The sequence below is a fragment of the Shouchella rhizosphaerae genome (assembly GCF_900142675.1).
In the GTDB taxonomy this organism is placed as follows: domain Bacteria; phylum Bacillota; class Bacilli; order Bacillales; family Bacillaceae_D; genus Shouchella; species Shouchella rhizosphaerae.
On record NZ_FRBS01000002.1, the window covers coordinates 576716 to 634386 of the forward strand.

43 protein-coding genes, 1 pseudogene and 1 CRISPR repeat array (1 of these 45 cut by a window edge) are annotated in these 57671 nt (G+C 43.1%); of the genes and pseudogenes, 30 read left to right on the plus strand and 14 right to left on the minus strand.

Annotated features, from left to right (window positions below):
• Nucleotides 1-55: pseudogene (locus tag BUC05_RS08850) on the plus strand (GNAT family N-acetyltransferase); it begins 420 nt to the left of the window's first position.
• 118 nt (nt 56-173) lie between these two features.
• Here the strand turns inward: BUC05_RS08850 and ppsA are convergent.
• Nucleotides 174-2774, minus strand: a complete 2601-nt coding sequence (gene ppsA, locus BUC05_RS08855) for a phosphoenolpyruvate synthase (protein ID WP_035203481.1) — start codon at nt 2772-2774, stop codon at nt 174-176.
• 504 nt (nt 2775-3278) lie between these two features.
• A CRISPR array of direct repeats spans nt 3279-3776; the repeat unit is 32 nt; unit sequence GTCGCACTCCTTGTGAGTGCGTGGATTGAAAT.
• 32 nt (nt 3777-3808) lie between these two features.
• On the opposite strand from ppsA, the gene BUC05_RS21720 reads away from it, so the two are divergent.
• Nucleotides 3809-4078 carry a hypothetical protein gene (locus BUC05_RS21720; protein ID WP_095317616.1) on the plus strand — a complete coding sequence of 90 codons (270 nt, stop codon included), beginning with the start codon at nt 3809-3811 and terminating at the stop codon, nt 4076-4078.
• A 10-nt stretch (nt 4079-4088) separates the two neighbouring features.
• Here the strand turns inward: BUC05_RS21720 and BUC05_RS08865 are convergent, their stop codons facing one another.
• Entirely contained in the window at nt 4089-4988 is a 900-nt protein-coding gene (locus tag BUC05_RS08865; protein ID WP_035203479.1) for a LysR family transcriptional regulator, read from the minus strand.
• 109 nt (nt 4989-5097) lie between these two features.
• Here BUC05_RS08865 and BUC05_RS08870 point away from each other — a divergent pair, with 109 nt between their 5' ends.
• The 3 genes from BUC05_RS08870 to BUC05_RS08880 all read left to right on the plus strand — a co-directional run bounded on the left by BUC05_RS08870 (nt 5098) and on the right by BUC05_RS08880 (nt 8521).
• Nucleotides 5098-5913, plus strand: a complete 816-nt coding sequence (locus tag BUC05_RS08870; protein ID WP_306203711.1) for a sulfite exporter TauE/SafE family protein — start codon at nt 5098-5100, stop codon at nt 5911-5913.
• A gap of 182 nt (nt 5914-6095) precedes the next feature.
• On the plus strand, nt 6096-7799 hold the full coding sequence (locus BUC05_RS08875) for a sensor histidine kinase (protein WP_051881182.1): 1704 nt from the start codon (nt 6096-6098) through the stop codon (nt 7797-7799).
• On the plus strand, nt 7787-8521 hold the full coding sequence (locus tag BUC05_RS08880) for a response regulator transcription factor (RefSeq protein WP_035203478.1): 735 nt from the start codon (nt 7787-7789) through the stop codon (nt 8519-8521). The genes BUC05_RS08875 and BUC05_RS08880 overlap by 13 nt, the downstream gene beginning before the upstream one ends.
• A 215-nt stretch (nt 8522-8736) precedes the next feature.
• Here BUC05_RS08880 and BUC05_RS08885 read toward each other — a convergent pair whose 3' ends face one another.
• Nucleotides 8737-8970, minus strand: a complete 234-nt coding sequence (locus BUC05_RS08885) for a hypothetical protein (RefSeq protein ID WP_035203477.1) — start codon at nt 8968-8970, stop codon at nt 8737-8739.
• A 198-nt stretch (nt 8971-9168) separates the two neighbouring features.
• On the opposite strand from BUC05_RS08885, the gene BUC05_RS08890 reads away from it, so the two are divergent.
• Genes BUC05_RS08890 through BUC05_RS08905 form a run of 4 tightly spaced genes read left to right on the plus strand, consistent with a single transcriptional unit; the run spans nt 9169 to nt 14941 of the window.
• A complete protein-coding gene (locus tag BUC05_RS08890; RefSeq protein ID WP_035203474.1) occupies nt 9169-10449 on the plus strand; it encodes an ABC transporter substrate-binding protein in 1281 nt (426 codons plus the stop codon).
• Between the two features lie 55 nt (nt 10450-10504).
• Nucleotides 10505-11389: a carbohydrate ABC transporter permease gene (locus BUC05_RS08895; RefSeq protein WP_035203471.1), complete on the plus strand. Its 885-nt coding sequence runs from the start codon at nt 10505-10507 to the stop codon at nt 11387-11389.
• Between the two features lie 15 nt (nt 11390-11404).
• Complete coding sequence (locus BUC05_RS08900) at nt 11405-12283, plus strand: carbohydrate ABC transporter permease (RefSeq protein ID WP_082369160.1); 879 nt, start codon at nt 11405-11407, stop codon at nt 12281-12283.
• A gap of 15 nt (nt 12284-12298) precedes the next feature.
• Nucleotides 12299-14941: an alpha-L-rhamnosidase gene (locus tag BUC05_RS08905; RefSeq protein ID WP_035203468.1), complete on the plus strand. Its 2643-nt coding sequence runs from the start codon at nt 12299-12301 to the stop codon at nt 14939-14941.
• Nucleotides 14942-15137: 196 nt separating this feature from the next.
• Here BUC05_RS08905 and BUC05_RS08910 read toward each other — a convergent pair whose 3' ends face one another.
• The 3 genes from BUC05_RS08910 to BUC05_RS08920 form a co-directional block, all read right to left on the minus strand.
• On the minus strand, nt 15138-16055 hold the full coding sequence (locus tag BUC05_RS08910) for an undecaprenyl diphosphate synthase family protein (protein WP_167369565.1): 918 nt from the start codon (nt 16053-16055) through the stop codon (nt 15138-15140).
• Nucleotides 16056-16955: 900 nt separating this feature from the next.
• A complete protein-coding gene (locus BUC05_RS08915) occupies nt 16956-17663 on the minus strand; it encodes a GntR family transcriptional regulator (protein WP_035203463.1) in 708 nt (235 codons plus the stop codon).
• Between the two features lie 80 nt (nt 17664-17743).
• Nucleotides 17744-18943: an enolase C-terminal domain-like protein gene (locus tag BUC05_RS08920; protein ID WP_035203460.1), complete on the minus strand. Its 1200-nt coding sequence runs from the start codon at nt 18941-18943 to the stop codon at nt 17744-17746.
• A 296-nt stretch (nt 18944-19239) separates the two neighbouring features.
• On the opposite strand from BUC05_RS08920, the gene BUC05_RS08925 reads away from it, so the two are divergent.
• Both BUC05_RS08925 and BUC05_RS08935 read left to right on the plus strand, forming a co-directional pair.
• Complete coding sequence (locus BUC05_RS08925; protein ID WP_035203710.1) at nt 19240-20595, plus strand: PTS transporter subunit EIIC; 1356 nt, start codon at nt 19240-19242, stop codon at nt 20593-20595.
• A gap of 467 nt (nt 20596-21062) precedes the next feature.
• Nucleotides 21063-21560, plus strand: a complete 498-nt coding sequence (locus BUC05_RS08935) for a hypothetical protein (RefSeq protein WP_035203455.1) — start codon at nt 21063-21065, stop codon at nt 21558-21560.
• Between the two features lie 167 nt (nt 21561-21727).
• Here the strand turns inward: BUC05_RS08935 and BUC05_RS08940 are convergent, their stop codons facing one another.
• Nucleotides 21728-24691 (minus strand): ATP-binding response regulator, encoded by a 2964-nt coding sequence (locus BUC05_RS08940; protein WP_035203452.1) that lies wholly within the window; start codon nt 24689-24691, stop codon nt 21728-21730.
• A 73-nt stretch (nt 24692-24764) separates the two neighbouring features.
• Nucleotides 24765-25883, minus strand: coding sequence for a response regulator (locus BUC05_RS08945; protein ID WP_051881181.1), 1119 nt, complete (start codon nt 25881-25883; stop codon nt 24765-24767).
• Between the two features lie 203 nt (nt 25884-26086).
• Here BUC05_RS08945 and BUC05_RS08950 point away from each other — a divergent pair, with 203 nt between their 5' ends.
• Together BUC05_RS08950 and BUC05_RS08955 are read left to right on the plus strand one after the other, a co-directional pair.
• Nucleotides 26087-33388: a SpaA isopeptide-forming pilin-related protein gene (locus BUC05_RS08950; RefSeq protein WP_073304600.1), complete on the plus strand. Its 7302-nt coding sequence runs from the start codon at nt 26087-26089 to the stop codon at nt 33386-33388.
• A 16-nt stretch (nt 33389-33404) separates the two neighbouring features.
• The gene (locus BUC05_RS08955; RefSeq protein WP_011248403.1) at nt 33405-33995 is read left to right on the plus strand and encodes a class D sortase; all 591 of its coding nucleotides are present in this window, start codon (nt 33405-33407) and stop codon (nt 33993-33995) included.
• Between the two features lie 49 nt (nt 33996-34044).
• Here BUC05_RS08955 and BUC05_RS21910 read toward each other — a convergent pair whose 3' ends face one another.
• Both BUC05_RS21910 and BUC05_RS08960 read right to left on the minus strand, forming a co-directional pair.
• A complete protein-coding gene (locus BUC05_RS21910; protein WP_257006945.1) occupies nt 34045-34176 on the minus strand; it encodes a hypothetical protein in 132 nt (43 codons plus the stop codon).
• Nucleotides 34177-34302: 126 nt separating this feature from the next.
• A complete protein-coding gene (locus BUC05_RS08960; protein WP_011248401.1) occupies nt 34303-34641 on the minus strand; it encodes a helix-turn-helix domain-containing protein in 339 nt (112 codons plus the stop codon).
• A gap of 277 nt (nt 34642-34918) precedes the next feature.
• Between BUC05_RS08960 and BUC05_RS08965 the strand changes: the two genes are divergently transcribed.
• Entirely contained in the window at nt 34919-35173 is a 255-nt protein-coding gene (locus BUC05_RS08965) for a hypothetical protein (protein WP_035203450.1), read from the plus strand.
• An 884-nt stretch (nt 35174-36057) separates the two neighbouring features.
• On the opposite strand, the gene BUC05_RS08975 is transcribed toward BUC05_RS08965, so the two are convergent.
• Genes BUC05_RS08975 through BUC05_RS08985 form a run of 3 tightly spaced genes read right to left on the minus strand, consistent with a single transcriptional unit; the run spans nt 36058 to nt 39001 of the window.
• On the minus strand, nt 36058-36282 hold the full coding sequence (locus BUC05_RS08975) for a hypothetical protein (RefSeq protein ID WP_035203448.1): 225 nt from the start codon (nt 36280-36282) through the stop codon (nt 36058-36060).
• Nucleotides 36283-36321: 39 nt separating this feature from the next.
• Nucleotides 36322-38106, minus strand: a complete 1785-nt coding sequence (locus tag BUC05_RS08980) for an ABC transporter ATP-binding protein (protein ID WP_035203446.1) — start codon at nt 38104-38106, stop codon at nt 36322-36324.
• The gene (locus tag BUC05_RS08985; RefSeq protein WP_167369566.1) at nt 38090-39001 is read right to left on the minus strand and encodes a helix-turn-helix domain-containing protein; all 912 of its coding nucleotides are present in this window, start codon (nt 38999-39001) and stop codon (nt 38090-38092) included. The genes BUC05_RS08980 and BUC05_RS08985 overlap by 17 nt, the downstream gene beginning before the upstream one ends.
• A 347-nt stretch (nt 39002-39348) precedes the next feature.
• Here BUC05_RS08985 and BUC05_RS08990 point away from each other — a divergent pair, with 347 nt between their 5' ends.
• From BUC05_RS08990 to BUC05_RS09030, 9 genes are all read left to right on the plus strand, one after another.
• Nucleotides 39349-39483: a gallidermin/nisin family lantibiotic gene (locus tag BUC05_RS08990; protein ID WP_073304601.1), complete on the plus strand. Its 135-nt coding sequence runs from the start codon at nt 39349-39351 to the stop codon at nt 39481-39483.
• A gap of 129 nt (nt 39484-39612) precedes the next feature.
• The gene (locus BUC05_RS08995) at nt 39613-42762 is read left to right on the plus strand and encodes a lantibiotic dehydratase (RefSeq protein ID WP_035203442.1); all 3150 of its coding nucleotides are present in this window, start codon (nt 39613-39615) and stop codon (nt 42760-42762) included.
• 11 nt (nt 42763-42773) lie between these two features.
• Nucleotides 42774-44120, plus strand: a complete 1347-nt coding sequence (locus tag BUC05_RS09000) for a lanthionine synthetase C family protein (protein ID WP_051881179.1) — start codon at nt 42774-42776, stop codon at nt 44118-44120.
• A gap of 10 nt (nt 44121-44130) precedes the next feature.
• Nucleotides 44131-44703, plus strand: a complete 573-nt coding sequence (locus tag BUC05_RS09005; RefSeq protein WP_035203438.1) for a flavoprotein — start codon at nt 44131-44133, stop codon at nt 44701-44703.
• 110 nt (nt 44704-44813) lie between these two features.
• On the plus strand, nt 44814-45536 hold the full coding sequence (locus BUC05_RS09010; protein ID WP_035203435.1) for an ABC transporter ATP-binding protein: 723 nt from the start codon (nt 44814-44816) through the stop codon (nt 45534-45536).
• Nucleotides 45536-46360 carry an ABC transporter permease gene (locus tag BUC05_RS09015; protein ID WP_073304603.1) on the plus strand — a complete coding sequence of 275 codons (825 nt, stop codon included), beginning with the start codon at nt 45536-45538 and terminating at the stop codon, nt 46358-46360. Before BUC05_RS09010 ends, BUC05_RS09015 begins: the two co-directional genes overlap by 1 nt.
• A 12-nt stretch (nt 46361-46372) precedes the next feature.
• Nucleotides 46373-47140, plus strand: coding sequence for an ABC transporter permease (locus BUC05_RS09020; RefSeq protein ID WP_035203428.1), 768 nt, complete (start codon nt 46373-46375; stop codon nt 47138-47140).
• Nucleotides 47141-47160: 20 nt separating this feature from the next.
• Complete coding sequence (locus tag BUC05_RS09025) at nt 47161-47835, plus strand: response regulator transcription factor (protein ID WP_011248391.1); 675 nt, start codon at nt 47161-47163, stop codon at nt 47833-47835.
• Nucleotides 47828-49252, plus strand: a complete 1425-nt coding sequence (locus tag BUC05_RS09030; protein ID WP_073304606.1) for a HAMP domain-containing sensor histidine kinase — start codon at nt 47828-47830, stop codon at nt 49250-49252. The genes BUC05_RS09025 and BUC05_RS09030 overlap by 8 nt, the downstream gene beginning before the upstream one ends.
• 35 nt (nt 49253-49287) lie before the next feature.
• Here the strand turns inward: BUC05_RS09030 and BUC05_RS09035 are convergent, their stop codons facing one another.
• Nucleotides 49288-50130: a ComEA family DNA-binding protein gene (locus BUC05_RS09035; protein ID WP_073304608.1), complete on the minus strand. Its 843-nt coding sequence runs from the start codon at nt 50128-50130 to the stop codon at nt 49288-49290.
• Nucleotides 50131-50738: 608 nt separating this feature from the next.
• Here BUC05_RS09035 and BUC05_RS21915 point away from each other — a divergent pair.
• The 7 genes from BUC05_RS21915 to BUC05_RS09065 all read left to right on the plus strand — a co-directional run bounded on the left by BUC05_RS21915 (nt 50739) and on the right by BUC05_RS09065 (nt 57655).
• A complete protein-coding gene (locus BUC05_RS21915) occupies nt 50739-50873 on the plus strand; it encodes a hypothetical protein (protein ID WP_255222650.1) in 135 nt (44 codons plus the stop codon).
• A 550-nt stretch (nt 50874-51423) separates the two neighbouring features.
• Nucleotides 51424-52377 (plus strand): nucleoside hydrolase, encoded by a 954-nt coding sequence (locus BUC05_RS09040; RefSeq protein ID WP_073304610.1) that lies wholly within the window; start codon nt 51424-51426, stop codon nt 52375-52377.
• 527 nt (nt 52378-52904) lie between these two features.
• Nucleotides 52905-53888 carry a LacI family DNA-binding transcriptional regulator gene (locus BUC05_RS09045; protein ID WP_073304612.1) on the plus strand — a complete coding sequence of 328 codons (984 nt, stop codon included), beginning with the start codon at nt 52905-52907 and terminating at the stop codon, nt 53886-53888.
• Nucleotides 53888-54769 carry a ribokinase gene (gene rbsK / locus BUC05_RS09050; protein WP_011248386.1) on the plus strand — a complete coding sequence of 294 codons (882 nt, stop codon included), beginning with the start codon at nt 53888-53890 and terminating at the stop codon, nt 54767-54769. Before BUC05_RS09045 ends, rbsK begins: the two co-directional genes overlap by 1 nt.
• A 50-nt stretch (nt 54770-54819) precedes the next feature.
• Complete coding sequence (gene rbsD, locus BUC05_RS09055; RefSeq protein WP_073304614.1) at nt 54820-55209, plus strand: D-ribose pyranase; 390 nt, start codon at nt 54820-54822, stop codon at nt 55207-55209.
• Nucleotides 55210-55224: 15 nt separating this feature from the next.
• Nucleotides 55225-56724 carry a sugar ABC transporter ATP-binding protein gene (locus BUC05_RS09060; protein WP_011248384.1) on the plus strand — a complete coding sequence of 500 codons (1500 nt, stop codon included), beginning with the start codon at nt 55225-55227 and terminating at the stop codon, nt 56722-56724.
• Nucleotides 56690-57655 carry an ABC transporter permease subunit gene (locus BUC05_RS09065; protein ID WP_372513872.1) on the plus strand — a complete coding sequence of 322 codons (966 nt, stop codon included), beginning with the start codon at nt 56690-56692 and terminating at the stop codon, nt 57653-57655. The genes BUC05_RS09060 and BUC05_RS09065 overlap by 35 nt, the downstream gene beginning before the upstream one ends.
• Nucleotides 57656-57671: the final 16 nt, after the last annotated feature.

Here is a 57671-nt window from a genome sequence, read left to right on the forward strand (position 1 = left end):
CGACTATGATGGACCGCACGAAGACAGAGTTTTATTTGAGAAACGTTTAATCTAAGTCACGATTTGCTTTTCTAGGCATGGAAGGATAATAGCGTCCGCTTAAAAAAGAGAGCCAAGAGTTCAACTCCTGGCTCTAATTAGGCTTATAAGATTCGAATGCCCTTTTTTATGATTCATGAATTTAGTATCTCTACATACCCATCTGTTCCGTTTACCCTGATCCTTTGTCCATCCTTAATCAGCTTGGTGGCATTTTCTACCCCGACAACTGCTGGCAAGCCATATTCACGTGCGATCACTGCTCCGTGGGTCATCAGTCCGCCAACTTCGGTGACTAGGCCTTTTATGGATACAAATAATGGCGTCCAGCCTGGGTCGGTAAAGGAAGTGACTAATATATCGCCATCTTCCAGGTCGGCATTCTCGATGTTTAAAATGACACTAGCTCTTCCTTCTATCACTCCGGTAGAAACAGCAAGACCTGCAATCGCATTAGCCGGTAAATTTGCTTGCTTGTACGCACCTGTAATGATTTCGCCATCAGACGTGATTACCCGTGGGGGAGTTAGTTTTTCATATCGTTTGTACTCGTCTTTCCGTTTGTTGATGATCTGGTCATCTGTTTTTTTGGTGCGGGCAACTTCGTGAAGTTCTTCAAAAGTGAGATAGTATATATCTTCCTTTTCCTGAATAACGCCTGCTTGTACGAGTTGTTCGGCTTCTTTCAATAAAGCCTGCTTATATACGAAATAGCGACTTACTATGCCGTATTTTGGATATTCTCGGTAGCCGATGAAATTCCGGATGAGGTCGATCCTTTGTTTTGTTTCTTTGGCTTTTTGTTCACCATCCGGTAATTGCTTCAATCGATTTATTAACTCTTGTTCTTTTTCTAAAGCAACGCGCCGGCCTTGCTCAAACTTTCGATTGCCTTCATTAGGCTCAAAGTTGTTGATATGACTAAGAATCATCGGAACAAGTGTAATTGGTTTTTCACTCCAACGAGTTCTTGTAATATCGATTTCTCCGGGACAGCGCATTCCGTATTTGTCAAGATAAGCATCAATAGCGTTCCTAGCTTCCTGTCCGCCATCAAACTTAACCAGTTCATCGAGAAAATTGTCTTCTATTGCATGCTGCAAATAATCAATCACTTCTGGGTAAGGGCGAATCACATCCGCGACATCCATTAGCGCCAGACCCATTTCCGAAGTAATATTATGCGGTACAGATAGAGAAAGCGTATCTGCTGCGTTTTTTTCGCCTAGCCACTCGTTCATGTTTTCGTTGATCCATGTTGTAGCATTAATAGCAGCCATAAACACAGCCGTACTTTGCGGGTCAAATAAGATCTTCTTTAATTGCTCGATATCTTCCAGAATAAAATCAAACAAATCCAATCCCGATTTCGCTTGGATGTTTTGTTTTAACTGTTCGATTGATGTTTGACTGCGCTTAATTAATTTAGAAACAATTGTCGGATCAGTCTCGAATTGTTCCGACATACCTTTATGACTATTGCCTGGATTTGATGCGGATTGATCCGTTGGCAACAATTTTATATAATCTTGCTCGATTACGGTCATGAGTGCGCTTTTTGTGAGCGGATCCGATCCCACGGTATTTAATAAGGCTTCCCGGCCGGCACGTGTAGTTAACCTAGGTGCAACATCAACAAACAACCGCCCGCCGGCTTTACGCATAGGTGCAGGAGTAATTAACAGGTAAAAAGACAACCCCAACGGTTTTATCGGATCTGTCATCATTTGCTGATGACCAACTGATAAATAAACGTGATTTTCTTGATCATTTGTTTCAGGGATTGGGTAAAGAGTAGTGATCGGCCGGCTTTGGACAATATAAAATGTATCATTAGCCAAACACCATTCGATATCTTGCGGCTGGCCGAAATGCGCTTCGATCTGTCTTCCGATGCGTGCTAGTTGTAAAATCTGTTGATCAGTAAGTGTTTGTGTCTTTTGCTGATCAGGATCGATCTGTTGAGTCTCCGTTCCGCCTTCTTCTCGTCCATAGATAGCCAATTTTTTGGTTGCTATCCTCTTATCGACAATTTGATCTTCCCGTACTTTATAACAATCTGCAGAGACCAAGCCGGAGACCAGAGCTTCTCCAAGTCCAAAACCGGCATCAATGGATAGCACCTTTCGGTTAGAAGTCATTGGATCAGCGGTAAATAAAATCCCTGAAGCCTGCGGGAAAACCATCTTTTGAACGATTACGGATAAATAAACTTGACTGTGATCGAAGCCGTTCTGCATACGGTAGATGACTGCGCGATCCGTAAATAGCGAAGCCCAGCATTTGCTGATATGCTGCAAGATCGCATCCTTGCCGATAATATTTAAAAAGGTATCTTGTTGCCCAGCAAAAGAAGCATGTGGCAAATCTTCAGCAGTCGCGCTAGAACGCACTGCATAAGCATGTTTTTCGCCAAACTGGGAGAGATAGTGAGCAACGGCTTTCACAACGTCTGAAGGAATTTCTACTTCTAGAATGAGTTCTCGAATCTTCCTGCTAATTTCACCAATTTGATCCCGGTCCTCAACTTTTAGTGTGGCCAGTTGAGCCAGCAACGCTTGGAACGTGTCGTTTTGTTTGATGGCTTTTTGAAATCCTGTTGTTGTGACACAAAAGCCTTCTGGTACTTGGATTCCTTGAATTTTTGATAATTCCCCTAAATTTAACCCTTTTCCGCCAACAAGCAAAAGCTGCTTTTCATCCATTTCCTGAAAACCAAGAACCAAAGAACTCATTCAATATCTCTCCTTTCAAATCTTAACATTCTAATGAATTTTAGCAGCAGTCAATGAGAATGAATAGTCTATAATAACTTGTGTCTATATGCTATAATTAATCTAGGGAAAGTGTAACTTTTTTAACATAGCTAACCGTACTGTAAACGGGTGACCCGTTTCAACCTCTAGAAAGCAATTCATACCTCCTTTCGTCCACAACGAATATCGTTAAAACCCGATTTTAAGAACAGCCTTGATGAACAAGCGCATGTAAAAGAGCAGAAGAGAATGACATTGATTGCCCTTCTTAGTATTTAAAAGAATAGAAGTGGTGTTTTTTTGGTGCGAACCCTAAGCGCACATAAAACCCCTAGATCACCCGCACCAAAAAAGAGCCTAATTATGAAAAAGCATGTGTAAAAATGGTGAAATGTTGTCTGTGTGCCATGATAGAATAAAGGAAAAGAGCGGCTTTTTCCTATTATTGATTGTTTTACTTCCAATAATTACGGGGATTTCGCTGTCGCACTCTTAGTGAGTGCGTGGATTGAAATGATGACAGGGTTTAATGATACAAATATCCTCCCTGTCGCACTCTTAGTGAGTGCGTGGATTGAAATACCGAACTCGGTAAAGAATGAAACAATCGCTTTTCGTCGCACTCCTTGTGAGTGCGTGGATTGAAATAACGATTTCCTCTTGATTGATTTTAATAATCATTGTCGCACTCCTTGTGAGTGCGTGGATTGAAATTTCGCTCACGTCAGGCTTCAATGATTTTGACTGGGTCGCACTCCTTGTGAGTGCGTGGATTGAAATATTAAACAATATATCGTCGGAAATAATGCGGGTTGTCGCACTCCTTGTGAGTGCGTGGATTGAAATTCAGCGCAAGTCTTTCCGTAGCCCCTACGCTGGCTAAGTCGCACTCCTTGTGAGTGCGTGGATTGAAATAGGATTACCAGTCTACAAAAGATTGGACGCTTGAGTCGCACTTTTAGTGAGTGCATGGATTGAAACACGCTGCTGCCGTAGCAAATGAATTTAGCTCAATGGAAGAAAGAGGACGAATTATCAATTTTTTCACTTCTGTCGTCGGTCAAATGTTTCCAACGTATAGTGGGTACGCTGATTGGCTTGAATGCTGGCGCCTTATTGTTTGTTGTTGTCGCGTTTACGTTTCTGGCGGTTTCGTCATTCCTGTTTGGCTGCAACCAGCGATAGTCATTTCCGACAAGGGCACATCTTCTGGTTATGGCGTTTTTATTTTAAAATCGACACCGAGGCACTGGTTTTTACCGCTTGGCGCTAACCAATGCTGACGCCTTTCATTCAATAAAAATCATCTTTAGTAAAGCCATTAATCAAATCGATCAATCTAGATAAATGGATTGTATGCGCGTCTTCTTTACGGGTACAAAGGTAAACAGGCCGTTTAATCTCGATATCTTTTACAAGAACTTTGCCTAGTTCATTTCGGTGAATATGGTCTTTGACGGCAAGTGAGGGGGCAAGCATCGCGCCATAACCTGCAAGAACAGATCGGATTGATTCGTTAAGCCCGTGAAATTGGATGCCAATGTTTGGGACAGGGACATTATGAAGGTTGCATAAGGAAAAAAGGACTTCTCTTGTAGAACTCCCCTCTTCTCTCACTAGAAATGGCTCGTCCATTAAATCGTGCAATGAGACCTCTTGTCCATCATATTTATGCCCTGTGGGGACAATAAACCAAAACTCAATATCCATAAGATGATGAAGTTGGATGGTGGGATGGTGCCATTCTTCTTTTACCACAAACGCAATGTCCGATTTATAGTGTAGAAGCTGGTCAACCACTTGATAGGAATTGCCGCTAGAAAGGTTGATTTTTACAGACGGATAAGCCAATTTAAACTTTGCCAACCAGGTTGGGAGTAAATAATTGGCTGGTAGAGACGTAGAAGAAATATGAAGTTCTTGCAATTCTCCATCCTTTAATTGGATGAGCTTATTTTCAATGTCTTGTTCCATATTGAATAAGCTTTCCGCCCGCTTGACTAGAAATTCTCCTTCTTTCGTAAGGTTGATTCCTCTTCCTTCTGTTTTTATTAGTTTTAGTCCCGTCTCTTTTTCCAAATTTCTTATTTGAATCGTGACTGCCGGTTGACTGATAGAAAGAGCGTCAGCAGCCTTAGTTACACTTTTCAGAGCAGCCACTTTCGTAAAAATACGCAAGGCGTGAAGGTTCATGATCGGCTCCCTTTCATAAAATATTTTTATAAATGTACAAAAAAGATATATTAGATTTATCTGTTTTCATTATATACCCTGTAAGTAATGAACTGAAAAGGAGTATTTAATGAAACACATACGATATGGATTACTAGTTTTCATGATAATAAGTTTTAGTTTTGGCCGTTCTATAGTCGATAATCATCTTGCCCTTTTGGTTGTGATCGGAATGTTGTCTTCTTTTATAGGGACTTTAGCAGGAGGAGGAGGTTTGATCACCGTTCCAGCGATGATGTTAACTGGCATTCCGATTCAAACAAGCATTGCGACGAATAAGTTTTCTTCTGGAATTGCCGCCATGTCTAGTGTCTTTTATTTAGTCAATCGTCGCCAGCTTACGATACAGGCAATCGTTAAAACTGTAGCCACTGCCTTTGTCGGAGGGATTGCTGGTGCGTTGCTTACCGCATATATTTCAGAAAAAACGATGAATGTCGTGGCATTTGTGCTGCTTTTCTTTGCCTTGATCGTCACTGTGGGAAGCAAGAATTGGGCCAAGGGGAGAAAGGGCGAAGAAGTTACGCTTTCTCCTCAAAGCTGGCGGCCATGGACTCCTTTGTTTATCGCAGCCTATGATGGAGGGTTTGGTCCCGGTTCTTCTACATTTGGAATTTTGTATTACATGAAAAAACATCATACCTATTTAAAAGCAGTCCAGCTAACACGAGTATTAATTTTAGGAAGCTGCGTCGGTGGTTTTCTCGTATTCTATCAAACCGGGTTCTTTCAATGGCCGTATGCAGTCGCACTGGCGATCGGTTCCACGGTCGGTTCCCAAGTTGGCTTGCTTGTCCTACCGAAAGTTCCAATGAAACTGGCGAAGGGATTATTACTAACAGTCACGTGCCTATTGATTTTATCAATTGTTTATAAATTGGTGTGAAGGGCGCCGATTTGAAAGTGAAAACAAAACCTAAAAAAGCGTGTACAGTCTCATTGCTGTACGCCTTTTTTAGGTCTTTATAAACTGAGCATACTCTAAAACGAATCCTTATTGTTAACGGTCATGTTGACCCGAAGATACTTCTAAAGCGTATAATAAGAAATCAAAAAGGAGGGGTGGGCTTGTTTCAGCAATTGTATCAGCTTCTTGGTCTTAGTCGGTTTCGGCGCAAAATTTTAATCATCTTTCTTTTGTTTTCGATTATGCCTATTTTGTTTATCGGGTTTGTATCTAAACAGTTGGCAGACCGAAGCCTCATTGAAACGTATAGAGAACGTAATCAAGCGCAACTAGTCAATGCAAGCAAATTGATCGACCGTTCGTTGGAAGATATTGTGAACATTCAGCGTTTAATATTGGCGGACCGCTCGATTCGCCACGAGCTGGTCAGAAGCAATGAGCAAGTATACGAAGGAGACGAGACGATTGGTGTTGATACGTACCGGAACTTGCAGCGGTTATTGTCCAATTATTTGGTTGACCAGCGTTATGTCGATTCGGTTTGTCTATTTGATGCGTTTTTTCGCTCTGTCTGCCATGGCGGCAGCGCTGAAAGAGAGGCACAGACCTTTCAGACAAAAAAGTGGTATTTGGATGCGTTAAATGAAAATGGCGGTGAGTTGCTGTTTGCAGAGAATGTATTGGCTGAAGAGAAAGATACATTTTCTTACGTGAAATCGTTGCGTAATCCAGAAGAATTTAAATTGGATCGGATTGGGTTACTTGTAGTAACGATTGATAAGTCGCTGTTAGAAGATGTTAATACAAGCCAAGAAAGTGATTTGATCGTTCAGTCAGAAGATTATACAGTTTTGGATACAAGGACGGATGGCGGCAAAAGCGATGGCGTTGATGAAGCCTCATTAGAATCGGAAAACTACATTTTCGATGCGTATACAAATTCGGCTTCTGGTTGGAAACTATATTCCGTTATAAGCGAGGACAAATTGCTGGGACAGCTAAACAATATTGGCGCTGTCACATTAGCACTAGGCGGGGGAATGTCTGTGTTGTTAATGATTGTGATGATCCCTGTATCGCGACGATTAAGTGGCCCTTTATCGCAAGTTTATGAAAGCGCTATCCAATTATTTGGTTGGCCTCCTAATGAACAAAAAAGAGGGTTGGATGAGTTAAAAGTGATTGATGGAACATTTAAGCGTGTTGCTTTCCAACATAAACAACTAAATGAACGGTTAATGGAGGCAAAACTACGGGAAAAGGAGGCGGAGCTAAAATTATTGCAGGCGCAAATCAATCCTCATTTTTTATATAATACGTTGTCGTCTATTTACTGGCTGGCAAAAATGAAAAAACAGTCCGAGATTGCGCAAATGGCGATCTCACTATCTGAAAGTTTCAAAATTAGCTTGAACAACGGAAAAGAACACATCCCTCTCCAAAAAGAGTTGGAACATATTCGACACTACATTACGATTCAAAACATCCGGTTTCGAGGGAAATTCCAATACAAAGAAGAAATTGATGACCGTTTATTAAATGTCGAGATTATTAAACTATTGCTGCAGCCGCTGATCGAGAATGCGATTATCCATGGCTTAGAAAAGAAGGAAAGCACTGGCCGCGTTTTGCTGCGGGCTTTTGTAGAGGGGGATACACTCGTGTTTCAAATTAAAGACGATGGAGTTGGAATGGAACATACATCCCAAGCAATGCACGGATTTGGGTTAAAAAATGTTCATGAACGAATTCAGCTTTATTACGGAGGAAAAAGTGGGTTGACGATTGCAAGTGCCGTCAATCAAGGTACGGTGGTGACGGTGCGTTTACAACTTAGAAAGGGAGAGATCTTATGCTTCGGGTAATCATTGTCGATGATGAACCATTAATGGTAGAAGGCATGGTGCAAATGGTTGACTGGGAAGCAAATGGGGCGAAAGTAGTTGGCACGGCACACAGTGGTGGTGAAGCCCTTGTACTAGTAGAGAAGGAAAAACCTGATTTGATTTTTACAGACATTGAGATGCCCGGGATGGACGGGCTTGATTTTTTAGAAGCAATCAAACCGATTTCGCCCGATTCGCTATTGTTTCTTTTTAGCGCCCATACTGATTTTCATTATGCCAAGCGGGCATTAAAGCTAGGCGTGCTTGATTATTTAGTCAAGCCAGTCACAGTTCCGATGATCGAAGATGCCCTTGACCGGGCGCTCGTCCAAGAACGCAAGCTCGAACAAAAAGGGGGTGGTCGCCCTGAAAAAGCGAACCACCAGGCGATCCGAAAAGCGTTGGCTTTTATTGCTGAACGGTATAATCACGATATAACGATAGAGCATGTAGCGGAACATATTGGCATGAACGCTTCCTATTTCAGCACATTGTTTAAAAAGGAAATGGGCGTATCATATATCAAATACGTGACGAAATACCGGATGGAAATAGCGAAACAGTTGTTGCTGATGGGTGAAAAAGTAATGGATGTAAGTGAAAAAGTTGGCTATCAATCGTACCGCCATTTTTCCGAAACATTTAAAAAGCAGTACCAGATAACGCCAAGCGAGTTAAAAACGAAAGGGAGGACTGAATAACGGACGGAATATGCTGATGAGTTTGTCTAGGACATTACGGCGACTATTTGAACCAAAGAAATATACGTGAGGCAAGACTAGTGACGGTCTCACGCAGCCTTGAATAATTTAGCCTGTCGCCAAAGGTTCTCAGTTTAACCGAGGTAATCGACAGGCTGTTATGGACCGATGCCCGACCGAAAAAACATCCTGTCGACAAACGCTCGCACTCGATTCTATTCCTTAGTAAACCGATCTTGTTCTTCAAATTCAAACACAATTGATTTTACATTGTGTAAATTCTCTTCCGCAAATGTATCTTGGTCATTCTCATCCCCAATATACACCATTGCATTGGTCTCTATTTGATAGATCAAATTGTATAAGTATGCCAGCACATGGACGGGCGTTCCATCTCTAGGACTTTCCTGAACATAGACGCCATTTTCAAAGATAAATGTTGCCTTCAATGCAATCACTCCTTTTCTATAATTTATACGAGAGGAATAAGTTTCTCAATATTTATGAAAATCTTACATGAGTTGACTAATTCAAGCGTTAAACACGGTTATGCTTTTTTACCTAAAAAAAGCGGACATAAACCAATTTTTGAAGCGCTTACAAAAATCGTTTTTCCGTCTTAGACTAATAAAAAAGGAGGGGAACGAATGAAACAGTTGACTTTTCCACTTATGATGCTTGCTTCAATTGTTTTCGTCGGAGGGTGTTCATCAAGTTCTGGTGGAGAAATGGAAAGCAGTGGCGGCGAAAGGGAAATTCATTATTTATCAAATCGCACGGCCAATCAAGGCCAACCACGTATTGTGATGCCGATCATGGAACAATTCCAGCAGAACAATCCTGATGTATCTCTTGATCTAGAAACGATTGAGCAATCGGATCTTGTTCAGCGTATCCAACTGTTAACGGCAAGCAATGCGTTGCCAGACATGTTTGTGTATGAATCTGCTCAGCTGGATGATCTTATTTCAGGTGATTATATTGTCAATATTGAAGAAGCGTTAGGAGAAGCCGGTTTGCTAGATAATGTTCGCCCAGCAGCGCTCGATTTAATGCGGCAGTTAAGCGACACTGGAGAAATGTATGCGGTTCCAATGGAATTGAATATTGAAGGGTTCTGGTACAACAAAGAGATTTTTCAATCTCTCGGGTTAGAAGAACCACAGACGTGGGACGAGCTGATGGCCATCAGCGATGTACTTTTAGAAAATGAGATTCAACCATTTGCGTTAGCAGGACAAGACCGTTGGCCGATCACACGATTTATTAATGCGTATGCAGTCCGGTATTACGGGGTTGATGCGATGCAACGTGTAGCAGATGGAGATTTATCGATTACCGATGAAGGCTTCATTAAAGCCGCAAAAACGGTGCAAGAAATGAGTGAACGTGGCTACTTCGGACAAGGGGTCAACGCGATGGATTATGATGCGGCAACGGCTTCGTTTTTAACTGGCCAGTCGGCGATGTATTACATGGGCAGCTGGGCATTAGGGGAAATGAATGACGAAAATCAAAACCATATAGGCGGGCCAGAGAACATTGGCTTTTTTAATGTGCCTGTTGTGGAGGGCGGTGTCGGAACACTTGAGGACTATATGATGAATGCAGGGATCGTCACCGTCTTTTCTAAAGCAGGCTTTGATGAGCCGACACGGGAATGGTTTACCTATTTGTACACTCATTATGCAGACCGGGCGATGAGTGAGCATGGGATGGTTTCTGGTTTGGCGACAAGTATAGAGCCAAATGACGATGATCCATTAACCAAGCTTGTCCTTGACGAACTAGAGCAAGCGGAAAGCAGCGCTTTATGGTTTGAAGCAACATTTAATGCACGCAAACAGGAGCTTGCAGAAACAAATGCACAGCAGTTGATCGAGGGATCGCTGACTCCAGAACAGTTCATGAGTGCCCTTGATGAGTGACAAAACATGAAAGGGTTGGCCGCACGTGCTTGCCCTTTGAAAGGAGGAGCGCTTGATGGATAAAGTGTTAGGAAATAAAAAAACAATCCTATTTTTTGTGGGGCCAGCGTTGCTTTTGTATCTTCTATTATTAATTGTGCCAACGATTTGGTCGATCGGCTATTCCTTTTTTTCCGGATCGCCGCTTCGTGGGTTTGACTTTGTTGGGTTTGATAACTATACGGTTGCTTTAAGAGACAAGCATTTTTTAGATAGCCTCTTTGCAAGCATACGCTATGCGGCATTTGTCACGACCGGCCAAGTTGCCCTTGGGCTGTGCTTGGCGTTGTTATTTGTCTTTTTCTTAAAAAAACACTCATCACTTATACGAACATTGGTCTTTTTTCCTGTTATTTTGCCAGCAGTGGCAGTTGCCCAGCTGTTTTCAAAGCTTTTTGAATTCTCGCCGCAGCTAGGGTTGATCAATGACTTGCTTGCCGCGCTCCATTTAGATTCGTACGTCCAAGCATGGCTGGCGCAAGGAGATACGGCATTTGCCGTATTGGTCATAATGGACATTTGGCGCTCTATCGGGTTTTACGCAGTCATTCTTTACGCCGGTTTAATCGATGTGCCCGATGATGTGATTGAAGCAGCACGGCTCGACGGGGCTAGCGGGTTGCGCCTTGTGACAAGCATTGTCCTTCCAATGATTAGGCCGATTTTGTTGTCAGCCGTCATCTTTAGTTTAAATGGGACACTAAAAGTGTTTGAATCAGCTGTTGCCTTAACAGGGGGAGGGCCTGGGAACAGTACCACAATGCTTACGATGTATATGTACAATACCGCCTTTTCTTACGGAGAGTATGGGTATGGGAGCGCAATTGCCGTGTATTTGCTCATCATATGTTTGCTCGTAACATTATTGATTTACCGGTTCGCCAGAAAGAACATTGCCTAGAAGGGAGGAATCGCGATGAAAGCAACGCTTGCTGAACGTGCAGCAACGATAGGGGCAGGCAAAAAAAGAGGCGTTTGGCTATCTGTGCTCGGAAAAGGGTTGGTCGGTGTCTTTTTGCTTATAACCGTTTATCCAGTGATTTGGTTGTTGTTGTCTTCGTTAAAAGAACCGTCTGAATTTATGACAAACTCAATGAATGCGTTGCCTGAGGGGTTTTACCTAGGAAACTACGTAGAAGCGTGGAAAACAGGAAATATGGGCATTTATTTTCGCAATAGCATCTTCGTGACTTTTCCTGCGCTCATAGGCATTGTCCTCTTTGGTTCAATGGCGGCATTTGCGATTGAAAAGTTGCGCTGGAAGTTAAAAAACGTAGTCATGCTGTTGTTTTTAGCAGGGATTATGATTCCAGTGCAAATTGTTTTGCTGCCGTTATTCCAAATCTATTTCAATATCAATTTGCTGAATAGCTTGTTTGGACTCGGCCTTGTCTATTTGGTGTTTGGCTTGCCGCTGACCATCTTTTTATTTGCAAGCTATTTTAAATCGATGCCTAATGAGTTAATGGAAGCCGCTGTTGTGGATGGAGCGTCCATTTACCAAATCTTTTTCACGCTTGCGTTGCCGTTGCTTAAAAACGCGATTGTCACTGTCGCTCTTGTGCAATTCTTTTTTGTCTGGAATGACTTAATCTTTGCAATGAGCTTTATTCGCGATTCAGATCTTCGGACGATCCAGACAGGGTTAATGGGCTTTGCCGGTGAATATGGACAAAGAGAATGGGGGCCGACTTTTGCCTCTATTGCCCTAGCGGTTGTGCCCATCTTACTGTTGTACACGTTTTTGAATAAGCTTGTCATGAAAGGCATGACAAGTGGAGCAGTGAAAGGATAAAGGAGGAGCGGGCTAATGATTGCTGTGAAAGAAATGCGGTGTGAGGATAGGCTAAATCCGATCGGCCTAGATCGCCAATCGCCACAGTTTAGTTGGATTACGAAAAGCGATCGACCTGATTATGAGCAGACACGTTATGAAATTCAAGTAAGCATGGATGCAGAAGGAAAGGAAGCAATATGGTCCAAGCGTGTTTTTTCCAGTCAGTCGCTTGCTGTCCGCTATGAGGGGCCGCCGCTGGAATCATACAAACGTTACTACTGGCGTGTCCGTGTATGGGCAGGAGAGGAAAAATCTGATTGGAGTGGCGCCTCTTTTTTTGAAATGGGCATTTTGGAAGCCACTGAGTGGAAAGGGGACTGGATTACAAGCGCAGCTAATAGCGATGCCAATACATTTGCTTGTGCCCGCCAGTTTCAGGCAAAGAAACCAATCACAAAGGCGATTTTGTATGCTACAAGCTTAGGACTTTACGAATTAATGTTAAATGGGCAGCGTGTCGGCCATTATGCATTAACGCCAGGATGGACCAACTACCATGATCGGATCCAATACCAGGCGTATGATGTCAGCTTCCATCTAAAGGAAACGAATGAGCTTCGTGCTCTTGTCGGAGAGGGCTGGTATAGCGGTTACTTAGGGTGGAAAGGGCAAAAGAATACGTACGGCAATACCAATGCATTGTTGCTGCAACTGAGACTCGTATACGAAGATGGTTCAGTCGATTGGATTTATACAGATGAAAGCTGGCGGGAACTGGCCACACCGATTCAAATGTCCGATTTATATAACGGAGAAACTTACGATGGGCGAATTCAGTTTGAACAAATCGGCGACATGCGTATTTTTTCTTACCCAAAAGCCCATCTCGTTGCTCAAGAAAACGAACCAGTTGCAGTGATTGAACAGATAAGACCAAAGCGGTTATTTAGAACACCAAAGCAAGAGCTCGTTCTAGATATGGGGCAGAACATGGTTGGCGTCATTGAATTTAAGGTGAGAGGAAAAGAAGGGCAAAAGCTCCAACTCATTCATGGGGAAGTCCTTGACCACGAAGGCAACTTTTACCGTGCTAATTTGCGGGCCGCCGAGCAAACGGTTTCTTATATTTGCAGTGGAGAGGGCGAGGCGGTATACAGACCCCATTTTACATTCCAAGGCTTCCAGTTTGTTAAACTTGTCGGTTTCTCAGAAGACGTCAGCATCGACGATTTTACTGGTTTGGTTATGCATTCAGACATGGAGCAAACAGGCGATTTCCACACATCTGATTCGTCAATCAACCAGCTTCAACATAATATCCTCTGGGGGCAAAAAGGCAATTTTGTTGATGTGCCAACCGATTGTCCGCAACGGAATGAGCGGCTTGGCTGGACAGGGGATGCACAAATATTCATTCGTACAGCCAACTTTAATATGGGAACCAAACGTTTCTTTCAAAAATGGCTTCGCGATTTGGCCTATAACCAAAGTGGAGACGGTTCTGTGCCATTTGTCGTCCCTGATATTTTAAATGGAGAGTTCTCAGGGAACAAAGGCCGCACATGCGCTGCCTGGGGAGATGCAGCCGTTATTTGCCCGTGGACGCTGTACTGGAGCTTTGGAGACGAACAAGTCCTTTACGAACAATACGAAAGCATGAAAGCATGGGTGGACTATATTCGCAGCACAAGTGAGGACGGCCTCCTCTGGCAAAATGAATTTCAATTAGGCGACTGGCTTGCTTTAGATGCCGAGGAAAATAGCTACTACGGAGCAACAGACAATGATTTAGTCGCTTCGGCTTATTACGCTTATTCCACAAAGCTTCTTGCAAAAACGGCCCGTGTCATTGGCAAAGTCGACGATTACCATCAATACAAGGCATTGTTTAAGCAAATCAAACAAGCATACCAAAAGGCGTACATGACTGCGCCTAACAGGCTGTACTCTGACACACAAACCGCGTATGTGCTCACGCTCCACTTCGGTTTAGCAGAAGAAACACAACGGCAAGGGCTTGCGGCACGGCTTGTAGAATTAATCCGCCAAAATGGCACCCATTTAACGACAGGTTTTGTCGGCACACCATACTTGTGCCATGCGTTGTCAGACAATGGCTACACCGATGTCGCCTATGAATTGTTGTTTCAACGGACGTATCCGTCTTGGCTTTACCAAGTTGATCGAGGCGCTACAACGATGTGGGAGCATTGGGACAGCATCAAGGAAGATGGTTCCTTCTGGAGCACAGACATGAACTCATTTAACCATTACGCTTATGGCTCAATTGGTGATTGGATGTACCAACATATCATTGGGCTTGATGCCGTTCAAGCAGGCTACAAAACAGCGATCATTGCGCCAAAACCTACGGAAAAGCTAACGTATGCAACGGGCACCCTTAAAACACCATACGGAAAGCTGGCGTCGGAATGGCATTTGCAGGGGGAAACGCTCACAATAAAAGGAACCGTACCGGAAAACACAAGCGCTTATATTTGCCTCCCAGCCGTAGCAAACCAAGAAGAAATGAACGCGCTTAATATAAATCCAGCAAGTATTGCATCAGAAGAAGCAGAAACGGTTTTCAGGCACATGCGCGAAGACAGCGTCTTAATCAAGCAAGGATCAGGCCCGTTTTCATACACATATCAAGCAAGAATGGCAAAACAATAGACGATACAACCTTTAGGGGAGAAGGGTGTTAGAAGGGAACCGACTCCCCTCAAACATTTTGGTACGAGTGAAGAAGATTAATAAGAAAAAGAAGATGTTTTGCGAGAAAGGTTTAATAGCAAAAAGACCAGAAGTCACATCGAGGTCTTTTAGTGTTGTTAAGAAACAAGGATTTTAAAATTGGGGCTGTGTTTTTTCAAGAGCCTTTTCTTCGCTCCCTGGATACATACTCCTGCAAAGATTTTTCCAACCAGTTGCTATCAAAGTCTGGCCAATAAACTTCAGGAAAATAAAGTTGGGAGTCTCCTGTTAGAAAGGATAAAAAATCGGCTGAATTATGCGGATCATTCCACGAACCCGTTCGAATAATGAAATCAACACTTGGTAAATAGCCAGTCCAAGAATGTTTTTTTAGTAAAGAATTAAATGTGAGAGGATCCTTATTGATATTTTTTTCTAGCACATGGTCATCTAATAATGAAATGACAGCTTGCCCGCGTTCTATTTTACCATCATAAGCAACTAATAATGTTAATATGCCCTTGTCGTTATTAGCGGTCTTCACCAACAGTTTTTCAATAATATCAATGGTGTCTTTTTCTAAAAACGTTCTCCAACTTCCACAAACCTGGACTTTTATTTTATTTTCCATGATTTTTGGATCGTTCAGTAGCTCAGTAAATTTTTTAGCATATAATTTATGCATGGCTTTCACTAAACTTTTTTCTCTATTTTTAAGATTATCTACAGAACTGACCCAAAAAGTAACATAGTTAACACCTTTACTAAACAATGCTTCCGTTATATATTGAAAATTTGCGGCACCTTTATCATATAGTGAGCCTTCAGAAAGTAACCCTTTCTTTTTAGCCCAACGTCTGTTTCCGTCTGGAATAATTGCTATATGATTGATAAAATTAATAATAATCCTCTCCCTAGGAACATTAACTATACGCTCATCATAAAGTTTTATTTTTCCACTTGTCAAACGATAAACGGAATCGTTCAGGAAACCTATTTGCTTCGCAATCGTAGCAACTAAGAAGATAGAAAAGCGCTTTACATAAGCTCGGCAAGAATGGCACCGGAAGAAGCGGAAACGGTTTTCAGGCACTCGCCTAGACAGCGTTTTAATCAGGCGAGAATCAGGCCCAAATTCACACATATATCAAACAATAATGGCGAAACAGATACACAACCTCATGTGGGGAAGAAGAAATGGTTAGAGGAGCTCCATCAATCGTTTCCTTGTGAGCATTCAGTATGATTAAAGAAGATCAAAAAACACTTGGTGCGAACCCCAAGCGCACATAAAATCCCTAGATCACCCGCACCAAAAAAGAGCTTAAATATGAAATAATATGTGTAATGATGGTAAAATGCTGTCTGTATGCCATGATAGAATAAAAGAAAGGAGCGGCATTTTCCTATACTTGTTGTTTTCCTGTCAATAAATAGGGGAATTTCGCTGTCGCACTCTTTGTGAGTGCGTGGATTGAAATAGCAGGGAGAACCTTTTCAATCGATATTCCCATAGTCGCACTCTTTGTGAGTGCGTGGATTGAAATATAATATATTCCCACCAATCTGTATCATTGACTATGTCGCACTCTTTGTGAGTGCGTGGATTGAAATCAACAACAGGTCAAGTTGGGCATGGTACTGTCTTTGTCGCACTCTTCGTAAGTGCGTGCTCGTTCGTATGCAACCTAATAACCAGTAGGTTATGGACGTAAGGCATTTGGGGGAGGTGGATGTGCCATAAAACGAAAACCAGTAGTTTTAGGTGTAGGCGGGCTTCTAGTAATTGGTATGGCTGTAAGTGCAGTCATCTTATTGAATGCGGACAAGGATTCTGTGCCAGGGAGAACCCAATTAAAAGAGAATGAAAGAGACTCGAGTGATTATTGGACCGCAGACAACATGAAAAAAGCTGTTCCGGGGGCAGGAATGGAGGACTAACGCCTGCTCCTCGAACAGCTTTTGCTAGCTAGTTGGTGTTTGGTTTCGTTCGTTATTTTTTTCTGAACTGGTGTTTAAAACGGTTAAACGGGGTGAAGTATGAAACGGCGTAGTCTAAGTTAATAAGCTCGCTGTATTCAAAGACGCGCCCGTCGTTAAGAATGCCGCGATTGACAATTTTCATGGCTGCGATGCCTTTTTTGCAATTTAACAAATTGGCTTGTTCTTTTGTTACGTTGACGGCACTGTAAGTGGTAATAAAGTGGGAGATGTCGTAGCCGCATTGCTGGACATATTCATGGACGGAGCCGGCAGCAATTTGTTCTGTCAGATCAGGGAAATAGGAGCAGGGAAGCTGTGTTGTTTCAATTTGGACTTTTTGGTAATCGACGATCCGGACGCGTGTAAACTCCCACACAAAGTCGTTTTTCATATCGAATATGTTTTCAATTTCAGGCGTCATCTTCTTCTTTTGCATGGCAATGACCGTTGATTGAATGTCTTTGAATTTCTTTTCGGTTAACGAATTATAAATAAGGGGGCTTTCCCTAATTGTTTTTGTGACAAACATGCCAGAGCCTTGCACAACTTGTACACTGCCGATGTTTATTAATTTTTTGATTGCTTTTCGGATTGTGTAACGAGAGACTTGGTAGTGTGTGGCGAGGGCTCTCTCCGTTGGCAATTTTTCGCCAGGGGCATATTTGTTTTGATAAATTTTGCTTAGCAAGTCATCGGCGACAAATTGTCTTTTCTTCATGTTTCTCCCCTCATCTAAGGCTGAATCGTTTCATTTAGTATAAAAGCCCTGTTTGCACACTGCAAGCAAGGCTTTTATCGTTATGGCGTATGAATCGCTCCGTTTGGCAGGCGAGCCTGTGTCCACTCATGTTTTCGGTACACGACTGGGTAGTTTTGCGCCAACGTTTCGTCAAATGACACACCAATGCCAACTTCATCAATCGGGTAAATGTAGCCTTGCTTGACTTGGACGGAACCGGGAAACATTTCCTCAATGATGGCTTCTGGTTCTTGGATTTCTTGAATGGCAGCCTGATGGAGGTGAATGTTCAAGTGTGTGTTGACCGCTACACCGATCGGCGTCATATCCGACGGGCCATGCCAGGCAATTTTCACACCAAACTGGCTGCATAACGCGCCGAGCTTTAATGCAGGTGTAATTCCGCCTATTTGTGAAACGTGGCATCGAATGTAATCGATTTGCCGATTGGCAATTAAGTGCTTCCACTCCATTGGGTTATTAAACAGTTCGCCTGTGGCAATAGGAGTTGTACACTGGGCGCGTAGTTGGGCGAGCCATTCATTTTGGTCAGGGGGCAAAACGTCCTCTAAAAAGTACGGCTTATACGGTTCCAACTCTTTGGCAAGCTGGATCGCTTGGATCGGTGAAAGCCGTTCGTGGACATCGTGAAGAAAATGGAGGCTATAGCCATATTTTTCACGCAGCGCTTTAAACATGCGCACGACATCTCTCATGTAAATGTCAGGATCGTAATATTCCCCTTCCAGTTGTCTTACTGGTAAGTGCATGTCATGGTTTTTGCCGCCATATTTGCCAAGTTGGCAACGAATATGTTTAAACCCTCGCTTGATTAGCGCATCTACGTTTTTGAACAATTCTTCCAAAGTAAGCCCGTCCGCATGAGCATATGCAGCAATCGCGCTTTTTGATTTTCCGCCAAATAATTGGTAGAGCGGCATGTTTGCAAGCTTTGCTTTCATATCCCACAACGCCATATCGATGCCAGCAATGGCGTTGTTCATAATTGGGCCATTGCGCCAGTATGCGTTCACCATCATCATTTGCCATAAATCTTCAATATCGTGGGCGTCACGCCCGAGCAAAAGCGGTGTTAAGTACTGGTCAACGACCATTTTGACAGGAAGCGGTCGCTGTTGGAACGTGGCGCAGCCATAGCCAGTAAGGCCAAGGTTGGTCTTGACTTTCACCACCACAAAATTATGGCGATGGGGATTGGTCACAAATGCTTCAATAGATGTAATGATGTTTGGTTCCACGGGATGCACTCCTTCTCATTGATTCCTTTTTATAGAACGGCATGAGGACATAGTTTCTACCTGTTTTCCTGTTGATTAAAGCATATGGAAAACAAGGGGTCAATTTGGTTAGAAATGCATCGGCTAAAACGAGTATTTACCATACCAATTTCGAATGAATATTTGTGTAAGTACTGATAAATAAGGATTTTACGTTTTTATTGGTATTTTTTGAAACGTTTTCAGTCGGGGGCTCTTATGCTACGATATGCCTGTCGATGATCATCAAATTCGAAAGTGAAGGAAGGCTGCTTCTTATGAAAGACAACGAACTTATTCCACTTATCATTCAATATGTAGGCGGACAAGACAACATTAAAAAAGTATGGCACTGTATGACCAGACTTCGGTTTGATTTGCATGATTTCTCAAAAATAGAACGTGATCAAATAAAAGAGTTACAGGGCGTAGTAGGAGAACAACTGACCAACGACCAATACCAAATCGTTATTGGCACGCATGTGCAGAAAGTCTATGCAGCTCTGACAGAAGAGCTAGGGCTTGATGAAGACAAAACGAGCGCAGAGCCAGCAAAGAAAAAAGGCTTTTTCGGGGCGATTTTAGACATTGTTTCTGGCGTGTTTGGCCCGATCGTGCCTGCGATTGCAGGGGCGGGGATGATCAAAGGAATTTTGGCGGGGCTAATTGCATTGGATGTGCTATCGAATGAGAGTGATGCCGTCATTATTCTTGATCTCGTGGCGAGCTCTGTGTTTTATTTCTTGCCTTTCTTCTTAGCAGCTTCGGCAGCCAAAATATTTAAAACGAATCCGTATTTAGCGTTGGCGGTCGCAGGTGGATTTATGTATCCATCGCTTTTGGATGCCGCGAAACTAGGGGAAGTGACCCAATTCAGTTTTATGGGACTGCCTGTTCCGGTCATTAACTATAGTGCAACGGTTATTCCGATCATCCTGTCTGTTTGGGCGTTAAGCTATATTAACAAATACGTTGATCAATATATGCCAAATGTGCTGCGCACGGTATTTACACCGACGTTAACGCTGTTCATTGCGATTCCATTTGCGCTCATTGCCACAGGTCCCTTAGGTGCGTATGTCGGCAGCTTGCTTGCTTCGTTTATTGAACTGTTGTTTAATCTTTCGCCTATTTTAGCAGGTGTAGTAGTTGGCGGCATTCGTCCGATTGCGATTGTGTTTGGCATGCACCATGCGATGACGCCCATTGCTTTGCAAAATTTCGCTGACAACGGCTTTGATATGATGATGCCGATGTTCTTAATGACAAATATGGCGATTGCAGGGGCCACGTTTGCGGTCTTTTTCAAATCAAAAAGCAAAAAGGAAAAATCGGTTGTCTTGTCGGCTGGTGTATCTGCTTTGCTTGGTATCACGGAACCTGCACTATTTGGGGTGTTAATTAAATACAAAAAAGCGTTTATTGCTTGTACAATTGCCAGCATGGCTGGTGCGACGTTCTTTGCGCTTCTTGGCGTCCGCATTTATGGATATATTCTTTCGAGTATTGTCAGCCTTGTCGCTTATGTCGGGCCGTACTTCTGGTTCGCAATTCTTGGCATTGTCTTATCGATTGGAATAGGGTTCGCAGTGACGTACTTCACACTTAAAAGCAAAGAAGTGAACAGCCATTAATGTGAAAAAATGAACAACATGGTGGGGGAGAGGAGGGAGCCATCGCCGTTATCCAACAAGAAGGGAATATGTTTAAGCAACTTAGGGTACGGCTTCGCTCAGATTTTCTAAAAGCGCCTTGCCCACATATAAACGATTTGCCAACTGCGGGGTTTGCCTGGAAACAATGGCGCACCGCCAGAATGGCAGCTCGACTTTTTTGGAACGGCGGACAAAGCAACGCCGTTTCTTCATCGTTTGCGGCTTTTCCATCTTAACAGGTTAGGCCGTACGTTTTTCGATCAAAGTTCTTACTCGCTCCCCTATATTTCCCATTGCTGCAAGAAACGCCTCTTCCTTTAGGTCATCAAAGCAAAAGAAGGAAGTTGGCTACTAGAAAAAGAATAATAGCAAAATGAATGGAGCATAGCATGTGTAGCAAATGAACGTGAGACGCTAAAACAACCATTCAAGGGAGCGATAGAGGGATGGCAAAAAAGCTGGGAGTGGCTTTTCTCTTTGTATGGCTGAGCGCTGCTGTAGCTGGGTGTGGCATGTTTGCAGCGGGAGGACAAGAAATAGAAGAAAAATCGAAATTTGAAGCCGGTGTAAAAGAGCCTCCTATTCCCACGATCACAATCGGCAACGAACCATTTCAACCAGCGCTTGGCGCTTATTCCTGGGGAGTTGAAAATAGCAGTGGCACCGTGACAAGTACTGAAGTTGACATTGCTCCTCCTCCTGAGCAGGCGAAGCATATGGAGTCAATTGCTGTTGCTGGGGAAGATGATCTTGAAATTGATTTTGGTTCAGTCCATCCGCCAAAGCCAATGGATTTACACATTTGGGAGGACGGAAAACGACGTTTTGTCGACGGTGACATGCGGTTAGCTGATTATAAGGGGACGGGTTCAGTTATTGTTGAGTTGTATGGCGAGTGGCACGAAGGGCATGCAAGCTACGTATTTGTATTAGAAGTACGGTGATGTCGTATGCTGCATCATATATTGTAAGTTGTGGAAATGAAGCGAATCGGCTAGGAAATCAAAACATAGGCTTGTCCGCTTTCGCCACGTTGCCGCACAGGCGAAGTTACTGGAAAACAAAAGCGGCCATAGCGTAAGACAAATTCTTATGCTATGGCCGCTTTTTGTTACTGAAGGGGCGCTGTAAAGGAAACGGTCGTGCCTTTGCCGATTTCGCTAGAGACGGAAAGGCCGTTTCCTAGTTGTTTTTGGAGCCGTAAATTCGTATTGGCGAGGCCAATGCTTTTTTTCGTTGATTTGGTTTGGGTGAAGAGTGTATTCAGTGTGTCTTGGTCCATGCCGACTCCGTCGTCTTTAATCGCGATGTGCGCTTTTCCGTCTTTTTTGTACACATGCACTTCTAATGTTCCGCCTGCTTCTTGCTTTAAAATGCCATGAAGGATGGCGTTTTCGGCAAGGGGCTGGATGGAAAGAGGCGGCACCAGGCAATCAACATGCTCGTCAATCGCCCATTTGACTTGCAGACGCTCGCCGAATCGTTCTTGTTCGATGTACAGATAGGAGCGGAGCAAGTCGAGTTCTTCACTTAGCGGGATGACAGGCGACAGTTTTTTTTCGTTGAAGCTGGCGCGCAAATAGCGGCCAAATTCAGCGATTAAATCGAGCATCCTGTCTGTGTCAACGGTGCTAAGGGAGGCGATGGTGTTTAGCGTATTAAATAAAAAGTGTGGTTCAATTTGCGCTTGCAGCCAGGCGGCTTCGAGGCGCAATCGGTCTTCGATTGATTGCTTTAAGGCGAGCATGGCCTCAATCCGTGTTTGTAGTTCGAGCAAATCGACTGGTTTGCCGATATAATCGTTTGCCCCGGCGCGGAAGCCTGCGTAAATGTCTTCTGGCTGTATCCGGGCTGTAACGAGCAAAATCGGCAACTCGGAAACCGAATAGGTTTGGCGGATGTGCTTGACGAGCTCAAGGCCTGACATTTCCGGCATCATGACGTCAGCAATCACTAAATCCCAGCGTTCTTCTGCTACTTTCCGCAGCGTGGCTTTAGGTGACGTCTCTGTCACCAACTGGTATGGCTTTGTCGATAGGGCGTGGCGCAACACTTTTAAGTTGACGGGGTCGTCGTCAACAGCGAGTATCCGAAATGGCGCTTCCCTCTCAGGCTGTTGTGGCGCTTCGGCAGCGGCAACTTCGTTTGGTTGTTCAGTCGTTAGGGCGGTGGCGATGGCTTGATGGTTGGCGCTTTTTGCTAATGGCAACGTGAAGGAAAAGCTTGAACCTTGGCCAGGCGAAGAGACGACGTTGATTTGACCGCCATGCATTTCTACGAGCTCTTTGCAAATCGCTAGTCCAAGCCCTAATCCTTCGTTGTCAGCATTTGCCCCTTGTTCGTATGGTTCAAAAATGCGTGCCTTTGTGCTTTGGTCCATTCCTAATCCTGTGTCGATGACGCGGATCGTTGCCAGCTTCCCTGAATGGGAAGCGGCAATCGTGATTGTGCCTTCGTTCGTGAACTTGCCGGCATTGTGAAGCAAGTTAAACAAAATTTGGCTTACGCGATTGGCGTCGGCAAACACAAGCGGAAAATCGTTCGGGATAGCGACAACGAAACGGGTTTTTTCATTGTCGATTAAGAAGTTCAACGTATCCAAAGTCCGGCGAATGATTGGCTCAAGTTGGATAGCTTCTTGTTGCAATGTCAACTTTCGCTCTTTAAATACAGCTAGGTCGATTAAATCATTAAGCAAGTAAGACATGCGACGGCCTATTGAAACGAGCAACTCTAAACTTTGTTGGCTTTTTTGGTCAAGAACTTGTTTGTTTTCTGTTGCGACAGTTTGGGCGATGTTCATCATCCCGTGTAATGGGTTCCGCATTTCATGGGATGTGGAAGCAAGAAATTGGTCCTTCTGTTTATACTCTCGTTGTAGCTTCGCCAACAATGTCGCATTTTCGTCTTCGGCATGGAAAAACCGTAAAAACCAAAAGCTTGAAAAACATAGAAACGCAACCGTTAAATCAACAGGGTAAAACATTAGTGTTGGCATAGCAACACTATCGACGTAACGGTAAAGCATCATCCATAGGACGTTGGAGGCAACCGCCAGTGCTGCCAAATAGAGCAGCAAAGCCCCTTTTAGTTGGGCCTGTACGATTTTCAGCATGATAAACGTGATCGTGCTAAATGCAAACACAATAGCAACCGCCAGCAAGAACCCCGTTTTATGTAAAAGGGAGAGTGGCACAAGTAAAAGATAAACAAAATAAAGGCCAAACAGTGTAGAAGCCACACGTACTGTCCGTTTGTAAGAAGGAGCAAATGTGCGCAAGACGAACAACAAAAACGAGAGCGAGAGCCCGGCGTAAAATAAATATGTCAAGCGCTTATCCCATTCACTGTTTAACGCAATAAAGTAACCGAGTACTTTGTTGTCTGATATTAGGACAGACGCTGCTGCAAAGAAAGCGGCCAATGCAAAGAAGAGGATGCCCTTTTTTGCAGGTTTGATGGCCTTCAAAATACAGGCATATATGGCATGAATGAGCATGATGGCGGCTACAGCCATTTGTAAAAGCGATTCAATAGCATTTTTTCTCTCTATGTTTTCGCTCGGACCAAAATAAAGCGAACGAGGCGTTGGCAGCCAAGAGTGGCGGTCAATCTCTTCCAGTTGAAACGTTAGCCGGATCAGTCCGTTCTCATCAGGCTGGATAGAGGCAAGAACGGTCGGCGACATTTGTCGGTTTTGCGTAGAGGTTTGATACAAGCGTTGCCCATTTGCTGACACTGAAAGAATCCCATGAGGCAAATGAATATAAAATCCATAATAGCGCTCAGTATCTTGTACTTGCAGATCGAGCTGGTACGTACCTTGCAGTTCCAGTTCCGTCGGCCCTGGGATCGTTTTAAGTGCCTGTTCCTCGCTGTGTAAAGGGATAAATTTCCATTCGCCTTCCAGTGACACATAACCAGGTTGGGAAAAAGCAAAATCGCTTAAGTCGAGTACGCCGTTTTTAGCGGTTGGCTGATCTGGCAAACCTGTCATCGCGTTCCACACTAAACGAATAATAAGCAGAGCAAGTAAAAATACACATACGATAAGAAGCTGTTTCTTAGTGGGCATAGGCGACTCCTTCAAATCCAAGCAACTTTCACCTTCTAAAAGGTGAGCCTGTTCATTTGCGATATAGGGATCATTATTCTGTTAGTTGTTTTCTGCATTCGTCATGTAGTTTGATAAGTTCAGGGGAGGGGGCGATCGCAAATTCTTCGTCGAGCATGTGGACGAGCTTATTATATTGCTTTTCGAAATAAAAGGGCTCGTTTAACGCTGCGTAAATTCTCATGAGCATACAATAGCTTTCCTCCAGAAATGGGTACATTTCTTGGATTTTTTGGCCTAGTCTAGCAGCTTGCTCGTATCGGCCTTGTTCAAACAGGTAGTCCGCCACGGCAGTCGCCGTTTCACGCCACAGGTTTTTTAAATGTTCACGTCTATTTTCAGCCCAAAGGTAATCTTCTTCGTGTAAATAATCACCTCGGTATTCATCCAGTAATGTAAGGTAGGCAGGAAGTGTGCTGTCTGAAAGCGCTGGAAGCTGGCTCCATTTCTTTTCCCATTCCAAATAATCAATGTGGATGTCGCCAACTTCTAATGTGTAGCTCTGCTCAAAGTTGTCAATACGAATGGAAGGGAATACGCTAGTAAGCGTTTTTCGGATCAAATAGACAGTCGAATACAGTTGGGCATAGGCTTTTTTGTAGTCGCTGTCTGGCCAAAAAGTCTCGATGATCACGTCTTTGCGGACATGGTGTCCAAGGTGGTGTAGCAAAAATAAAAACAACCCTTTCGCTTTGGAGGTTCGCCAATGGATATGAATCGGTTTTTCTCCAGAAAAGAATTGTAACGAAGGGAGGCAGCATATCGTTGTTTTTTCAGCAGGGATACTTTCCTGCTGTTTTTTCGTTTGTAGGCGTTCAAGCGTCTTTTTTAGTCTATTCTTGCTAATTGGTTTCATGATGTAATCGACTGCATTTAATTCAAATGCTTTGACTGCATATTCTTGATAGGCGGTGACAAACACAATTTGGATGTCAGGGTGTTTGCTTAGAACCGTTTCGGCCAGTTCCATGCCGTTTACATTGGCAATTTCAATATCTAAAAACAACAAATCTGGCGGTGTGCTCAGCACCCAGTCGAGCGCTGTAGAAGCAGAAGTAAATGATCCGGTGATTTCAACATCTCCAACCCCAAGCAGCTGGTTTTCCAAGAAAGTCAGTGCATGAGGCTCATCATCCACGAGCACAGCTTTCATACGGAGCCCCCCTTTTTTCAATGTTTTTTCTTCATTATAGCAATTTCTTCCCAGATAACCTACTGAAATTTGAAAAAACTAGTAATAAATTCGGTGTAGCGAACTATATAGGTTTTGTAGAGATGGGTTTGATACATTTCGTTAGGCTGATCAATGCCTGAAAAGGCGTTTTTTGGTGAAAATGCAAAAAGGAGGGGACAAGAATGAAGAACAAAGCTACTGCGATAGTGCTAATTTTTGTTTTGCTGGTGCAAACATTTATTGCCCAGTTAGCAGGAGCGGTGCAAGTGTATGCACAAGAGCCGGAGGCCAGCACATTTGAAGCTTTGGCTAGCCTTGTTGATGAAAACGGGGAGCCATTAACAGAAGAGGCCACACTAGCAGCAGAAGACCAAGTGCATGTAAAGATTGATTGGTCATTAACCGGACACACACAACAAGAGACATACCACATAAAGTTGCCAGAGCAATGGCAGCCAGACAAGATTGAATGGAAAGACGAAGGACATGGGGACGAGATGGTTACATACTCGCTAAATGGAACAGAACTGACCATGTCTTTCCCGGAGCAGGAGGAAGCTGTACAGGCAAGCGGCACGGTTGAACTTTCTGCTTATTTTTCGCAAGATGCAATTGGTGAAGCCGCGGAAACCGATCTTGTCTTTCTAATTGGAGACACAGCGCAAGTCATTCCAGTGTCTTTTCAGGTAAAAGAAGAACTGGAGCAGGAGCCTGTACAAGAAGAGGCGCCAGCGTCTAGTGAAGAAGAACAAGTAAACGAGGAAGGCGACACGCCTGAATCGAAAGAGCAAGCGCCAGAAACGGAAAAAGAAGAGGAAACGCCAGTGGTAGACGAGGAACAAGTCGCTGCTGAAGAAAAGCAAGAAGATGCAAGGAAGGAAGAACAAGAAGAAGCAAGTAAAGAAAAGGAAGAAAATGTAGAGGCGAATGATCAAGAGGCGGACACGACAGAATCAGCGGAAGCCGATGTAGTGAGCCAGGCAGTTGTCGGGGAAATTGAGAAAAATATTATTACAGGCATCGTCCTTCGGGATGGGGACGGCAATTTGATCAACGCTGATGAAAATCCAGGAAACAAGCCAGCGCTCGGTGATGATGTTCAAATCGAAATCACCTGGGAGCTTCCAAATGGCCATGGTTATGGAAGTGGCTCGACATTTACGTTTTCCTTGCCAGACATTTTCCACGTTTACAATGACGTGAATGGTGAGCTCACATTTGGAGATACAACAGTCGGTTCTTTTACGTTAAAGGAAGATGGCACGGTTGTTATGACATTCAACGAACAAATCGAGGAATTATCGAATGTCCATGGGCTGCTCAACTTTCGGACAATTATTCGTGAGGACCTTGTAGGCGACGTCGATCGCGAAGTCGTGTTTGACGTCAAAGATGAAGTGGTGGCCAACATTCCAATTTCGCTCCAACCGAAGGCAGGATCGGCCATCGATAAACGGGGGCAAGTAAACCGTGCCTACAATGCAACAGAAATTGAGTGGACTGTCGATTTTAACAAACAGTTAAAATCAATCAATCAAGCTGTGCTGAAAGATCCGATTCAACAGCACCAAGCATTGAAAAAAGGTTCAATTGAAGTCTATAAACTGGATGTCCAGCTTGACGGCACTGTTAAGCAAGGCGAGCGGGTAGACCCGAGCGCGTATACGGTCACAGAAGACCCGTTTGACATTCAGTTTGGCGATATTTCTTCTGCTTATCGGGTCGTATTTTCCACAGAGATTACCGACGAAGACGGCACGAACTATGCCAATAAAGCGACATTAACAGGCAAGAATAGTGAGGATCTGTCGGCAGAAGCAAGTGTAACAACAAGACGCGGCCAGGCACTAGCAAAGCGCAATGCAAGCTACGATCCAGCTACACAAACGATTACGTGGGAAATCCATTATAATTACAACGAAAAATCGATTAAACAAGCAGACGCTCTGTTGGTCGACTCGTTTAGCGAAAGCCACGACTTGATTGCCGATTCAATAAAAGTGGAGCGCATTACCCTTGATGAGAACGGCAACGAAAAAGAAGCATCGAACGCAGACAATTATGCAGTAACGCCAGGGCAACACGGTTTTGAGCTGAAGTTTACAGAAGACATCAACGATGCCTACAAGATTACGTACAAGACGAAAGCAAATGAACGGGTCTTGGAAGACGGCAAGATTGATAACATTGTTCAATCAGGTGGAAGAGAAGCAAAGGGAAGCCAAGGAACGAGCCAGCAAGTGCTCCATAAAGGCTATTCCAACATCAACTATAAAGACAAAACGGTCCAATGGCGCATTGACTTTAACCGCGATGGCTATGAAATGAAAGACGTGTTCTTTACCGATACGTTTACGAACGGTGGGTTAGAGCTAGAAAGAGATTCGTTTAAAGTGTTGCGGAAAGGGACAGAAGTCGACCCATCGGAATATACGTTGGCAGAAACAGATGAAGGCTTTACGCTCCGCTTCCATGAACCAATTTCCGAACCACATCAGATCGTATATACAACGAAGTTCCACTACGACGAGCTGAAAGGTGACCAATTCCGAAACCACGTTCATATGAAGTGGACAACGGAAGACGGGAAAACGTGGGAAAAAGAGGCATCTTCAGGTTTCAAACCGGACACGTATACAACGAACAATGGCTTTAAAAATGGTTCTTATAATGCGGTGACGAAAGAAATCACGTGGACAGTCGGCATTAACTACGACTTAAAGAACTTGACGGTGATGAACGTCACAGATTACATCAAAGGAAAACAAACGCTTGTCGAAGGTTCGATTGAAGTGTATCGAGCCGAATTGACAGGCGGCAACAACGGCATTAGAAAAGGCGAGAAACTGAGTCCAAGCGAATATGAACTAGATTTGCTTTCAGATGAGAAGCCAGGTTTCCATGTGCGTTTTCCAGGCGAACGCGACGACGCTTATATCATTGAATACAAAACAAGTGTGGAAGGCGAGTTAATCGTCGACCGCTATGACAACACAGCTACCCTTAGCAGTGAAGGGCGAGAGCCAGTTGATTTAAACGCCCATGTGACTGTTCAACATGGTGGCAGCTACGTGAAAAAAGCAGGCAAACAAAATGGCAATGTCATTGATTGGAACGTTGCTATTAACGCTGGCCAATCAAAAGTATCCGATGCAAAAGTCATCGACCAACAACAAGCGAACCAAATCTTGCTTGAAGACTCGTTCCGCCTGTATGCAACAACGGTCAGCGGGAACGGGCAGTTTGCAAAAGCAGAAGAGCTGGAACGTGACAAAGACTATACGCTTGAAATCAACACGGCTGATGACGGATCGCAAACGTTTGTCCTCTCCTTCTTAGAGGACATCACCAGGCCGTATATCCTCGAATACCAGTCTTACATTAATGCAAGCGATGGCGAGGAAATTAGCAATACGATTAAATTTGAAGGCAAACAAATTACAACTGAAAGAACGGACTCAAGTGAAACGATCAAAGTCCGGCTCACTGATGGCGGCGGCAGTGGCTCAGGGAAACGCGGCAGTCTCGAAGTCATTAAAGTCGACGCCAACAGCAAGGAAGTGTTGCCAGGTGCACGCTTTACGCTGTATGACAAAGAAGGCAAAATTGCTTTACGCACTGTCGTGACAGACGAAGACGGCAAAGCGATATTCCGGAACTTGCGCTACGACGATTATTTGTTAAAAGAAGACAGTGCCCCTGATGGGTATGTTGTCGGTATCGATGAAAAAATCGTAAAAGTAGACAGCGAAACGACAACAATCACGGTGGAAAACAAGAAAATCACCCGTGACGTTGCGTTAACCAAAGTTGATGAAGAAACGAAGCAAACGCTAGCTGGCGCGGAGTTTGCATTAGAGAAAAAAGCAGGCGACAATTGGGAGACAATCGAGGAAGGGCTTGTGACGAACGAAGACGGCCAACTTGTATTAACCGAATTGGAACCTGGTGACTACCGGTTTGTCGAAACGAAAGCGCCTGTCGGTTATGAACTTGACAACCAGCCAATCGAATTCACGATTGACGACAAACAGACAGAACGAATTCTTTTAACAAAAGACAATGTCATCATCAAAGGCAGCGCTGTTTTGAAAAAAGTCGACGCAGCCACTGGTGAACCACTTGAAGGCGTATCCTTTAAGCTCGTCCAAGACGGAAAGACAATAAAAGAGGGGCTTGTCAGTGACAAAGATGGCTTCGTAAAAGTAAGCGGCCTTCGTCCAGGATCCTATGAACTGATCGAAACGACAGCGTTAGAAAATTACAAGCTAGACCCAACGCCGATTCCGTTTGAAATTGAAGCGGGCCAAGAGAAAGAACTCACTATTGGCGAGAAAGAGAATGCTCTTGTCACAGGCGGCATACGTTTGACAAAAGTCGATGGCGATGACAATCGCCTTGCCCTGCAAGGAGCCGTGTTTGCCCTTCTTGATGAAGACGGCAATGTCTTAAGGGAAGGGCTAGAAACAGATGAATCTGGCCAGTTGACGATTGAGCAACTCGCTCCTGGCAACTACCAGCTTGTCGAAACGAAAGCGCCTGTTGATTATGAACTCGATGACACGCCAATTCCTTTTACAATCGAGAAAAGCCAACAGGAAACGATTCAAGTTGAAAGAAAGGTCGAAAACCACTTAATCACGGGAGCAGTCGAACTGAAAAAACAAGATAGCAAAGACGGCTCAGCTTTAGAAGGAGCGGAGTTCTCCCTCTATACAGAAGACGGTGAACTTGTGGAAGAAGGCCTTGTTACCGGTGAGAACGGGACAGTGTATGTTGAAGGCTTGAAGCCAGGCAAGTATTACTTTGTCGAGACACAAGCACCTGCCCATTACCAAGCTGATGATACAAAGCGTCCTTTTACAATTGAACGGAGCCAGCTTGAAAAAGTAGAGCTCATCGTCGAAAACGTACTCATCCCAGGTGCGGCCACATTAATCAAAGTCGACGAAGACAGTGAAAACGTCCGTCTAGAGGGGGCCGTTTATACCCTGGAAGATGAAGAGGGAACGGTCATTGAAGAAGGGTTAACCACGGATGAAGAAGGGCGAATTGTCGTCACTGACTTGCCTCCTGGCGTTTACTATTTTATTGAAACGAAAGCGCCTGAGCATTATCAGTTAGACAATACGCCAATCAAAATTGAGATTGAAAAGGGCCAACAAGAGGCCGTTCAAGTCAAAGCGGTTAATACACTCACAACAGGCAGCGTTGTGCTTGAAAAGCATGACAGCGAAAGCAATGCGCTGTTAGAAGGGGCGGAGTTCTCGCTTGTTGACGAAAATGGCAATACGGTCAAAGAGGGACTCACGACAGACGCAAACGGCCGCATTGTCGTTGAAGGATTAAAACCAGGCAAATATGCATTTGTGGAAACAAAAGCGCCTGCCGATTATCAGTTAGACGAAAAGCCAATCCCGTTCGAGATTGTTCGCAGCCAAAAAGAAGCACTCGTTGTGGAAAAGAGCAACACGTTAATTCCAGGTGCCGTTGAATTGCTGAAAGTCAATCAACATGATACAGCCGAGACATTAGCGGGTGCTGAATTTACGTTGCTTGATGGCGAAGGGAATGTTTTAGAAGAAGGGCTAACTACAGACGAAGAAGGCAAGCTGCGCGTTGAACAACTTGCCCCAGGCACGTACCAGTTTATCGAAACGAAAGCGCCACAAGGCTTTGAATTGTCAAGTGAACCGTTGCCGTTTGTGATTGAACGGAGCCAGCAAGAAACGCTAAAAGTTACTGCGTTCAACGAATTAATTCGCGGCAAAGTCGAGTTGAGTAAGGTTGACAGCGATAATCAAACAATCGCCTTAAAAGGGGCCGAGTTTGAACTGCGGACGAAAGCAGGCGAGTTTGTTGCTTTGTTTACAACCAATGATGAAGGCAAACTGTTAATAAACGGCATTTTGCCAGGGGACTATGTGCTCGTCGAAACGAAAGCACCTTTTGGCTATCAACTTGATGCCACACCAATCAATGTAACAGTTGAACGTGACCAAAAAACAGCCGTTTTGGTCACAAAAGAAAACACGCTTATTCCTGGTTCGGTCATTGTGGAAAAAGTTGACGCAGCTGACCAACAATTGCTATTAGCAGCAGCGGTGTTTAGCCTTTTGGATGAAGCAGGGAATGTGTTGGAAGAGAACCTTATGACTGACCAACATGGAAGACTGGAAATCAACAACCTGCCGCCAGGCGACTATCAACTTGTCGAAACAAAAGCGCCTGAGCACTATCAGTTAGATGCCACGCCGATTGTGTTCACGATTGAGAAAGGCCAGACTGTTACGCCAGTCATAACGGTTGAAAACACGCTTATCCCTAGGGCAGCGGCATTGATTAAAGTGGACCAAGACAATGGCGATATCCGCCTTGCTGGTGCGGAATTTATGCTGACTGATGCAGACGGAAATGTGGTAGCAGAACAACTGGTGACAGATGAAAATGGGCTCGTTGCCGTTAGCGATCTAGCACCAGGCACCTATTATTTCGTGGAAACGAAAGCGCCGCTCCATTACGAACGTGACGCAGAACCAGTAGCGGTTACAGTAGAAAAAGGGCAAACGGAAGCAGCGGTTGTCAAGAAAAGCAATACGTTGATTTCAGGGGCTGTTGTACTCGAGAAAGTCGATAGCAGCGACCATTCTAAGTTGCTTGCAGGAGCAGAGTTCCGCCTCGAAGACGAACAAGGAACTGTGATCCAAGAAAAACTGGTAACGGATGAAACAGGACGGATTATTGTCACCGACTTAAAACCAGGCAACTATCAATTCGTAGAAACAAAAGCGCCAAATGGCTACGATTTAAATGAGGAAGGGCTAGCCTTTACGATTGAACGGAGCCAAGAGGCTGCTGTTGTCGTCAAAGCTGAAAACACGCTCACGCCAGGAAGCGTCGAAATTGTGAAGGTTGACAGCAGCGATGGCGCACGTTTGGAAGGAGCCGTCTTTACCGTGCTAACAGAGGATGGCGACATGGTTGCAGAAGGGCTGACAACCGATGAATCAGGCAGCGTACAGCTTGATGGGTTAGCGCCAGGCACGTACCAACTTGTTGAAACAAAGGCGCCAGCTCACTACCAGCTAAACGAAACGCCGATTGCGTTTGAAATTAGCAAGGGCCAAACAGAGCGGCTTGTACTAACAGTTGAAAATACTCTCATCCCACCAGGTGAGGAACCAAAAGAACCACAACCGCCTAGCGAGCCAAAGCAGCCACTGACAGAACCAGGCGATGGTCAAACGCCAACTGGGCCACAAAACAATAACGGCGGCACAGGAACAGGCAAGACAGGGACACCAAAAGCAGGTGGCGGTGATCCAAGTCCGCTGCTTTCAAAAGGAGCACAGCCTGCTTCAGGGGGACAATTGCCGCAAACAGGCGAAACCGAAATGTTCATGTTTATGGTTGCCGGATTGTTGCTGATGGCGATTGGCGCTCTTACACTAGTGAACGGACGTTTGGCAAGAAAAAGGGGATAGAAAGAAGGGGCATTTCTTGCGAAAAAGGACACTTTTTATAGGAATGTTGCTCATCATTGCGGGATTGGCGCTTGTCGCTGTCCCGCTAACAAAAGAGTGGCAGCAGGCAAATGGAGTGGCTCAACTGGAAAAAGCGCTAGCCGCTGTCCAAACGGGAGAAACGATTGAAAAGACGGATGATTCACCATCCTCTTGGACAAAAGAACAGTTAGAGGCAGTAATGGAACTGGAAATCCCTGCAATTGACTTAAAGCAGTATATACTTGATGAAACCACGGATGAAAACTTGGCCTTAACGCTAACGCAAATAAAGCAAGAACAAGTGCCAGGAGAAGGAAACTTCGCGGTCGCGGGCCATCGTGGCTACCGAGGCGACAGGCATTTCCGGCAATTGCCAAATGTGCAAAAAGGTGATGAAATTCGCCTTCATGCCGATGACGGCAAAACGTATATTTATGTGGTCAAGAGCACGGAAATTATCGAACCAACTGATGTAGATGTGTTAAACGATGGAGAGCAGCCGGAAATTACATTAATTACGTGTACGCTGTCTGGCCAGCAGCGTGTAGCGGTGAAAGGCGATTTGATTGATGTGATTGAAGCGTAGAGAAAGAATCAAACAGACGAGCGACGGTTAGTGCCAACCGTCGCTCGTCTTATTTTTTTAATTCACGTTTCAAATAGCGAATGCCGAGAATAAGAAAATAACCACCAAGCCCAAAGAAGCCGAACAAAAACACGATTGCAAAAATCTGATAAAGGGCTGTTCCGATTGAAAATTGGTCCAATGGTAGACTTCCTTTCCTATTATTTTAAGAAGCAGCGAACAGACAGGCGTTGATCCTGGAAACGCGTTAGCCTGCTCATTGCTGATGAACGAGCTGTTAAGCGCTTTTATCCGTACTGGATCAGCATTAATGGCCTTTTTTCTTTTTAAGCCTGCGAAATAATTCGAGCTGTTCACCTAAAAATTCTTTTTCTTCCTCATCTAAATTCGTAAACGTATAAGCAGAGCCGTTTTCTTTTACTTTGTCGGACGGGGCAGTTTTGATATCTGTCTCTCCCGCAATATACGCAATGGAAACATTATATTTCTCGGCGAGCTGCTTTAATTTGGCAATCGAAGGTTCGTTGCGGCCTTGTTCGTAAAAACCGTATGCACTTTCCGTAATGCCAAGGAACGAAGCGACTTCTTGTTGCGTTAGCTGGTGAGCTTTCCGCAGCTCTCGTAAGCGGTCATTCAGTTCAGCCATAAACAAATCCTTCCTATTTGTTATTGTCACAATTATACAACTAAAAGTTGGGTAAAGGAACAAAACGAACATGAACACTCTGTAAAATTGGGTAAAACACTTGACTCCCTAATTTACGTTGGCTAAACTGACTATAAATGGGAGCGCCTTCCTACATAACTCCATGACTTGCACGTGCTATTAAGGGCATTCGGTACGGCCACTGCCGTGTATCCTCTTACGAATTGAAGGCGCCTCATTTTGAAAAGACTGATTTTATTGACAAGGAGGTGAAGAAGTGGCGGATATCCCCTACAGCGTCTGTTCCTGTTTATACACGGGCATCCAAAAAAGCATTGCTTTTCTGACAATGCAAGCCAATGCCGTGCAAGCATCAAAGGAGTGTGTATGGAAAAGGTATGACGACCAGCTGTATCACGAAGTAAAAGAAGCGTTGCAATGGCACCGCCAACATTGTATGGCTGATACGAGCCATTTAGAAGAAGCGTTGCGTGTTTTTGAAAACGCCTATAACCAAGTACATGATAAATAGGAGCAGACGTCTTTCTCTGTAAGGTCGTTATGGTACGACTGCGTATTAATAAAAACGGTACCATTAACAGCTAGCAAAAGTGGCGATTGCCACAGAAGCCCCACTTCAAGCAATCCGGCTGAGCAAGCAGTGGGTCGTTCACGTGTGAAAAAGGGGTTGACTATGAAAGATGCATATCTCATTTTAGCGGTTGTAGGATGGGTGCTGTCCGGATGGTATGGGACCAGTCGGGGGAAACCAACATAGCGAAGAAGAATACCTAGATATAGAGTCGCTTGAAGAGCGCGCTCTGCTGTTGGCTTTTACTATCGAAGCGCTGTCTGCTAAAACGATATAGGAACACCAAATAAACGCAAGCGTCGCAGCGATTGAGACGTTTGCGTTTTGCTATCCATTTCATGTTCTCATCAAAAAAGAAAGAAACCAGACAGCGTGTGGCTGCTCATCCGCTGCGGCTCTGCGAAAAGCCTCTTGGACAATTTGCTGAGAAGCTCGGTCAGCTGCTTTTAGGTAGAAATCCACTGTATTTTGTTCATCGTTGAATGCAAATGTTAACCCATCCCGATAGTGGGCTGGGCATTCCTCCGTTATCTGTGGTCTTGGCTGTCTGTTCGTCAACTGTATGGCAGAAACGCGGATAGGTGTCTGTCTTTGTTTGTTACTCTTGTTTCTGGTGTGTAGCGTACGCAATTAGGGGGAGACAGGAGCAAGAGCGGGCTTGAAAAAGGGAAATGGTCCCGTGCTAGCAAAGTTTGCGCTAACGATCGATCGAGGAATACGGGTGGGAGCGGGTAAAAAGAAAGGGAGCTGACCAATAAGTCAGCTCAATTACAGTAGGCCATCTTATCTATACCATCAGGCTAAATAGGTTAGCTTCTCACTGCTTAAAGAAACAAAGCAATAATCAACAAGAGAGAGAAAAGCAGAAAGGCGCCATTTAAAACGAGCCCAATGATTTTGACAGATGGTTTAGCAGCTTTAAACGCGAACAAGACTCCAACAATAGAGAGGAACGTCCATAAGCCAATCGTATATGTCGGTTCAAATTGAAAAAGAGTGCTCACATAATACAAAATAACGTTTAAACAAAACAGGATAATGGCTATCATCAATCTTCACTACTTTCCTTTAAAAGTCTACGTGCTCTTTTAGTTGATCAACTCGGGGGATTCTTTCTTATATAATTGGCGATCGACAAGTTCACGATAAAATTGGTGATGCTCGATTAATTCATCGTGTGTTCCTTCGCCTGTTATTTCCCCGCTTTGGACAACAACCAATTTGTCTGCATGCTGCACGGTCGACAATCGATGGGCGATTACTAGCGTTGTCCTAGAGAGCATGAGTTGATTGAGCGCTTCTTGTACTAAAAATTCCGAATGGCTGTCTAGATGGGCGGTGGCCTCGTCTAACAGTAAAATTTGCGGATTTCGCAAAATGGCTCGAGCGATCGCAAGTCTTTGTCTTTGCCCACCAGATACTAAAATGCCTCTTTCGCCCACTTCCGTTTCTAAGCCGTTTGGCAAAGAGGTAATAAACGAAGTCAAATTTGCTTTTTCTAAAGCTGCGTGAATGTCGGCATCGCTGCTTTTTTCAGCATGCCCATAAGTAAGGTTGTAGCGAATCGTCCCCGCCATTAGCGGAGAATCTTGGGCGACATAGGCGATCTTTTGTCTCCACTCCTGGACATCAAAGTCATTGATTGGTTGGTTGTCGTACTCTATCGTCCCTTCGCTTGGTGGATAAAATCGTTCTATTAATGAGAATAAGGTGGTTTTACCTGCACCGCTAGGGCCGACAATCGCCGTTACTTCACTGGCATTGGCGGAAAAGCTTACATTTTTCAGGATTTGGCTGCCATTCGGATAAGAGAAAGACACATTGGAAAATCGAATGCCATTTACGCGGGCAACTGTTTCTTGATTGTGCGGATAAGATACACTGGCCGCTAATTGAGATTCCAAATTCTCCTCCATAATATAGGTGATCCGTTCTGTGGCGCCTTTTGCTTTTTGCAACTGCGTAAAAAAGTGGCCCATTTGTGAGATTGGAGGGATGATTTGGAACATGTAAAAAACAATCGCAACTAATGTGCCGGCCGATAAAGTGCCATTGGCCACTTGTATGCCTCCGTAACCAAAAACGACGACTAATACCAACAAGGTAATGGTTGTCATCAATGGAGAAATGATGGCCATTATTTTTCCGGTGTCCAATCCATGTTTTAACAGTTGATCGATTCTGTTGTTGCCTTGAGATGTTTCCGGGTCTTCTGCTATAGAAGATTTGACTAATCTAATATCTGACAACACACGCCCTAAATCCCCTTGAAATGATGCTGTCTCATCTTGTAATGCCTTCGACACTTTGTATGTTTTTCTACCTAGTGGTTTTAATACAGCTAGCGACACAGGGACAATTAACAATAAGAGCAGCGTGATGCTCCAATTTAATGCAAACAGAATTATAATCGAACCAATTATTTTAATGGTTCCAGATAAAAAAGGAATCAATTGATCGGTAAAAAAATTTTTAATAACATTTGTGTCATGAGTAATTCTGCTCATTGTTTCTCCGGAGCTGTTCTGGTCATAAAATGAGACTGGCAATCGTAACACTTTGTGCCATAGATCTTTGCGTAATTTTGCCACCATGATCTGACCAATGTAGATCATCATATACATGGAGATGCCTGACAGAATAATTTGTACGATAAAGACGCCTGCGATTAGGGCAGCTGTTGTACCACTGAAATTTGATTCAACAGTTATGTCCACGAGATTCATTGTTAATAAGGGGACAGCAAGAGAAAGCGCTGTTTCCATCAGGACTAAAAACAAAGCTAGCCCAAGTAGCCACAGTGAAGGGCGGTAAAGGCGCATTAGAGAAATGAACTCTTTTAATTGAATCGGTCGTTCAGTTGTAGACCCCATATGATTCTTCCTTCCTGGTCGAAAGTTTGTCTGATAGCAGTTTCTTGAAAGGCAAATTGTTTGTAAAGCTTGCAAAAAAATGCGCTTCCTCGTAGTGCTTTAAAATGTTTTTGAAGGGAACACCTTTTTTTTCTAAACATAGCCCTTTATAATAAAGAAATTGCCCGACATATGCCGTACAAGCATAATTCCTAGATAATTGCAGACCTTGTCCTATATCTTTTAAAGCAGCATCATAGTGGTGGTAGTTCAGTTCAATGATTGTTTTTTGGTACAAAATATAGATTTTTAAGTTTTTTTTGTGCAAATAGGTGTTTTTTCCTTTAATTCCTTCAACCGATGCAAGGCTTTTTTGTAAATAGTCTAACGTTTCGCTATATGAATATGTTTTCATGTGGGAATGGATAATGCCTAAATATAAATGAAACTTTGTTTGAATAGACTGTTCAAATGGCAAACAGCCCGCCATGCATTTTAATTTCATCCATGTGGTTTGAGCATCCTTTTTCCTGCATTGATATTCGGAGAACAGATGATGGATCCTTATATAATCTTTAAACCAATTAGGGAATTCCACCGCCTGGCCACAGTCAATTAATTGTGCAGTTAGCCTGTTCAGTTCCTCGTACTCTTCATGTAAAGACAGTTGTTCAATCATTTCATAAGTGGTTTCGATGTATTCACCATTGTAGGACGTGCTGAGCGTTAAAAAATGGTCGACAGGCACCCCTAGTTTAGAAGCAATGGCTTCAAGCACGATTATGTTTGGAATGTACTTCCCATTTTCAATTTTGCTTATTGCTGATTGGCTGACAACGCTAGAGCTAATATTTTCTTGCGACATGCCTAGTTTCATCCTTAAGTTTCGGATCTCCATGCCAATTCGATTATCCATCATATGCATCTTCCTTATCATAACCTGTATTAGTTGGTTTTTTTAAGTGAGGATGGTTATCGAAAGATTATCAGGCGTTTATCAGAAATATATCAGATCGACCAAATTTCAACATGTATTTTCCAAAAAAATAGGGGCTATAGTAGTGAGTTTTTCAAAAAACAAACAAAGTTATTCTAATTGTCATAATTTATAAGAGATACTGTAAAAAAACAGGCTCAACATCGACATGGATCATTTTTAGCCAATTAATGACTGAAAACGATATTTCCATTTTGCTAAAATGTTTTTTACAGTTAATTTGTGCCGGGGATTCCTGGCAAAAAAAATAGGGGAGGAATTATAAAATGGAAAAAGCTTTTGACTTGGATTTGGAAGTAGTACACACGAAAGCGAAGGATGTACAACCAGATTTCACAAGCGTCAGTTTCTGTACTCCTGGTTGCGGGGAAACGGGTAGCTTTAATAGCTTCTGCTGCTAAGAACAAAGACTTTTGATTATTTACATGGGATTGCCCCTCAAAAATCTTGTATTTTTCCAAAATACAGATTTATAAACTTGAGCAAGGGCAATCCTGTTTGTTTTTCATTTGAAAGGGGCGTTCATAGCGATGAGAAAAAGCGAACAATTATTATATGAGCCTGTAGACACAATCATGTTGAGAGCACCGATTTTGTCATTATCGCATGACCATCAAAACGCGTCCAAAGACGATATTATCCCTATTTTAAAAGAATACATAGAACGGCCTGAAATAAAAGAAGCACTAGCGGTTGCCAGCCCTAATTTATTTCAGTCTTTAGATAAAATTCATGGCGATCCCCGTTCCAAAAAAACGAGGAACGCTGTTTCCAGCTTGTTAAAGTTTTTAATAAGGATGTCTAGCCGGCCAACTCCTTTTGGTTTGTTTTCAGGCATTGCTATTGGTGAACTTGGCAATAAGACAGTGGGATCTTTATTAGACACGAAGCAACACCAAAAGAGAGCACGTCCAGATATGGAGTGGTTGCTTGGAGTAGTCAGCAAAATAGAAAAAAACCAAACGATCGCTAAAAAGCTTAACGTTGTTTTTAATGATGCTGTGTATCAGACGGACGATCGAGTCTACCTTCATTATTTTTCTAACTGTGGACAGTTACGAAGCAGTGAAAACCAAGAGCGAAAAGACAATATCTCGATCAGAAAAACAGTGGTGGTGGAGTTTGTCCAATCGGTAGCGAAAAAGCCGATTTCGATCTCTGAATTAATCAATCAGCTTCAATTAACATATACGAGCGCCTCTATAAATGAAATTGAATCGTTTGTATGGAATTTATTCCAACAAGAATTTCTTATCAGTGAATTAAGGCCGCCAATCGTTAACTGTGCGCCTTTATCCTATGTCATACAAATCCTTGAATCCATCCCTGAAGCGACGGAAATAGGGGCGATGTTAAAAGGAATTGAAGCCGATATCGAAACGTATAACCAATTGCCTATAGGGCAGGGATTAGATTTCTTTCAAACGCTAACGGCTAAAATGCAAGACATTCATCCTAGCAAACAGCCGTTGCAAGTGGACTTGCGCTTAACATGCGCAGAAAAGGTTAGGATAAATCGGTCAATTGGCGAACAAGTGGCCAATGCGGCAGAGTGGCTGTGGAGGCTTTCAAAAAATGAGACTGGAGTCGCCCATTTAAGGGAGTACCATGTTGAATTTCTTGAGAAATATGGGGTAAATCGAGAAATTCCTCTGCTAGATTTGTTAAGCGATGAGAAAGGTTTAGGGGCGCCGCCAACGTATAAATACCCGCCTTCAGCAAAAAGTGTCAACCCGCCTCAAATGAAGAGCACTCATCGTTTGTTAATGGAAAAATACATCCAGTGTTTAAGGGAAAATGCAAAAGAAATAACATTGACCGAATCTGACCTGCAAAAGCTAATGGATAACGACACAGATGACGTTTTTGCTCCCAATTCCGGGGAATTATTTGTTGAAGTGCTTGCTTCATCAGCAGAGGAAGTTGATAAAGGAAACTATCAGTTGGCAATAGGAACCAATGTGGGCTCCCAAGAGCTAGGGCAAACATTCGGCCGTTTCTCGGATATGATTGCTAGCGAAGAGAATAGAAATTTGATGGAAGAACAAAAGAAAATAGAGGAAACATGTACGGACGTTGAAACCGAATACGTAGAGTTGAGTTTTCTGCCCCAAAGTGGCCGTGCAAGCAACGTTTCTATTACGCATTCCACACGGAATTTACATACGACTATTGCCACCAATGCAAACGGCCAAAACAAAAAATTGTTGTTAGAAGATATTTTGGTTGGGGCGACACTCGGGAGGTTTTATTTAAAATCGAAGAAGTCGAATAAACGTCTCGTATTTACGTCAAATAACATGTTTAATTACGAGAGTGCACCAAATTGTTTTCGGTTTTTAAGGGAGGTTTCTTTAGAAGATGGAAAGGCGATTCAAGGGTTGAATTTGGGAAGCCTTAGAGAGTTCGCTTTTATTCCTAGAATTACGTCTGGAAAAGTCATTCTTTCACCGGCAATTTGGAAAATAAACGATCAAATAGAAGAATTATCTGATTTTTCTATGCCACTTGAAGAATGGATAGAGCAATTTTCAACATGGATGAAAAAAATGCAGGTACCAGAACGGGTCTTTATGGCTTATGGGGATAACCGATTGTACATCCACTTAAAGAATGACAACCATTTGCAGGAATTAAGGTCGGAACTACGGCGCAGAGGACGGGTACAGTTACAAGAAATCATCGGCGGTTATCGGGAGAAGCAGTGGGTAAAAAGCCCTTTAGGCAGACATAATGCTGAATTTATTGTTCCTTTCAAGAAAAGGCCTCATGTGCCCGCAAAACCAACGGTGATGATTAAGCCAGTTGCAGAAGTGCCAATTGAATGCAGGGAAAAAGAACCGGGGACGGACTGGCTTTATTTTAAGCTTTACGGGCCTACCCACAAACAGCAAAAACTGATTTCTACACAAATTCCAACGCTTGTAGCCGAGTTAGAGAATCACAAACTTATAAATAGCTGGTTCTTTATTCGCTATTATGACAGCGAGCCCCATCTGCGGCTAAGGTTTCACGGAGATCCGAAAACCTTGTTGGCTGGTGCACTGCCGGTATTTCAAAAATGGTATGCAGCCCAGCGCCTTGCGGGGAACGTTAAAAAAGTTGTAATTGAGCCATATGAACGGGAAATTGAACGATACGGCGGCCTTTCGCTTATGCCTCTAATGGAGCGATACTTTGAAAAAGACAGTTTGTTGACATCAAATTTGCTTGGATTGAGTAGTAAGCAAGCACTGAAAGAACCGCTAGAATTAATCGCATCCATGTATGTTGTTTATTTTCTAACGGAGTACGGTTGGCACCATGAGAGGCAATTGGAGTGGATTTCCAAGTGGAGTGAGGATCCAGCTTACTCCAAGGAGTTTAGGCCTTATCGGAATGATGTGCTTAAATGGCTAGATCAAGAAGAAAACTGGAAGGCTCTAAAGGAGCAGAAAGGCTTTCTCTTTAAGCTGTTTTCTAAAAACGAAGCAATCATACACGAGCTATCCCATAATATGGAGAAAACGCCGATGACCAATACAGAGGAAAGAGTTGTCGGGAGCTTGATCCATATGCATTGCAACCGCTTGCTCGGCACAGACCGTGATAGGGAGAAAAAAGCAATGGCGTTTGTGCGCCAAATTATTGAAAGTCAAAAGCATTGGAACAAAACGAAAGGGCGACCATTAAACGTATGAGGTGATCCACCGTGATAGAGAAGGTAGTTGATGACCAAGAAAAACAAGAAACGAAACGAATTATTGCCCGTTTGACCGAGAAACTAAACGATCCACAAAAAGTGGAAGAGATTGTAATGGATAAGAACAATGTCACGACGATTAGCAAAGTAAATCCGTGGGACCCTGTTTCTTTATCTCATGGTTTTGCAGGAACGATTTTATTCTTCTCTGAATTGCATAAAATGTATCCTGAAGAGAAGTGGGATCATGTGGCCCATAATCATATTGTCTACGCTAGCAACTATCTAAAAAATGGGGTCCATTCTATCTCTTTATTTGGTGGAATTACAGGATTTGCTTTTGCTGTGTTCAATGCATCTGAAAATGGTACAAGATACCAGAACTTATTGACAAAACTGGATGAAGTGATTCGTAGGGTAGCAGAGAATGAGATCGAAGAAGAAAAACAAAGGAATGGTCTCGGCGCTCTACCAACTTTTTATGATGTGATCCAAGGATATTCTGGAATTGGAAGGTATTTGCTTGAAAGAAGAAAGGATACGCCAGCTTTTAACGGCTTAATTGAAGCGATTTTGCGCCGGTTTGTTGAAATGACTGCCACCATAACATGGGAAGAGCATGAGGTTCCAGGATGGTATGTTACGCAAGAGAATCAATTTTTAGAGAAGGATAAAAAGATTTATCCATTTGGCAACTTCAATTTGGGCCTTGCCCATGGCATCCCAGGGCCGTTAAGTTTTTTATCTTTATGTCTATTAAAAGGGATCGAGATACCAGGGCAAAGGCAAGCAATAACCACGATTGGCAATTGGCTCGTCCGTCATGCGAAAAGCAATTCAACTGGTGCCCCAGTTTGGGCCCATCGCGTAGGTGTGAAAGAAGCTATAGTGAACAAATATACCGTTATAGATGAACGGGAAGGCTGGTGTTATGGCAATCCTGGTGTTGCCCGGTCGCTCTATTTAGCAGGAAAAGCGCTGAACGATCTTCCCTATCAGGAAATGGCGGTTAAGTGTTTCCACGGTATTAAGGAAAAAACATTAGAAGAACTAGACTTGCAAAGTGCGACGTTTTGCCACGGAAAGAGTGGTTTGCTGCAAATCATGGTACGGATGAAAAACGATCTTAACATCAATGATTTTGACAAGCTCATCAATCAATTGGAAAACGGGATTAAGGAACAATATAGGGATCAGCATCCGTTGGGATTTAAAGATTTTGAAATCGGAAGCCGAACAAACGAGTTAGATAAAGCGGGCTTATTGGAAGGGGCAGCTGGCGTTGGATTGGCCTTATTGTCGAGGACCGGTGACGACAGTGATCTCTTCTGGGATAAAGCGTTTTTAATCAGTTAGGGGTGAGGATGTGCCGGAAAAGGAAGAAAAAAACATACTAGTCGGAATTTCTGGATCGATCTCTGTCATAAACATGCCCTCCTATTTAGCTTTTTTTAAACATACGTATGGTCATGTCAAGGTCATCATCACAGAGCAAGCCAATAAGTTGTTTCCTGCTTCCTCTTTGTCGTTGTTTTGTGATGACATTTTTCAGGATCACAATGAAACGATAGATCCAAATACGGCCAGCCATGTCGGGTTAGCTAGGTGGGCAGATCTATTTATTGTCCTTCCCGCTACGGCAAATAAAATCGGCCAAGTTGCTAATGGCTTAGGCATGGATCTTCTGTCATCAACCATATTGGCTTCTACGAAGCCTGTGCTCTTTTGCCCAAACATGAATGAGGCGATGTGGAACAATTTTTTTGTAAAAAGAAATATGGCGTTGATTAAAGAGGGAGGACATATTATCATCCCCCCAGTGGAAAAAGAAGCATATGAAGTGGCTTCGGGAAGCATTCGAAAAAACTTTATTATTCCAGATATGTATACCATCGCTCAAGAGATAGATAAAGCCATGGCTGTAGAAGAAAAAAGCTAGGATGCCGTACGGTACGTCCTAGCTTTTTTGTTGTTTTGGCGGATGTTGAATTTGATTTTTTTCTGATAGGGAAAAGGGATAATCATTTTTAGAAAAAGGAGTGATAGCCGATGGAAAAGATCATTGAAACAAAGAATTTAACAAAAAAAATAAAAGGAAAACCGTTAGTGGAAGAAATCAACCTTTCCATCGCCAAGGGAGAGATCTGTGGTCTTATCGGTCCTAATGGTGCAGGGAAAACGACGATTATGAAGCTGTTGACGGGATTGCTCATCCCTACAAGCGGAGAAGTGAAACTGAATCAATGGAATGTGCATAAGCAGCGAAAGGAAGCGATGCGTTCTGTTGGCGCCATTATTGAGTCGCCCATTTTCTTTGAATTCATGACGGGTCGCGGAATGCTCTTAAACCTTGCCAGACTCCATGGGTTGAACAAACAGGAGCGACAGGATAAAGTCGCAGAAGCATTGACGATTGTTGGTCTAGATGGCCGCGGCGATGAAAAAATACGGACGTACTCTTTAGGAATGAAGCAACGTTTAGGGATCGCTCAGGCGCTGTTAGGCAATCCAGAGATTGTCATATTGGATGAGCCTGCCAACGGCCTGGATCCGATGGGGATGAGGGAATTGAGGGAATTGATTTTGCAATTAAATAAAGAAAAAAATATTACGTTCTTGATATCAAGCCACTTGCTCGACGAACTCCAAAAGATATGCAGCACGCTCGTTATTATTAAGCAGGGAAATGTCCTTTTTTATGGAAAACAAGAAGAGATTTATGACAAGGCAGAGAATAATTTAGAAGATATTTTTATCGGGATGATGTCATAATGGGACAGCTAATCATTAGTGAATTTGAACGGTTATGGTCGAGATGGTCCATTCGGCTGCTAGTATTGGCCTTGCCGCTATTAGTCATTGTTACTGGTGTTTATTTCCAAAACCACAATCAAAACAGGTCAATGGATGCTGTTGATTACGCAACCGCTTTAAATTTTCCTATTCTCAGCATATCAGAGCATTTGTTTATTACGTTCAACATTCTGCTCATTTTTATTTGTGCCTATGTGATAACCGAGGAATATCAACAAAAACAAATCAAATTAATAGTGCTTCGTGCTTATTCCATGAGCCAAATTTTTCTGTCCAAATTCATTGTGATGGCAACTTCTTTATTTATTTGTTTCTTTCTTTATTATTTGGCTTCCTTCTCCATTGGGCTGATCATGTTTGAGATGCCTGAAAGGTCGATTCTTTTTGTTTCTGAAGCAGACGTTACAAATACGGAGATGGTTCGTTATGCATTGAACTATTATGGCATTGCCTTTCTTACTAGTCTTACGGCGCTCTCGTTATTTTGCTTTATCGCGATTTTAATGCCCTCTGTCAATGCTTTATTAGGAAGCGGCATTTGCATTCTTTTCTTTTCGATTGTTGGTCCGCAGCTGTTAGAGCAATCAACCGCTTTTGCCGAAGGGAGCAATATATCTTATGTGGTGTACGCCTCCATAACAAAAATTCAATACACCGGTATCTCGTTATTGCTTTCAGGCGGGGAATTGAGCGGTTGGCTAATAGCCGTTACTTCGTTTTATTTGTTGGTCTTTCTTGGGGGCGCGTATTTGGTTTTTACTCGCCGAAATTATTATGTGTAAAGGAGCCGTATGATGAAACATTTAATCATAAGTGAATTGGAGCGGCTTTGGAAGATGAGAATGATGAAAATCCTCTTGTTGCTGCTCGTAGGCATCTCCTTTTTTTCCGCTTACTTTTTGACTTGGTTCGATCTAGGTCTTTATACTGCAGATAGTGAAACGCCGTTAAATGCTGTTAACTTTTCCTGGTTTTTGTTAAGGGAAGTCTCTTTCTTTGTAACACTAGTCATCATGCCGTTGTTTTGCGTGGTTGTTTTGAACTCACCAATAAAAGCAAAAACGTACAACTTAGTGTTGTACCGTCCATTTCACCGTTTAGAGTTTTTACTGTCTAAATGGGGAACGCTGCTTCTGATTGCTGTCTTCATCACCGTGTTTATTTGGCTCATTGGTGTCATGTTAGGCTTTTTCTTTTACCAAGTTCCAGAATACGTGACTTTTTATGGTGACCTTACACGCTATTCCATACTGAATGGATACATTTATTCAGCTAAGCTCTATTTTTTGTTTTGGGCTGTCATTGCCGCTGGAATTGCTATTGCCAGTGTGATGTCGATTATGGCACCAAACCCGATTATTGCTTACTTCTTATTAATGATTGCCTATGTGGTGCCAATTTATTTTTCAAATGAGCTGACATTTTTGTTGATGCCCACTCAATCCATTTTTATTTCGCTTTCGGAAACGAACATGCCATTGCTTTACATGGCGTTGCCGTTAATTGTTCTGTTTGGCGGAGGGATTTCAAGTTTATTATGGGTAAAGCAAGATTTTAAATAAATGTTTTGTGAGGGGATAAAATGGAGCACATTCTGATTGTCGATGATGAAATTCAAATTACTTCAATTGTGGGAGAGCTGTTACAGGAAGAAGGCTACCAAACAACAGTCGCAAATGACGGAATGAACGCGATAAAGCTGATTAAGGAGCAGGATTTTGACTTAATCATCCTCGATATCATGATGCCTTATGTGAACGGGTTAGATGTTTGCCGTAGCGTAAGGGAATTTACCGATGTTCCGATTTTATTTGTTACCGCTCGAACAAGTATGAACGACCAAATTAATGGGCTAAACATAGGGGGAGATGACTACATAAACAAACCGTTTACCCATGAACAGCTACTTGCTAGAATCAAAACTCATTTAAGGCGGGAAAAACGGAAGCAACAACCTACAGATGAACTCGTCTATGGAAAAATAAAACTCGACCGGCGGACAAATGAGCTCCGCTATGGCGAAACCCCATTGTTGCTCACAAACAAAGAATTTAAAATTATGGAAATGTTAATGAGCAACCCAAGGCAAATTTTTTCGAAAGATCATCTATACGAGACGATTTGGGGAGTAGAAGCAACTGGACAATCACACACGGTGACAGAACATATCCGAAATATTCGGATACGCATTCATAAAATTGATCCAATGGCAAATCTGATCCATACTGTGTGGGGAGTGGGCTATAAACTTGAATAAAAAAAGAACGTCCATTAAACAGCAAATCCGATTAACAATAGCCAAGACGATTTTATTAAGTTTCTTCGCTACCATCATTGTCGTTTTGGCAAGTTGGGCGATTGTCATGAGCATCGATGACCGCTATTATGCCAATTACTATGAGAGCCAAGTCCCCAAAATAACCGATCAAGTACAAAGCTTGAATCGTGAGCTTGTCAATTCGCAAGCGTCGGGGGCCAAACAATTAGAAGAGATCATTCCCACCCCAGGCATGGAATACCAAGTGCTGGACGAACAAGGAACATTCTTGTACGGTTCATTTTCCGCTAACGTCAACCCAGAAGGCGTCCATTTGTTAAACAAGGTCAACAAATCGTTTTTGGAAGAGAACACCGCCACATCGTTTATTCCGATTGTCGACCAAAATGGTACATTTGCTGGCAGTGTCGTACTTCAATATAAACTGGAATCGGAAGTTGAAGCCTTATTTAATATTTTTTTTGTTTGTCTATTCCTCACGCCATTTTTCTTTATTATGATCTTTACCTATTATTATGCGAGCAAACTAGGAAAAAACTATTACGCAAGGATTCAAAAATTGATTGTCGCCACAGAATTGGTCCGAAAGCAAAATTTAGATTTTGAAATCGAGGCTGACGGAAACGATGAAATCACAAAACTTTCGACTTCATTCAATATAATGAAACAAGCGTTGCAAGACGCTCTTTACCAGCAATGGAACTTGGAAAAAAACCGTTCCGAGTTTATTTCGTCTGTCTCCCATGACTTAAAAACGCCATTGACGATCATGAAAGCAAACGCGCAAATGTTGGAGAGAAAGATAAAAGATGAGCAGCATAAAACGTATATTGCGAATATGATCGGCGAAATTGAGAGGACGGAAAAACTCGTACAAGAGCTTGGTACTAAAATGAACGACGAAGAGTCTTTTTTTGCCATTGAAACAAAAACCGTCGAACCAGGTCATTTTTTTAAAACTGAATTTGCAAAGTACAAAGATTTTGTTCAAAACGAAGGACTGACGTTTCACACTTCCGTTCTCGACTACAGAAAAACAGCGAACACGATTCAGATAGATGTGCAAAAAATAACGCAAGTGATAGACAACCTCATATCAAACAGCTTACGCTTCGCCGAACCATATGATGGGCATATTGATTGTCATGCAGAATGCCATGACGATTACGTAAAAGTGACTGTAAGCGACAATGGAAAAGGCTTCACTGAATCAGACTTGCATTACGTCTTTCAAAAATTTTACCAGAATAACGATAGTGCTGACCCTCATAAAGGACTTGGGCTTTACATCGTCAAACACATAATCGAAAAACATGGCGGAAACGTTCAAGCATGGAATGACAAAGGCGCAGTGGTTTCCTTTCAGTTACCTGCTGTCCCAAAAAACAGCCACTAGCATTTTGCGCTAGTGGCATTAAATTTCAGTGGGTTTTAATCAAAGCACACAATTCCTTGGTTTTCAATCGCTTCGGCACGGGCATCGCCAATTCCTTTAATTCGTTTCATGTCATTATAAGAGGAAAAGGGCCGGAGTTGAATAATTTGTGCGGCTCGATCTGGACCAATTTCATAAATCGCTTGCAGCTCAGACTCGGAAGCACTGTTGATTTTCACCGTTCCAGGCCCACAACTATTGGTACTTGCGCTTTCTGAAGACTGTGCAGTCTCTGTTTCTGTGGTAGCGGTTTCATTTCCGTTATTAGTCGAGGCGCTGGCCACTTCTTCTTCCAACTTCGAGATAGTCGTTTCCTTCTCTTCAATCGTTTGCTCTTTTTCTTTGATTTTATCGTCTAATGCAGCAAGCTTGTCCTCATAATCTTCACTAATTTCAGCAGTGATGCGTTCTTCCAGTTCTTCCTCGATTTGTTCCCGAAATTCCTCTTCCCATTCAAGTTTTGCTTCCTCTAATTGCTCTTCAAAAGAACCGTCAACGTCGCTTTCTTCCGCCTGTAGGAGCTCCAACTGCTCTTCAGACTCTTTTAACGATTCCTCAGCTTCCTCTAACGCAACAGTCAATTCTTCCATTTCCGTTTCTTTGTCTTGTAAGGATGCTTCTAAGGTTTCGATTTTTGCTTGCGAACGATCTAGTTGGGCGGATTGGGCTTTATTTGGGTCTTGCGTACTGTCGTGTAAGATAGAAGTAACAATAAGTACTGGAATCACGTATAAACATACTCGACTTCTTGATGGTAGCCGGATCAAGCTCGGTTTAATCAATCCTAGAATAAAAGCAAATAGGGAAAGTGCCGCCAAAATGAAAAATAACGTATTCAAGCTAGTTCCTCCTTTGTGGTGTAATATGGTAATTGTAACAAACTATCAGACTATCGTCATGGGTTAATTTGCGTAGGGGAGGAGTTGATTTGTTTATGAGTTCTTATATAAGGGACGCGCATCTATGATGCACAGCCATGTTCTATTCAAAATAAGCATTGTGTGAAACGGTTGACAGGTGTACTTTTTTTAAGGACGGTGTGTTGATATGAAAGATTTTTTTCGAGCGCTTTTCTTATTTGTGGTTGGCTTTGTATGGCTATTAGTGCCTATCTTCTGTTTTGGACAGTGGTAACTCCCTTATGGGCCATCATCCCTTTTCTCGTTTTCATTAGTATGGGCCTGTTATGTCTTCGTATTTCTAAAAAACTAAATAATAGAAGACAATGAACGTTTTTCTCTCAATAGTGAAAGATCTAAGGTAGCTAGAAAAACACTAGTGCCGAGTCTCTCATAACTACCTTAATCAATTGGTATAACTACTGGTAACGTTTACTGATTTGAAGTAAACTAATGGAAAATGAAAGTGAATGCGAATGTTTATGATTAATAGTCTATGGTTTGAAACATCGGAAATTGCTTAAATAATTAGTAGGAGAAAATGCGTTATGACGATATTAATCCTAATTGTACTATTGGGCTTTTTAGTGGATTTTTGGAAGGCTAGACAACAAAGAAATGAAATAATAAAGCAGAACAAAGAGATGATTGCCTTGTTAAAAGAACTAACGACAAAGAAATAATTTTGTGAAAATGGAAAAGTCACACTAAAATAGGAGAGTCTTTGTGTGTAGGTAAAAGTCATTTTGAACCATAAGCTGCCTGTTTCTCACCAAGAGATGGAAAGAACGATTACGGTTACACGCGACTTTGCCGATCTCAATCAGAGAATCATGATCTACGTTAGATCAATTTGAAATTGAAAGAGAAACAGGTCACATACCTTGAAAGCAACCAGTGTTTTTTAACTTACGGTTTAAAAGCAGATGCACAAAGCATCTGCTTCTATTAATCTCGTGACGCATCCAACTCCTCTATATTCCTCACCACATTCATTCGGGGATGGTACCCAACGAGGTTGACCATTTGCCTGCTTAATTCAACTACCTTCCTGAAACATTTCAATCCAATCCTGTTGTCCGTTTTCTTGATACCATCGCGTTCTCTAAGAGCGGACATTGCTTTATCGTAATTGTAATTATACGAACGAATCACTCAATTTTAGTGTGATACGGTTGTTAAACTAAGCCATCTTGTCCTCTGTGTCATAACGTATATGGAGGTGATGATGAGATGGCAAATAAACTATTGGTATTTGCAGATACTGGGATCGATGATGCGATGGCGATTATTTACGCCTTGCAGCATCCAGACGTGGAACTGGCGGGCATTGTAGGTGATTTTGGCAATGTAAGCCGCGATCAGGCATTGCGCAATGCATCGTATTTGCTAAGTTTGGCCGATCGGAAAGGGGTTCCGGTTATTGCTGGAGCGACTCGAGCGCTAAATGGAGAAGAACCGGAATTCTTCCTGGATATTCATGGAGAAGAAGGTCTTGGGCCGATTAGGCCGCCCATTCCAGCAGAGCGTTATGCGAATCGAACCAATTTTAGCCGTTTGTTTCAAGTGATTAAAGAGAATCCAAATGAAATAACCATTGTCGTTCTCGGCCGTTGCACGACGCTGGCAATGGCTTGGATGATTAATCCTGCCGTTATGAAACGGGTGAAAGCGACGTTTCTCATGGGAGGCGCTTTTTTAGTGCCGGGAAATGAGACTGAATTAGCGGAAGCCAATTTTTTAGGAGATGCCACTGCCGCCAATTTTGTTTGTACACATGCGCCAAATGTAACGGTTGTGCCTTTGAATGTGACGAGGGATGCGTTGCTAACGCCAGCCGACGTCAATTTGATTGACTCTAAAGCAACGACGCCATTGCTTCGTACTATTAAGCCGATGCTTGACTTTTATTATGAGTCTTATCAAGTTCTCGAACCTGGTATTCAGGGAACGCCGCAACATGATCTAACAGCATTGATGGCGGCAATGGAGGTCCCGAATTTGTTAAGCTATAAACGGCGCAACGTTCAGGTTGAAGATCAAGGTCGATACTCATCGGGACTAAGTATCGCTGATTTTCGCCCTGCCTCGGGCGCATGCAGTGGACCTTACTGCCCGCGCATAGCTGTTCGTCTAGATTTTTCTGTTTTTCGGACAAATGTGCTTGATATTTTCACAAGAAGCTAAAGCAGCCCAGCCAATAAATCGTTGCTAGGCATTACGCATTCTTCTCTTCCACAAATCAACGTCCATTGTGTTGAAAAAGTGTCACTTACATCACAAGCTCTGATCCTTTTTCAGCTAGAGATGCTTTCTGATAGAGAGGGAAGGGATGCAAATGCTGTTCGATTAATTAAAAGGTTTGAGATTGATAGGGGCGTTGTAAATTGAAGTAGAAAACAGTTAGAGACACGGTCGAGGAGATCCGAGCTGACTTGAACTCTTTTTTCAACCTTCTTTGCAGCCGCATCTCCTCTCATGTTTTTATTTCGGTGGACAAGAGCCTTTCGAAAATGAGTCGCATCATTTGAACAAACGATTTGCCCATTCCAGAGTCTAAAGCACTTCTACGTGAAAAGGGGGAAACCGTTTTTGTTTTTTAGCCTTCAGTAGTCAATTGAGGATAACGATTAAATGAAAGAAATAGTCATTGACAAACAAGCACTTCCGTCATATATTATCTGTAACCGGTTACATGTGTTAGGAGAATGAGTATGACGACAATTAAGGATGTTGCGAAATACGCTAAGGTTTCCGTAGCGACCGTCTCGCGCGTGTTAAACCAAAAAGGCTATGTCAGCAAAGAAGCTGAACAGGCTGTGAAGACAGCTATTGAAATGTTAAATTATAAACCAAACGCTGTAGCGCGTACACTTTATCATAAAACATCAGGAATGATTGGGTTGCTTGTCCCTGATATAGCAAACCCTTTTTTCCCCGAACTTGCCCGAGCGATTGAAGATGTGGCACTCAAGAAAGGGTACACGGTTGTGCTGTGCAATACTGATAACGAGTTAAAAAAAGAGCAACATTATGTCCACGCTCTTCAACAAAAGTATGTAGACGGGCTTATTTTAGCGACTGGCACTGGGACATATGAACACTATGAGACACTTGACTTGCCTGTAGTTGCGTTGGACCGTTTTGTTAGCGCCAACATTCCGACTGTCGTATCTGAAAACAAAAATGGGGCAAAGGCTGCTACGGAGCACTTAATTGAACAAGGTTGTGCATTTATAGCTCATTTGCGTGGACCGAAAGGCCTGAATCCTGCTGATGAGAGATACGAAGGGTTTAAGGAAGTTGTTGAAGCAAATGGAATTGCTCATATCATCGTGGAGACGGGCTTTCAAATAGAGCAAGCGGAAGAAGCCGTTCGTGCTTTGCTTGAAAAACACCCGACAATTGATGGTATTTTTACAAGCAGTGATGTAGCAGCGGCTGGAGCGATGAAAGCAGCTCATACATTAAAACGCTCGATTCCAGAAGACTTACAAATTGTAGGCTTTGATGGCATTTTATTTGGCAATATGTTGGTGCCTTCGTTAACAACCGTACAACAGCCGATATACGAGATGGGCGAACTGGCGATACAACTATTGGTGCAACTAATAGAAAAAAGGTCTTTGCAGTCGTATTGGCATGAACTGCCGACGACTTTAACAATACGAGGAACAACAAAAGGAGGTGGTGCCTAGTGGTTAAACGAAAAGTGGCTGTCATTGGTAGCATTAACATGGATATGGTGACGAGTACGGACCATGTGCCAGCTCAAGGAGAAACCGTAATGGGAAAGGGCTTTAAAACAGTGCCTGGTGGTAAAGGGGCAAATCAAGCTGTGGCTGCAGCTAGGCTTGGTGCTGACGTCCGCATGATAGGGCGTGTTGGCGATGATGCCTTTGGCGAGCTGCTAAAGCAGGGGCTTCAAGATGAAGGTGTTTGTGTGGATCATGTGGAACCCGTTACACACTGTAGTTCCGGAGTAGCTACGATTCTGCTTTCAGATGGGGATAACCGAATTATTGTCACAGCTGGAGCAAATGAATATGTGAACGAAGCATTTTTATCTACATGTGAAGAAGTGATTGCAGACAGTGATATTGTGTTGATTCAATTGGAAATTCCGTTAAAAGCAGTTGAGTATGCAATTGCCCTTTGTAAGAAACATCAAGTACCGGTCATTCTTAATCCAGCGCCAGCACAGAAGTTATCGCAACAAACGTATGAGAATAGTACATGGATTACGCCAAATGAGTCAGAGCAGGCACAGTTGTTTGCAAATACGAATGTTCATTTAAAAGAGAAACTAATTGTTACCCAAGGTGCTGCTGGCGTGATATGGACAGAGAATGGGGTAGAACAGCGTATTGCTGGTCATCGCGTTATGCCAGTAGATACAACAGGGGCAGGTGATACCTTTAACGGCGCACTGGCTGTTGCGCTTGCAAGCGGAAAGCCAATGCGAGAGGCGGTGATGTACGCTAATGCAGCGGCAGCGTTATCGGTACAGTCATTTGGCGCTCAGGGCGGGATGCCGAGTAAAGAAGAGGTGGCTGCTTTTCTGTTGGAAAGACAGTAGTGTCTTTTTGCAGGAAGGATCAACCTATCAAGCATTCAGGAGGATCAACCATGAAGAAATTAGGCATCTTAAATCGTGATATTGCCCGGGTGCTTGCGTCGCTAGGGCATACAGACCAAATCGTCATATCAGATTGCGGATTACCAATACCGTCTAACGTTGAATGCATCGATCTTTCCATTAGGTTAGGTGTACCAAATTTTGTTGATGTTCTAACAGAAGTATTGGCCGATATGGAAGTGGAGTTAATGATGGCGGCAACAGAAGTTAGAACAGAAAGCCCGTCCATTCATCAGGAACTGGAAAACAGGCAAATTTCGATTCGTTATTTGCCTCATGATGAATTGAAAGCGGAAACAAGTAAAGCGAAAGCAATCATCCGTACAGGCGAATGTGCACCATACGCCAATGTCATCTTACGCGCAGGGGTTATTTTCTAAAGAAGAGGTGTGGCTATGATTGTTGAAATGAGCCAGATAAGCAAGTCATTTAGTGGAAACCAAGTATTGAAAAATGTGTCTTTCACGCTTGAAAAAGGAGAAATTCACGCGTTAATGGGCGAAAATGGTGCTGGTAAGTCTACCCTTATGAAAATTTTAACGGGCATTTATCCAAGGGATGAAGGGGTTGTCCGTGTGAAAGGGAAGGAGGTTGCCTACACGCATCCAAAAGATGCGGAAAAAGACGGAATTGCTGTCATTCATCAAGAACTCAATATTTTGCCAGAGCTGTCAGTTGCAGAGAATTTGTTTCTTGGCAATGAGTACACCGTTGGAAAAACGGGTTGGCTTAAAACCAAAAAGATGAACGAATATGCTGAACAACAGCTGGCCGAGCTTGGTCTTAAAGTAAAAGCTTCGGACCGGGCAGGTGCTTTATCAGTCGGGAAGCAGCAATTGATTGAAATTGCCAAAGCCCTTATGACAAATGCAGACATTATTATTATGGACGAGCCAACAGCAGCGCTAACAGACCGGGAGATTGATACATTGTTTACTGTTATTCGTGGCTTGCAGGAGAAAGGCGTGACTTTCGTTTATATATCGCACCGAATGGAAGAAATCTTCTCCTTGTGCCAACGTATTACAGTCCTTCGTGATGGAAACTATGTGAGCACGAAAGTCATTGCCGAGACGAGTTTTGATGAGATCGTCAAATTAATGGTCGGTCGGGAGCTTGGAGGTCGCTATCCTGATCATGATTTAGAACCAGGTGCGGTAAAACTCGCCGTTAAAAATGTGAGTAGAAAAAATGAATTTGAAAGCGTTACCTTTGAGGTGCGGGAAGGTGAAATCTTTGGTATTGCTGGTTTGATGGGGGCGGGGCGCTCAGAAGTGGTGGAAAGCATTTTTGGCTATCGGCATTTGCATAGTGGCACGATTGAAATTGATCAAAAACCAGTTGTATTTAAACGACCGGTTGATGCAATTGAGAATGGTATTGCCTTTGTGCCAGAAGACCGAAAAACAAAAGGACTTATCGTTAATTTTTCAGTTCGGGACAATCTCTCCATAACGAACTTAGCAACTGTTTCTTCGGGAAACATGATGTCTTCTACAAAAGAACAGGCTCTTTATCAAGAACTTGTAAAGAAGTTAGGTGTCCGTACCTCTGGACCACACCAAAAAGCGAAATCACTGAGTGGAGGAAACCAGCAAAAAGTGGTTATCGCTAAATGGCTTGGTATGAAGCCGAAAGTGCTCATTTTGGATGAACCAACTCGGGGCGTTGATGTAGGTGCGAAAAAAGAGATCTATACAATTATGAATGAACTGGCCAAGCAAGGTGTGGCAATTATAATGGTTTCTTCAGAACTGCCGGAAATTATCGGCATGAGCACACGCGTTGCCGTGATGTTTGAAGGCAAATTAATGAAAGTACTTGACCGCAATGAGTTATCAGAAGAAACGATTATGCACTATGCGACGGGAGGAGACAAACATGTTCACCAATAAACGAGTCAAGGCATTAACAGCGACGCTTGGTCCATTTATCGGCCTTTTCCTTATCATATTAATTATTAGCATTCTAAACCCAGGATTTTTATCAGCGCCGAATCTCCTCAATGTCCTTCGGCAAGTATCCATTAATGCGCTCATTGCATTTGGAATGACGTTTGTCATTTTGACAGGTGGGATTGATTTATCAGTTGGTGCAATTCTTGCTTTTTCTGGAGCGGTCACTGCAACCTTACTTTCGTCAGGGATGGACCCGATCTTAGCGATCTTAATTGGATTGCTTGTTGGAGCAGCACTTGGTGCAATAAATGGCATAATCATTGCAAAAGGAAAAGTAGCACCATTTATTGCGACACTGGCGACGATGACGATTTACCGAGGCGCGACCTTAATGTTTACAGATGGCAGGCCTGTATCAAACTTAGGTGATTCTACATTGTTCCAAATGCTTGGAGGCGGCTACTTTTTTGGAATTCCAATGCCGGCGATTACGATGATGATTAGCTTTGTTATCTTGTACTTGATTTTAAAGAAAACCACATTTGGCCGTCGCGTATATGCAGTTGGTGGCAATGAGGAAGCATCGATTCTATCAGGCATCAAAGTCGACCGAATTAAGATTTACGTATACTCTCTGACTGGATTTTTGGCAGCCGTTGCTGGTGTGATTTTAACGTCGAGGCTAAATTCAGCTCAACCAACGGCTGGCACGATGTACGAACTTGACGCGATTGCTGCGGTTGTGCTCGGGGGAACGAGTTTAACAGGTGGAAAAGGGTGGATTGTCGGAACGCTTATTGGTGCCTTAATCATAGGAGTGTTGAATAATGGGTTGAATTTGCTTGGTGTCAGCTCTTTTTTCCAGCAAATGGTTAAAGGAAGTGTCATTTTACTTGCAGTCTTGCTTGATCGCAGAAAAACAGCTTAAGGAGTTCTGGTATTAG

Coding starts and splice junctions, on each gene's coding strand:
- ppsA (WP_035203481.1), bottom strand. CDS start 2,774: ATGAGTTCTTTGGTTCTTGGTTTTCAGGAAATGGATGAAAAGCAGCTT.
- BUC05_RS21720 (WP_095317616.1), top strand. CDS start 3,809: ATGGAAGAAAGAGGACGAATTATCAATTTTTTCACTTCTGTCGTCGGT.
- BUC05_RS08865 (WP_035203479.1), bottom strand. CDS start 4,988: ATGAACCTTCACGCCTTGCGTATTTTTACGAAAGTGGCTGCTCTGAAA.
- BUC05_RS08870 (WP_306203711.1), top strand. CDS start 5,098: ATGAAACACATACGATATGGATTACTAGTTTTCATGATAATAAGTTTT.
- BUC05_RS08880 (WP_035203478.1), top strand. CDS start 7,787: ATGCTTCGGGTAATCATTGTCGATGATGAACCATTAATGGTAGAAGGC.
- BUC05_RS08890 (WP_035203474.1), top strand. CDS start 9,169: ATGAAACAGTTGACTTTTCCACTTATGATGCTTGCTTCAATTGTTTTC.
- BUC05_RS08895 (WP_035203471.1), top strand. CDS start 10,505: ATGGATAAAGTGTTAGGAAATAAAAAAACAATCCTATTTTTTGTGGGG.
- BUC05_RS08900 (WP_082369160.1), top strand. CDS start 11,405: ATGAAAGCAACGCTTGCTGAACGTGCAGCAACGATAGGGGCAGGCAAA.
- BUC05_RS08905 (WP_035203468.1), top strand. CDS start 12,299: ATGATTGCTGTGAAAGAAATGCGGTGTGAGGATAGGCTAAATCCGATC.
- BUC05_RS08915 (WP_035203463.1), bottom strand. CDS start 17,663: ATGAAGAAAAGACAATTTGTCGCCGATGACTTGCTAAGCAAAATTTAT.
- BUC05_RS08925 (WP_035203710.1), top strand. CDS start 19,240: ATGAAAGACAACGAACTTATTCCACTTATCATTCAATATGTAGGCGGA.
- BUC05_RS08935 (WP_035203455.1), top strand. CDS start 21,063: ATGGCAAAAAAGCTGGGAGTGGCTTTTCTCTTTGTATGGCTGAGCGCT.
- BUC05_RS08940 (WP_035203452.1), bottom strand. CDS start 24,691: ATGCCCACTAAGAAACAGCTTCTTATCGTATGTGTATTTTTACTTGCT.
- BUC05_RS08945 (WP_051881181.1), bottom strand. CDS start 25,883: ATGAAAGCTGTGCTCGTGGATGATGAGCCTCATGCACTGACTTTCTTG.
- BUC05_RS08950 (WP_073304600.1), top strand. CDS start 26,087: ATGAAGAACAAAGCTACTGCGATAGTGCTAATTTTTGTTTTGCTGGTG.
- BUC05_RS08960 (WP_011248401.1), bottom strand. CDS start 34,641: ATGGCTGAACTGAATGACCGCTTACGAGAGCTGCGGAAAGCTCACCAG.
- BUC05_RS08975 (WP_035203448.1), bottom strand. CDS start 36,282: ATGATAGCCATTATCCTGTTTTGTTTAAACGTTATTTTGTATTATGTG.
- BUC05_RS08980 (WP_035203446.1), bottom strand. CDS start 38,106: ATGGGGTCTACAACTGAACGACCGATTCAATTAAAAGAGTTCATTTCT.
- BUC05_RS08985 (WP_167369566.1), bottom strand. CDS start 39,001: ATGGATAATCGAATTGGCATGGAGATCCGAAACTTAAGGATGAAACTA.
- BUC05_RS08990 (WP_073304601.1), top strand. CDS start 39,349: ATGGAAAAAGCTTTTGACTTGGATTTGGAAGTAGTACACACGAAAGCG.
- BUC05_RS08995 (WP_035203442.1), top strand. CDS start 39,613: ATGAGAAAAAGCGAACAATTATTATATGAGCCTGTAGACACAATCATG.
- BUC05_RS09010 (WP_035203435.1), top strand. CDS start 44,814: ATGGAAAAGATCATTGAAACAAAGAATTTAACAAAAAAAATAAAAGGA.
- BUC05_RS09015 (WP_073304603.1), top strand. CDS start 45,536: ATGGGACAGCTAATCATTAGTGAATTTGAACGGTTATGGTCGAGATGG.
- BUC05_RS09020 (WP_035203428.1), top strand. CDS start 46,373: ATGAAACATTTAATCATAAGTGAATTGGAGCGGCTTTGGAAGATGAGA.
- BUC05_RS09025 (WP_011248391.1), top strand. CDS start 47,161: ATGGAGCACATTCTGATTGTCGATGATGAAATTCAAATTACTTCAATT.
- BUC05_RS21915 (WP_255222650.1), top strand. CDS start 50,739: ATGACGATATTAATCCTAATTGTACTATTGGGCTTTTTAGTGGATTTT.
- BUC05_RS09040 (WP_073304610.1), top strand. CDS start 51,424: ATGGCAAATAAACTATTGGTATTTGCAGATACTGGGATCGATGATGCG.
- BUC05_RS09045 (WP_073304612.1), top strand. CDS start 52,905: ATGACGACAATTAAGGATGTTGCGAAATACGCTAAGGTTTCCGTAGCG.
- rbsD (WP_073304614.1), top strand. CDS start 54,820: ATGAAGAAATTAGGCATCTTAAATCGTGATATTGCCCGGGTGCTTGCG.
- BUC05_RS09060 (WP_011248384.1), top strand. CDS start 55,225: ATGATTGTTGAAATGAGCCAGATAAGCAAGTCATTTAGTGGAAACCAA.
- BUC05_RS09065 (WP_372513872.1), top strand. CDS start 56,690: ATGCGACGGGAGGAGACAAACATGTTCACCAATAAACGAGTCAAGGCA.